The organism is Streptomyces sp. NPDC045021, assembly GCF_056432645.1.
Map to the genome: position 1 here is coordinate 1 of NZ_JBWKIQ010000018.1, position 56971 is coordinate 56971.

The 56971-nt window shown below is 69.7% G+C and carries 54 protein-coding genes and 1 tRNA gene (1 of these 55 cut by a window edge); 34 read left to right on the forward strand and 21 right to left on the reverse strand.

All coding sequences use genetic code 11. The features are described from left to right. The first annotated feature begins 263 nt into the window (after positions 1–263). The 8 genes from AC07DC_RS36630 to AC07DC_RS36665 all read left to right on the forward strand — a co-directional run bounded on the left by AC07DC_RS36630 (position 264) and on the right by AC07DC_RS36665 (position 12846). The gene (locus tag AC07DC_RS36630) at positions 264–1172 is read left to right on the forward strand and encodes a TIGR03619 family F420-dependent LLM class oxidoreductase (protein WP_478919126.1); all 909 of its coding nucleotides are present in this window, start codon (positions 264–266) and stop codon (positions 1170–1172) included. Between the two features lie 43 nt (positions 1173–1215). Further along, positions 1216–1998 carry an SDR family NAD(P)-dependent oxidoreductase gene (locus AC07DC_RS36635; RefSeq protein ID WP_478918950.1) on the forward strand — a complete coding sequence of 261 codons (783 nt, stop codon included), beginning with the start codon at positions 1216–1218 and terminating at the stop codon, positions 1996–1998. A 104-nt stretch (positions 1999–2102) separates the two neighbouring features. Next, a complete protein-coding gene (locus AC07DC_RS36640) occupies positions 2103–3230 on the forward strand; it encodes an LLM class flavin-dependent oxidoreductase (protein WP_478918951.1) in 1128 nt (375 codons plus the stop codon). Positions 3231–3373: 143 nt separating this feature from the next. Continuing rightward, positions 3374–5113: an N-acyl-D-amino-acid deacylase family protein gene (locus AC07DC_RS36645; protein ID WP_478918952.1), complete on the forward strand. Its 1740-nt coding sequence runs from the start codon at positions 3374–3376 to the stop codon at positions 5111–5113. A gap of 131 nt (positions 5114–5244) precedes the next feature. After that, positions 5245–7896: a hypothetical protein gene (locus AC07DC_RS36650; RefSeq protein ID WP_478918953.1), complete on the forward strand. Its 2652-nt coding sequence runs from the start codon at positions 5245–5247 to the stop codon at positions 7894–7896. A gap of 102 nt (positions 7897–7998) precedes the next feature. After that, positions 7999–8823 (forward strand): TIGR03619 family F420-dependent LLM class oxidoreductase, encoded by an 825-nt coding sequence (locus tag AC07DC_RS36655; RefSeq protein WP_478918955.1) that lies wholly within the window; start codon positions 7999–8001, stop codon positions 8821–8823. 130 nt (positions 8824–8953) lie between these two features. Beyond that, entirely contained in the window at positions 8954–11548 is a 2595-nt protein-coding gene (locus tag AC07DC_RS36660) for a bifunctional FO biosynthesis protein CofGH (RefSeq protein ID WP_478918956.1), read from the forward strand. Between the two features lie 194 nt (positions 11549–11742). Then, entirely contained in the window at positions 11743–12846 is a 1104-nt protein-coding gene (locus AC07DC_RS36665; RefSeq protein WP_478918957.1) for an ADP-ribosylglycohydrolase family protein, read from the forward strand. Between the two features lie 105 nt (positions 12847–12951). On the opposite strand, the gene AC07DC_RS36670 is transcribed toward AC07DC_RS36665, so the two are convergent. The 3 genes from AC07DC_RS36670 to AC07DC_RS36680 all read right to left on the reverse strand — a co-directional run bounded on the left by AC07DC_RS36670 (position 12952) and on the right by AC07DC_RS36680 (position 17094). Then, complete coding sequence (locus AC07DC_RS36670) at positions 12952–14532, reverse strand: sodium:solute symporter family protein (RefSeq protein WP_478918958.1); 1581 nt, start codon at positions 14530–14532, stop codon at positions 12952–12954. Between the two features lie 321 nt (positions 14533–14853). Further along, a complete protein-coding gene (locus AC07DC_RS36675) occupies positions 14854–15636 on the reverse strand; it encodes an SDR family oxidoreductase (protein ID WP_478918959.1) in 783 nt (260 codons plus the stop codon). Positions 15637–15867: 231 nt separating this feature from the next. Further along, on the reverse strand, positions 15868–17094 hold the full coding sequence (locus AC07DC_RS36680) for an aminotransferase-like domain-containing protein (RefSeq protein ID WP_478918960.1): 1227 nt from the start codon (positions 17092–17094) through the stop codon (positions 15868–15870). A 150-nt stretch (positions 17095–17244) separates the two neighbouring features. Between AC07DC_RS36680 and AC07DC_RS36685 the strand changes: the two genes are divergently transcribed. Further along, positions 17245–18084: a hypothetical protein gene (locus tag AC07DC_RS36685; protein ID WP_478918962.1), complete on the forward strand. Its 840-nt coding sequence runs from the start codon at positions 17245–17247 to the stop codon at positions 18082–18084. 112 nt (positions 18085–18196) lie between these two features. Here AC07DC_RS36685 and AC07DC_RS36690 read toward each other — a convergent pair whose 3' ends face one another. The 3 genes from AC07DC_RS36690 to AC07DC_RS36700 form a co-directional block, all read right to left on the reverse strand. Continuing rightward, complete coding sequence (locus AC07DC_RS36690) at positions 18197–18406, reverse strand: DUF397 domain-containing protein (protein ID WP_478918964.1); 210 nt, start codon at positions 18404–18406, stop codon at positions 18197–18199. 208 nt (positions 18407–18614) lie between these two features. Further along, complete coding sequence (locus tag AC07DC_RS36695; protein ID WP_138353592.1) at positions 18615–19472, reverse strand: helix-turn-helix domain-containing protein; 858 nt, start codon at positions 19470–19472, stop codon at positions 18615–18617. Positions 19473–19873: 401 nt separating this feature from the next. Next, a complete protein-coding gene (locus AC07DC_RS36700) occupies positions 19874–20587 on the reverse strand; it encodes a GOLPH3/VPS74 family protein (RefSeq protein ID WP_164294345.1) in 714 nt (237 codons plus the stop codon). 260 nt (positions 20588–20847) lie between these two features. Here AC07DC_RS36700 and AC07DC_RS36705 point away from each other — a divergent pair, with 260 nt between their 5' ends. Then, positions 20848–23277, forward strand: a complete 2430-nt coding sequence (locus AC07DC_RS36705; RefSeq protein WP_478918966.1) for a D-alanyl-D-alanine carboxypeptidase family protein — start codon at positions 20848–20850, stop codon at positions 23275–23277. Here AC07DC_RS36705 and AC07DC_RS36710 read toward each other — a convergent pair. Together AC07DC_RS36710 and AC07DC_RS36715 are read right to left on the reverse strand one after the other, a co-directional pair. Continuing rightward, on the reverse strand, positions 23261–23950 hold the full coding sequence (locus tag AC07DC_RS36710) for a rhomboid-like protein (RefSeq protein ID WP_478918967.1): 690 nt from the start codon (positions 23948–23950) through the stop codon (positions 23261–23263). The genes AC07DC_RS36705 and AC07DC_RS36710 overlap by 17 nt on opposite strands. A gap of 128 nt (positions 23951–24078) precedes the next feature. Continuing rightward, the gene (locus AC07DC_RS36715) at positions 24079–25266 is read right to left on the reverse strand and encodes a winged helix DNA-binding domain-containing protein (RefSeq protein WP_478918969.1); all 1188 of its coding nucleotides are present in this window, start codon (positions 25264–25266) and stop codon (positions 24079–24081) included. Between the two features lie 163 nt (positions 25267–25429). Between AC07DC_RS36715 and AC07DC_RS36720 the strand changes: the two genes are divergently transcribed. Further along, on the forward strand, positions 25430–25843 hold the full coding sequence (locus AC07DC_RS36720; protein ID WP_478918971.1) for an SsgA family sporulation/cell division regulator: 414 nt from the start codon (positions 25430–25432) through the stop codon (positions 25841–25843). 24 nt (positions 25844–25867) lie between these two features. Here the strand turns inward: AC07DC_RS36720 and AC07DC_RS36725 are convergent, their stop codons facing one another. The 3 genes from AC07DC_RS36725 to AC07DC_RS36735 are packed head-to-tail and all read right to left on the reverse strand — an operon-like array spanning position 25868 to position 28595. Further along, entirely contained in the window at positions 25868–28117 is a 2250-nt protein-coding gene (locus AC07DC_RS36725; protein ID WP_478919127.1) for a heavy metal translocating P-type ATPase, read from the reverse strand. A gap of 59 nt (positions 28118–28176) precedes the next feature. Beyond that, entirely contained in the window at positions 28177–28323 is a 147-nt protein-coding gene (locus AC07DC_RS36730) for a hypothetical protein (protein WP_478918973.1), read from the reverse strand. Then, positions 28320–28595, reverse strand: coding sequence for a heavy-metal-associated domain-containing protein (locus AC07DC_RS36735; protein ID WP_478919128.1), 276 nt, complete (start codon positions 28593–28595; stop codon positions 28320–28322). Before AC07DC_RS36735 ends, AC07DC_RS36730 begins: the two co-directional genes overlap by 4 nt. Positions 28596–28845: 250 nt before the next feature. Here AC07DC_RS36735 and AC07DC_RS36740 point away from each other — a divergent pair, with 250 nt between their 5' ends. The 4 genes from AC07DC_RS36740 to AC07DC_RS36755 all read left to right on the forward strand — a co-directional run bounded on the left by AC07DC_RS36740 (position 28846) and on the right by AC07DC_RS36755 (position 30527). Then, positions 28846–29271, forward strand: coding sequence for a hypothetical protein (locus tag AC07DC_RS36740; RefSeq protein WP_478918975.1), 426 nt, complete (start codon positions 28846–28848; stop codon positions 29269–29271). An 82-nt stretch (positions 29272–29353) separates the two neighbouring features. Next, a complete protein-coding gene (locus tag AC07DC_RS36745) occupies positions 29354–29509 on the forward strand; it encodes a hypothetical protein (protein WP_478918976.1) in 156 nt (51 codons plus the stop codon). After that, on the forward strand, positions 29506–30093 hold the full coding sequence (locus AC07DC_RS36750; protein WP_478918978.1) for a PRC-barrel domain-containing protein: 588 nt from the start codon (positions 29506–29508) through the stop codon (positions 30091–30093). The genes AC07DC_RS36745 and AC07DC_RS36750 overlap by 4 nt, the downstream gene beginning before the upstream one ends. Continuing rightward, a complete protein-coding gene (locus tag AC07DC_RS36755; protein ID WP_478918979.1) occupies positions 30093–30527 on the forward strand; it encodes a PRC-barrel domain-containing protein in 435 nt (144 codons plus the stop codon). The genes AC07DC_RS36750 and AC07DC_RS36755 overlap by 1 nt, the downstream gene beginning before the upstream one ends. Before the next feature lie 85 nt (positions 30528–30612). Here AC07DC_RS36755 and AC07DC_RS36760 read toward each other — a convergent pair whose 3' ends face one another. The 5 genes from AC07DC_RS36760 to AC07DC_RS36780 form a co-directional block, all read right to left on the reverse strand. Further along, on the reverse strand, positions 30613–32919 hold the full coding sequence (locus AC07DC_RS36760; RefSeq protein ID WP_478918981.1) for a right-handed parallel beta-helix repeat-containing protein: 2307 nt from the start codon (positions 32917–32919) through the stop codon (positions 30613–30615). A 416-nt stretch (positions 32920–33335) separates the two neighbouring features. Further along, positions 33336–33560, reverse strand: coding sequence for a hypothetical protein (locus tag AC07DC_RS36765; protein ID WP_478918982.1), 225 nt, complete (start codon positions 33558–33560; stop codon positions 33336–33338). A 776-nt stretch (positions 33561–34336) separates the two neighbouring features. Beyond that, the gene (locus AC07DC_RS36770; protein WP_478918984.1) at positions 34337–34789 is read right to left on the reverse strand and encodes a hypothetical protein; all 453 of its coding nucleotides are present in this window, start codon (positions 34787–34789) and stop codon (positions 34337–34339) included. Positions 34790–34867: 78 nt separating this feature from the next. Beyond that, positions 34868–35779 carry a hypothetical protein gene (locus AC07DC_RS36775; RefSeq protein WP_478918985.1) on the reverse strand — a complete coding sequence of 304 codons (912 nt, stop codon included), beginning with the start codon at positions 35777–35779 and terminating at the stop codon, positions 34868–34870. 785 nt (positions 35780–36564) lie between these two features. After that, positions 36565–37038 (reverse strand): NUDIX hydrolase, encoded by a 474-nt coding sequence (locus AC07DC_RS36780; protein WP_198358485.1) that lies wholly within the window; start codon positions 37036–37038, stop codon positions 36565–36567. An 18-nt stretch (positions 37039–37056) separates the two neighbouring features. Between AC07DC_RS36780 and AC07DC_RS36785 the strand changes: the two genes are divergently transcribed. The 12 genes from AC07DC_RS36785 to AC07DC_RS36840 all read left to right on the forward strand — a co-directional run bounded on the left by AC07DC_RS36785 (position 37057) and on the right by AC07DC_RS36840 (position 45784). Further along, positions 37057–37836: a GntR family transcriptional regulator gene (locus tag AC07DC_RS36785; RefSeq protein WP_466420150.1), complete on the forward strand. Its 780-nt coding sequence runs from the start codon at positions 37057–37059 to the stop codon at positions 37834–37836. Between the two features lie 137 nt (positions 37837–37973). Then, positions 37974–38327 (forward strand): SCO3933 family regulatory protein, encoded by a 354-nt coding sequence (locus AC07DC_RS36790; protein ID WP_478918986.1) that lies wholly within the window; start codon positions 37974–37976, stop codon positions 38325–38327. Positions 38328–38332: 5 nt separating this feature from the next. Then, positions 38333–39721 carry an FtsK/SpoIIIE domain-containing protein gene (locus AC07DC_RS36795; RefSeq protein ID WP_478918988.1) on the forward strand — a complete coding sequence of 463 codons (1389 nt, stop codon included), beginning with the start codon at positions 38333–38335 and terminating at the stop codon, positions 39719–39721. A gap of 81 nt (positions 39722–39802) precedes the next feature. Beyond that, positions 39803–40441 carry a DUF2637 domain-containing protein gene (locus tag AC07DC_RS36800; RefSeq protein ID WP_478918990.1) on the forward strand — a complete coding sequence of 213 codons (639 nt, stop codon included), beginning with the start codon at positions 39803–39805 and terminating at the stop codon, positions 40439–40441. Positions 40442–40455: 14 nt separating this feature from the next. Beyond that, positions 40456–40647 carry a mobile element transfer protein gene (locus AC07DC_RS36805; protein ID WP_138357770.1) on the forward strand — a complete coding sequence of 64 codons (192 nt, stop codon included), beginning with the start codon at positions 40456–40458 and terminating at the stop codon, positions 40645–40647. 21 nt (positions 40648–40668) lie between these two features. Continuing rightward, the gene (locus AC07DC_RS36810; RefSeq protein ID WP_478918991.1) at positions 40669–40866 is read left to right on the forward strand and encodes a hypothetical protein; all 198 of its coding nucleotides are present in this window, start codon (positions 40669–40671) and stop codon (positions 40864–40866) included. Between the two features lie 19 nt (positions 40867–40885). Further along, positions 40886–41209, forward strand: coding sequence for a SpdD-like protein (locus AC07DC_RS36815; protein ID WP_478918992.1), 324 nt, complete (start codon positions 40886–40888; stop codon positions 41207–41209). A 97-nt stretch (positions 41210–41306) separates the two neighbouring features. Beyond that, entirely contained in the window at positions 41307–41507 is a 201-nt protein-coding gene (locus AC07DC_RS36820) for a hypothetical protein (protein WP_478918994.1), read from the forward strand. Further along, complete coding sequence (locus tag AC07DC_RS36825) at positions 41501–43021, forward strand: DNA cytosine methyltransferase (RefSeq protein ID WP_478918995.1); 1521 nt, start codon at positions 41501–41503, stop codon at positions 43019–43021. Before AC07DC_RS36820 ends, AC07DC_RS36825 begins: the two co-directional genes overlap by 7 nt. Continuing rightward, positions 43018–44409: a replication initiator protein RepSA gene (repSA, locus tag AC07DC_RS36830; protein WP_478918996.1), complete on the forward strand. Its 1392-nt coding sequence runs from the start codon at positions 43018–43020 to the stop codon at positions 44407–44409. Before AC07DC_RS36825 ends, repSA begins: the two co-directional genes overlap by 4 nt. Continuing rightward, on the forward strand, positions 44409–44621 hold the full coding sequence (locus AC07DC_RS36835; protein ID WP_478919130.1) for a helix-turn-helix domain-containing protein: 213 nt from the start codon (positions 44409–44411) through the stop codon (positions 44619–44621). The genes repSA and AC07DC_RS36835 overlap by 1 nt, the downstream gene beginning before the upstream one ends. Continuing rightward, a complete protein-coding gene (locus AC07DC_RS36840) occupies positions 44621–45784 on the forward strand; it encodes a tyrosine-type recombinase/integrase (RefSeq protein ID WP_478918998.1) in 1164 nt (387 codons plus the stop codon). Before AC07DC_RS36835 ends, AC07DC_RS36840 begins: the two co-directional genes overlap by 1 nt. Positions 45785–45879: 95 nt before the next feature. On the opposite strand, the gene AC07DC_RS36845 is transcribed toward AC07DC_RS36840, so the two are convergent. After that, a tRNA-Arg gene (locus AC07DC_RS36845) sits at positions 45880–45952 on the reverse strand. A 75-nt stretch (positions 45953–46027) separates the two neighbouring features. Continuing rightward, complete coding sequence (locus AC07DC_RS36850; RefSeq protein ID WP_478919000.1) at positions 46028–46513, reverse strand: MarR family winged helix-turn-helix transcriptional regulator; 486 nt, start codon at positions 46511–46513, stop codon at positions 46028–46030. Positions 46514–46619: 106 nt separating this feature from the next. Between AC07DC_RS36850 and AC07DC_RS36855 the strand changes: the two genes are divergently transcribed. After that, positions 46620–47036 carry an organic hydroperoxide resistance protein gene (locus AC07DC_RS36855; RefSeq protein ID WP_478919002.1) on the forward strand — a complete coding sequence of 139 codons (417 nt, stop codon included), beginning with the start codon at positions 46620–46622 and terminating at the stop codon, positions 47034–47036. 93 nt (positions 47037–47129) lie between these two features. Here the strand turns inward: AC07DC_RS36855 and AC07DC_RS36860 are convergent, their stop codons facing one another. Beyond that, on the reverse strand, positions 47130–47612 hold the full coding sequence (locus AC07DC_RS36860; RefSeq protein ID WP_478919004.1) for a MarR family winged helix-turn-helix transcriptional regulator: 483 nt from the start codon (positions 47610–47612) through the stop codon (positions 47130–47132). A gap of 265 nt (positions 47613–47877) precedes the next feature. On the opposite strand from AC07DC_RS36860, the gene AC07DC_RS36865 reads away from it, so the two are divergent. Both AC07DC_RS36865 and AC07DC_RS36870 read left to right on the forward strand, forming a co-directional pair. Beyond that, the gene (locus tag AC07DC_RS36865; RefSeq protein ID WP_478919006.1) at positions 47878–48522 is read left to right on the forward strand and encodes a TetR/AcrR family transcriptional regulator; all 645 of its coding nucleotides are present in this window, start codon (positions 47878–47880) and stop codon (positions 48520–48522) included. Between the two features lie 67 nt (positions 48523–48589). Continuing rightward, positions 48590–50107 carry an MFS transporter gene (locus AC07DC_RS36870; RefSeq protein ID WP_478919008.1) on the forward strand — a complete coding sequence of 506 codons (1518 nt, stop codon included), beginning with the start codon at positions 48590–48592 and terminating at the stop codon, positions 50105–50107. 132 nt (positions 50108–50239) lie between these two features. Here the strand turns inward: AC07DC_RS36870 and AC07DC_RS36875 are convergent, their stop codons facing one another. Continuing rightward, positions 50240–50869, reverse strand: a complete 630-nt coding sequence (locus tag AC07DC_RS36875) for a hypothetical protein (RefSeq protein ID WP_478919009.1) — start codon at positions 50867–50869, stop codon at positions 50240–50242. A gap of 111 nt (positions 50870–50980) precedes the next feature. Beyond that, positions 50981–52177 carry a questin oxidase family protein gene (locus AC07DC_RS36880; protein WP_478919010.1) on the reverse strand — a complete coding sequence of 399 codons (1197 nt, stop codon included), beginning with the start codon at positions 52175–52177 and terminating at the stop codon, positions 50981–50983. Positions 52178–52690: 513 nt separating this feature from the next. Here AC07DC_RS36880 and AC07DC_RS36885 point away from each other — a divergent pair. From AC07DC_RS36885 to AC07DC_RS36900, 4 genes are all read left to right on the forward strand, one after another. Beyond that, complete coding sequence (locus AC07DC_RS36885) at positions 52691–53686, forward strand: sigma-70 family RNA polymerase sigma factor (protein WP_478919011.1); 996 nt, start codon at positions 52691–52693, stop codon at positions 53684–53686. A gap of 275 nt (positions 53687–53961) precedes the next feature. Further along, entirely contained in the window at positions 53962–54723 is a 762-nt protein-coding gene (locus tag AC07DC_RS36890; RefSeq protein ID WP_478919131.1) for a DeoR/GlpR family DNA-binding transcription regulator, read from the forward strand. After that, positions 54720–55664: a 1-phosphofructokinase gene (gene pfkB, locus AC07DC_RS36895; protein WP_478919012.1), complete on the forward strand. Its 945-nt coding sequence runs from the start codon at positions 54720–54722 to the stop codon at positions 55662–55664. Before AC07DC_RS36890 ends, pfkB begins: the two co-directional genes overlap by 4 nt. A gap of 165 nt (positions 55665–55829) precedes the next feature. Further along, positions 55830–56971: the 5' portion of a PTS fructose transporter subunit IIABC gene (locus tag AC07DC_RS36900; RefSeq protein ID WP_478919014.1), read on the forward strand. It continues 964 nt past the right edge of the window; the window shows 1142 of its 2106 coding nt (coding positions 1–1142); its start codon is at positions 55830–55832; its stop codon lies off the right edge, out of view.

The window sequence follows — 56971 nt, forward strand, 5'->3', positions numbered from 1 at the left end:
AAATGCTGCCGAGCTATTTGTGGGCCGCCAGGCCCGTAAATAGTCGATTTCGAAGCCCCACCCCGGAGGGCCCGGCCCCCGCCCCCCCCACCGGCCGAAACGGCCAGCCGCCCCCGCTCCCCGCACCCCCCACCCCCCGCACCACCGCGGCGCGGCCATTCCGATCCGCGGCGCCGTGTGCCACGATCTGACGGAACGTCAGATACGAGCAGAGGGAGGACGACGTGGTGCGGATCCTGCCCGAAGGGCGGCTGCTCTATGGGATGCAGTTGCCGATCCAGTCGTTGAGCACCATCTACGCCGAACCGTGGGAGACGGACGCGGCGCCCGCCGACCTCGTGGCGGTGGCGCAGGCGGCCGACCGGTTCGGGTTTGCCTATGTCGGGTCGTGCGACCACGTCGCCATCCCGCACCGGCTCGCCGGCGCGATGAGCACGACCTGGTACGACCCGGTGGCGACCCTCGCCTACCTCGCCGCGGCGACCACGCGGGTCCGGCTGCTCAGCCACGTGGCCGTGGCCGGCCTGCGGCACCCGCTGATCAGCGCGAAGCAGTACGCGACGCTGGACCACCTGTCGGGCGGCCGGCTGATCCTCGGTGTCGGGGCCGGGCATGTGCGGGAGGAGTTCGACGCGGTCGGCGCGGATTTCGACCGGCGTGGGCCCGTACTCGACGAGACGATCGACGCGCTGAAGGCGGCGTTCGCCGAGGAGTTCCCCTCCCACCAGGGGGAGTTCTTCGCGTTCGACGGGCTCGGCCAGCGCCCGCGCCCCGCGCAGCCGGGCGGGCCGCCCGTCTGGGTCGGCGGCTCGGCGCCCGCGGCGGTGCGGCGGGCGGCGACCAAGGGTGACGGCTGGCTGCCGCAGGGCGACCCGCGCGACCGGATGCCGCAGCAGATCGCGAAGCTCAGGGAGTTGCGCGAGCAGGCCGGCATCGAGGAGCCGATCGACATCGGCGCCATCGCCGAGCCGCTGCACGTCGGCGAGCCGACCTGGCACGTCGGGCGGCGCACGCTGCACGGCAAGCCGGACGCGCTGGCCGAGAGCCTGCGCGAGTACCGCGCGATGGGCGTGGGCCAGATCCAGGTGCGGTTCCGGAGCCGGAGCCGGGACGAGCTGATCGAGCAGATGGAGGCGTTCGGTACGGACGTCGCCCCGCTCCTCAACGACTGAACCGCACAACCGGCCGAACTACGTGAGCGACCGAGGGAGAGACATGGGCAAGCTGGACGGGCGCGTGGTGCTGATCACCGGCGCGTCGCGTGGGCAGGGCGAGCAGGAGGCGCGGCTGTTCGCCGCCGAGGGGGCGAACGTCGTCCTCGCGGACGTGCTCGACGAGCAGGGCGAGGCGCTGGCCAAGGAGATAGGGGACAGCGCGCGCTACATCCATCTGGACGTGAGCCGCGAGGAGGACTGGGCGGCGGCCGTCGCCGCGACCACGGAGGCGTTCGGCCGGCTCGACGGCCTGGTCAACAACGCCGGCATCCTGCGCTTCAACGAGCTGGCGAGCACCCCGCTGGAGGAGTACCAGCTGGTGGTGCAGGTCAACCAGGTGGGCGCGTTTCTGGGGATGCGGGCGGCGATCCCCGCCATCGAGGCGGCGGGCGGCGGCACGATCGTCAACACCGCCTCGTACACCGCGCTGACCGGTATGTCCCTGCTGACGTCGTACGCCGCGACGAAGGCCGCGATCGTCGGGATGACGCGGGTGGCGGCGATGGAGGTAGCGGCCAAGGGGATCCGGGTGAACGCGATGTGCCCCGGCGCCATCGACACCCCCATGTCCAACCCCTCCCAGCTCGATCCGTCGGCGGACCCGGCGGAGACCTCGGCGGCGCTCGACGAGTTCTACAAGAAGCTCGTACCGATGGGCCGGATCGGTCAGGCCGCCGAAGTGGCGAAGCTCGCACTGTTCCTGACCAGCGAGGACTCCTCGTACATCACCGGGCAGCCGTTCGTCATCGACGGTGGCTGGCTCGCCGGGGTCTCGGTCTTCTAGCCGCCGAATCTGACACATCATCAGCTATTGACGCTCCGCCGAGGCGGTGCCAGAGTCGTTCGTATCTGACGGAGTGTCAGAAAACTTTAGGACGGTGAACCTCCTTGGAATTCGGGCTCTTTGTACAGGGATATGTGCCTGTCGCGCGCTCCGCGGTCGACCCCCAGGCGGAGCACAAGGTGCTGCTGGAGGAGACCGAGTACGTCATCCAGGCGGACAAGTCCGGCTTCAAGTACGCCTGGGCCTCCGAGCACCACTTCCTGGAGGAGTACTCGCACCTGTCGGCGAACGAGGTCTTCCTCGGATACCTCGCCCACGCCACCGACCGCATCCACCTCGGATCCGGCATCTTCAACCCTCTCGCCCCCGTCAACCACCCGGTGAAGGTCGCCGAGAAGGTCGCGATGCTCGACCACCTCTCCGAGGGCCGGTTCGAGTTCGGCTCGGGGCGCGGGGCGGGCAGCCACGAGATCCTGGGGTTCATGCCGGGCATCACCGACATGAACCACACCAAGGAGATCTGGGAAGAGACCATCGCCGAGTTCCCCAAGATGTGGCTCCAGGACGAGTACGTCGGGTTCCAGGGAAAGCACTGGTCACTGCCGCCGCGCAAGATCTTCCCCAAGCCGTACGGGAAGTCCCACCCGGCCATGTGGTACGCCGCCGGATCGCCGTCCTCGTACGCGATGGCCGCCAAGAAGGGCTTGGGGGTACTCGGCTTCAGCGTCCAGAAGGTCTCGGACATGGAGTGGGTGCTGGAGCAGTACAAGAACGGCATCCAAGAGGCCGAACCGATCGGCGACTTCGTCAACGACAACGTCATGGTGACGTCCACCGCCATCTGCGCGGAGACACACGCCAAGGCCGTCGAGATCGCCGCCAAGGGCGGCCTCAACCGCCTGCAGTCGCTGGTCTTCCGCTACCACGACACCTTCCCCCGGCCCGAGGGCATCCCCGAGTGGCCGGAACTGCTCCCCGAGTACAGCGAGGAGATCATCGAACTCCTCATCGCCGAGGAGCTGATGATCTGCGGCGACCCGGACGAGGTCACCGCGCAGTGCAAGCGCTGGGAGCAGGCCGGCGCCGACCAGCTCTCCTTCGGGCTGCCGATCGGGATCTCGTACGAGGACACGATGAACACGATCAAGCTCATCGGTGAGCACGTCATCCCGAAGATAGACACGGACCCGGTGCACCGCACCACCCGGTTCCGCCAGGCGGCGGGCCAGTAGTAGCGGGGGCGGCGTCTTCCCGGACCGCCGCCCCGCGCCTCCGGCCGGGACAGGGCGTCATACGGCAGCGGTCTGCCGACCTGTCCGGACCGGAGGCGCATCCACGTTCGCTCGACTCACAACCCGGAGAGGTGAGATCGACCATGCTTGACCACCTGATCAAGGGCGCCACCGTGGTGGACGGCACGGGAGCCCCCGCGTACACCGCCGATGTCGGCCTGCGCGGCGGCAAGATCGCCACCATCGCCGAACCGGGCACCGTGACGGAGCCCGCGCGGACCCAGGAGGACGCCACCGGCCTCGTCCTGACCCCCGGCTTCGTCGACCCGCACACGCACTACGACGCCCAGCTGTTCTGGGACCCCTTCGCCACCCCGTCCATGAACCACGGCGTCACCACCATCGCGGGCGGCAACTGCGGCTTCACCCTCGCCCCGCTCAACCCCGCCCGCCCCGAGGACGCCGACTACACGCGCCGCATGATGTCCAAGGTCGAGGGGATGTCCCTCAAAGCCCTGGAGGACGGCGTCGACTGGACCTGGTCCTCCTTCGGCGACTACCTCGACGCCCTCGAAGGGCGCATCGCCGTCAACGCGGGCTTCATGGTCGGCCACTGCGCGCTCCGCCGCCACGTCATGGGCCCGGACGCCGTCGGCGGACAGCCGACCGCCCAGCAGCTGGAGCAGATGCTCCAGCTCTTCCACGAATCCATGGCCGCCGGCGGCTGGGGACTGTCCACCACCCAGTCCTCCACCCACTCCGACGGCGACGGCCGACCCGTCGCCTCCCGGCACGCGGGCCGCGACGAACTCATCGCCCTGTCCCGCGCCGTCGGCGAACACGAGGGCACTCAGATCGAGGCGATCGTCGCCGGCTGCCTCGACCAGTTCGCGGACGAGGAGATCGACCTCTTCGTTGACATGAGCGCCGCCGCCGGACGCCCGCTCAACTGGAACGTCCTCACCATCGACGCGGCCGTCCCGGCCCGCGTCCCCCGCCAGCTCGCCGCCTCCGAACGCGCCCGCAAGGCCGGCGGCCGCATCGTCGCCCTCACCATGCCGATCCTCACGCCGATGAACATGTCCCTCGGCACGTTCTGCGCCCTCAACCTCATCCCCGGCTGGGGCGAGATCCTCAACCTCCCCGTCCCAGAACGCATCGCCAAGCTCCGCGACCCCGCCGTCCGCGCCGAAATGCTGCGCAGCGCCAACAGCCCCGAAGCCGGCGTCTTCCGCCGCCTCGCCAACTTCGGCCGCTACGTCATCGGCGACACGTACTCCGAGGCGAACGCCGGGGTCAGCGGCCGCGTCGTCAAGGACATCGCCGCCGAACGCGGGCAGGAGGCGTTCGAGACCATCGTCGAGATCTGCGCCAACGACGACATGCGGACCGTCCTGTGGCCGATGCCCACCGACAACGACCCCGACAGCTGGGCGCTCCGCGCCCGCACCTGGGAGCACGAGGACGTGATGCTCGGCGGCTCCGACGCCGGCGCCCACCTCGACCGCATGTGCGGCGCCCCCTACACGACCCGCTTCCTCGGCGACTGCCTCCGCGGCCGCCGGCTGGTCCCGCTGGAACAAGCCGTCCGCATGCTGACCGACGACCCCGCCCAGCTCTTCGGCCTCCGCGGCCGCGGCCGGGTGACCGAGGGCTACTACGCCGACCTCGTCCTCTTCGACCCCGCCCGCATCGACGCCGGCACCGCCACCCTCGTCCACGACCTCCCGGGCAACAGCCCCCGGCTCGACTCGCGGGCGATCGGCATCGTCTCCGTACGGGTCAACGGGGTCGAGACCATCAGAGACGACGAAATCACGGGCGCCGTCCCAGGAACAGTCTTGCGATCAGGCCGCGACACGGTCTCCGTCAACACGGTGTGATCCGGCACCCGGCCGGTTTCCATGCTCAACTTCGTTGTCTGAAAGGCCTGGTGGTCCCTGTTTGCGTCTTCCGGTGGTCGATAGGCTGCCGGGTGAATTCTGCATGATTCACACCGGGGGGCCTGAATCCGATGGAGCTCGACCGAATTTTCGATCGACGACGATCGTCGCCGATCACTGTCGACGAGGTCTTCGTCGACCGCGTCCACTACGTGGCGGCGTTCGAGGAGGCTTTGCGGGCGCTGCGTGAGCATCCGGAGCCGGCGGGTTCCGCCGCGCCGCCGCGCCGCAACGCACTGGTCTTCTATGGGCTGGGCGGTATCGGCAAATCGACGCTGTCCCGGCGGATGGAGCGGCGGTTACGGGAGGGAGAGCTGTCGGACGGCGCCGACCGGCGGTTGGCCTGCCGGATCGACCTCGACGACGGATCGCTCGGTGATCTGGAGACCTTGGTGATCGCCGTCCGGGGCACCCTCGGAGAGGCGATGCGCTCCTGCCCCGCCTTCGATCTCGCCTTCGCGGTGTACTGGCAACGCTGCCACCCGGGAGTGCCCCTTCAGTCCGCGATCGCCCAGAATTCCTCCCTCGGACGCGTCGGGGAGTCCCTGTCGCTGTCCCAGCAGGTCGACGGAACGTTGGACGCCCTCCTGGGCCCCATACCGTTGGCAGGGCTGGCCCGCCGGGCAGCGGGACTGCTCGTCGGCACCATCCGGGAGCGACTGCGCAGGGACCGGCTGCTGGCAGACTGCCCCGGCTTCGCCGAGCTGCTCGATGTCGAGTCTCCGGCGGACATGCTGCCGTTCCTGCCCGCACTCCTGTCGTGGGACCTGGCGGAGCACCGTCGGCGCAAGGCCCTGGACGTGGTCGTGTTTCTCGACACCTTCGAGGTGGTGGACGGCCGGCGCAGGGCGGCCGGCGGTCTTGAGGACCAATTGGCCCGGTTGGTCTATCTGATGCCCAACGTCCTGTTTGTCATCACCGGGCGGAACCGGTTGCTCTGGGGTGAGAGCCACCACCCGGCGATCCACTACTCGGGACCGAATTACTGGCCTGGTTTGGCCGCTGCGCCGTCCGGTCTGGTACCCGCCATGCAGCACCGGCTGGCCGGTCTGGAGGACCCCGACGCCGATTCCTACCTGCGGCTCCGGCTGACCCAGGAAGGGGAGCCGGCCATTCCGGAACAGCTGCGGCGCAGGATTGTCGATGCTTCGGGCGGGGTACCGCTGTACCTGGAACTGTCCGCCGAATATTTCGACCAACTGTGCGCGGACGACCGCGTCCCGGCCGCGGAGCAGTTCGGAGGGACGTTCGCCGAGATGGTCATCCGAGTGGTCCGTGATCTGTCAGCCGACGAGCGTGCGCTGTTGCGTGCCGCCTGCCTGCTCGACCGGTTCGACGCTGCCCTGCTGCACGCGGCGGTCCCCCGGGCCACCGACGCCGTCGTGCGACGCTTCCTCGAACGGCCGCTGGTGCAGGCGGACGCCACCCGCTGGCTGCCCTATGCGGTGGACGAATACATTCGCAACGCGGTGCGGCTGCACGATGTGGACACCGATGACGCCTGGTCCGACGACGAATGGCGGATCGCCGCCCACCGGGTGCTGGATCTGCTGCGCGACCGGATGCGGGGGTGCGTGAAGAACCCCACCGCCTCCGACCGGACGCAACTCGGGGAGGGCTTCACCACTGCCGGACTGCTGACCCTGGGCGTGGAGCAGGTTCCGGACTGGCTCTACGACTTGGCGTACGGGCTGGACCTGTGCGGTCTGGGCGCTGTGCTGACGGCCACGGAGCACTGGCCGCTTCCCGCGGGCAATCCCCCGGCGGAGGCGTTCACCCTGATGTGCCAGGGCATGGCGGCACGCAGCGCGGGCGACCGGTCCGTCGCCCTTTCCCTGACGCAGACGGCTCGGGCGCATCCCGGTGTCGGTGCGTACCAGCGGCTCTTCATCTCTCATCGGCTGGCCAAGGCCATGGAGGAGTGCGGCCGGTACGCCGAGGCGGAGCGGCTGGTCGCCGAGGTCGCGCTGGAGCCCGGTCCGCTGCGGGAGAACGCCGAGAAGGACTTGGCCTGGATTCAATGGCTGCGCGGCGACGGACGGCGGCTACAGACCTGGGCCCTGCCGCTGTGTGACAGCTCGCTGGGCTTTCGCCGTGCGCAGTCCCAGGACCTGCTGGGACAGTTCAGCTTCCTGCAGGGCGATTTCGCGGCGGCCGAGCAGTACCTCCGGAACGTGGCCGACGACGCCGAGCTGGAGGCGGCGGGGATGTCCCGGGACACCAGCTATCGCCATCTCGGCATGGTGCTGTCGCTGGCCCGCCCGTTGGACGCCGAGGGCGTACTCGACCGGGCTTACGAGATCAACCGGGAGGTCGGAACGGCGGTCGGGGTGGCGCAGACCCTCGTATGGCGGGCCGCGGCGCACACCGGACGCGAGCCGGCCGCCGAGGTCCTGCGGCTGCTCGCGGAGGGCGAGGACCTGCTGGCCCGCAGCGGTGGCGGCGCCGACCGCTGGATGGTGCTGACCGTCCGGCTGTTCCTCGCGGCGGTCGGTGGCACCGACGCGGAGGCTGTCACGGCGGCCGAGGCGCTCGTCGGCCATGTCGAGGAGCAGGGCTGCCATCCCGGTCTTGCCGAGATCGCCCAGTGCTGGCTGAACGTCCGTGGTCTGGAGCTGTCGGTCCCGCAGCTGGAGTACTGGATCGATCGCGAGAAGTCGTTCGACGCCTGGGCGGCCATCCTCGTCGACCGGCGACGGGCCAGGGTCGCCTCGGACGGCTGACCCGGCGGACAACGAGGTGGTGCTGCTCCTCCTCGGGAGGAGGAGCAGCACCGGAGCGCGACCTGCAGGGACGGTGACACAGACGACGGAGAGTGCGAGGACATGCGGATCAACACCACGATCTTCCTGACCGACGAGACCATCGGCCCGGTGCGTCTTGCCGAGGAGTTGGAGCAGCGCGGGTTCGCCGGGTTGTTTCTGCCGGAGCACACGCACATTCCGGTCTCCAGGACCACGCCGGCGCCGATGGGGGAGCCGCTGCCGCGGGAGTACGGGCGGACGCTCGATCCGTTCACCGCGCTCGCGGCGGCCGCGGCCGTCACCAGGCGGCTCGCCCTCGGCACCGCCATCACCCTCGTCGCGCAGCACGATCCGATCGTGCTGGCGAAGCAGATCGCGACGCTCGACCACCTGTCGGGCGGGCGGTTCACGCTCGGGGTGGGTTTCGGGTGGAATGTGGAGGAGGCGGCGGACCACGGGGTGGAGTGGGCGCGGCGGCGGGATCTGGTACGGGACCGGATGCGCGTGATGCGCGCGCTGTGGGCGTCCGAGCCGACGGCGTACAAGGGCGAGTTCGCGTCGGTGGCGGCGAGCCAGGCCCATCCGAAGCCGGTGGGTCCGTTGCGGACGCTGGTCGGCGGTGCCGCGGGGCCGAAGCTCTTCGGGCACATCGCCGACTACGCGGACGGCTGGATGCCGATCGGGGGCGGCGGCCTCGCCGACGCGCTGCCGCGGCTGCGGGAGGTGTGGGACGGGGCGGGCCGCGGGCCGGGCGGGCCGCAGATCGTTCCGTCGGCGGTGCGCCCGACCGAGGGCAAGCTCGCGCACTTCGGTGAGCTCGGCATCGAGGAGTGCGTGGTCCAGCTGCCGCCGGCCGGCGAGGCCGAGGTGCTGCGCGTGCTGGACGACTACGCCCGGTTCCTGTGACCCGCGGGCTGGAGTCCTGGTGGAGCGGCGGGCCCCGGTCGGCGATGACCGGCCTGGTCGGCGCCCGGGTGGCCAACGCCATAGCAAATGCCATGGCCCCGCGCGCCGGGCAGCGACCTATGCTCGGGAGATGACCATGAGCCTGTCCCGCCCCGAGGAGCCGACCCCCACCGCCAACGGCATGCGGCGCGCGCTGAAGCGTGCCCGCGACGGAGTCGCGCTCGACACCGCCGAGGCGGCGGTGCTGCTGCAGGCACGTGGTGACGACCTGGTGGATCTGTCCGCGACCGCGGCCCGGGTGCGTGACGCCGGCCTGGAGACGGCCGGCCGGCCCGGGGTGATCACGTACTCGCGGAAGGTCTTCATCCCGCTGACCCGGCTGTGCCGCGACAAGTGCCACTACTGCACCTTCGTCACCGTGCCGGGCAAGCTGCGCCGCGAGGGCCACGGGATGTATCTGTCTCCCGACGAGGTTCTCGACATCGCGCGCAAGGGCGCCGAAATGGGCTGCAAGGAGGCCCTGTTCACGCTCGGGGACCGTCCGGAGGAGCGCTGGCCCGAGGCGCGGGAGTGGCTCGACGCGCACGGGTACGACGACACGCTCGCGTATGTGCGGGCGATGTCGATCCGGGTGCTGGAGGAGACCGGGCTGCTGCCGCATCTGAATCCCGGCGTGCTGTCGTGGCAGGACCTGCAGCGTCTCAAGCCGGTCGCACCCTCCATGGGCATGATGCTGGAGACGACGGCGACGCGGCTGTGGTCCGAGCCCGGCGGCCCGCACTACGGCTCGCCCGACAAGGACCCGGCCGTACGGCTGCGGGTGCTGGAGGACGCCGGTCGCTCCAACGTCCCCTTCACCACCGGCATCCTGATCGGGATCGGGGAGACGTACGCGGAGCGCGCGGAGTCGCTGTTCGCGATACGTAAGATCGCCCGGCAGTACCACGGCATCCAGGAAGTGATCATCCAGAACTTCCGTGCCAAGCCGGACACGGCCATGCGCGGTATGCCGGACGCGGAGCTGGAGGAGCTGGCGGCGGCGATCGCGGTCGCCCGGCTGATCCTCGGCCCGGCGGCCCGGATCCAGGCGCCGCCGAACCTGGTGGACGGGGAGTACGCGCGGTTCATCGACGCGGGGATCGACGACTGGGGCGGGGTGTCCCCGCTCACCCCCGACCACGTCAACCCCGAGCGCCCGTGGCCGCACATCGACGAGCTGGCGGAGCGGACCGCCGCCGCCGGGTTCACGCTGCGCGAGCGGCTCACGATCTACCCCGAGTTCATCCAGCGCGGCGAGCCGTGGCTCGACCCGCGCCTGCTGCCGCACGTACGGGCCCTGGCGGACGGCGCGACGGCGCTGGCGGACGAGAGCGCGAAGCCCGAGGGGCTGCTCTGGCAGGAGCCGGAGGAGGCGTTCACGGCCACCGGCCGGACCGATCTGCACGCGACGATCGACACCACCGGGCGCACCGGTGACCGCAGGGACGACTTCGACGACGTGTACGGCGACTGGGAGTCGCTGCGCGAGCAGGCGGCGCCCGGCATGGTGCCGGACCGGGTCGACGGGGACGTACGGTCCGCGCTCGCGACGGCCGCGGACGATCCGACGAAGCTCACCGACGAGCAGGCGCTCGCGCTGCTGCACGCGGACGGCCCGGCGCTGGACGCGTTGTGCCGGATCGCGGACGACGTGCGGCGCGACACGGTCGGCGACGAGGTCACGTACATCGTCACCAGGAACATCAACTTCACCAACGTCTGCTACACCGGCTGCCGTTTCTGCGCCTTCGCGCAGCGCCGCACCGACGCCGACGCGTACACGCTGTCGCTGTCGCAGGTCGCCGACCGCGCCGAGCAGGCGTGGGAGGTCGGCGCGACCGAGGTGTGCATGCAGGGCGGTATCCACCCGGACCTGCCGGGCACCGCGTACTTCGACATCGCGCGGGCGGTGAAGGAGCGCGTGCCGGGCATGCACGTGCACGCCTTCTCGCCGATGGAGGTCGCCAACGGGGCGACGCGTACGGGCATGTCGATCCGCGACTGGCTGGCGGCGGCCAAGGAGGCCGGGCTCGACTCGATTCCTGGTACGGCCGCCGAGATCCTGGACGACGAGGTGCGCTGGGTCCTCACCAAGGGCAAGCTGCCGACGGCGACGTGGGTGGAGGTCGTGAAGGCCGCGCATGCGCTGGGCCTGCGGTCGTCCTCCACGATGATGTACGGGCATGTGGACCAGCCGCACCACTGGCTGGGCCATCTGCGGCTGCTCGCCGAGATCCAGCAGGAGACCGGCGGCTTCACCGAGTTCGTGACGCTGCCCTTCATCCACACCAACGCGCCCGTCTACCTGGCCGGTATCGCCCGCCCCGGCCCGACGCTGCGGGACAACCGGGCGGTCACGGCGATGGCCAGGCTGCTTCTGCACACCCATATCCCCAACATCCAGACCAGCTGGGTCAAACTGGGCGCGGAGGGCGCGGCGGAGATGCTGCGCTCCGGGGCGAACGACCTGGGCGGCACGTTGATGGAGGAGACCATCTCCCGGATGGCCGGTTCCAGTTACGGCTCCTACCGGTCGATCCAGGATCTGATCGCCATCGCGGACTCCGCCGGCCGGCCGTCCCGCCAGCGCACGACCCTGTACGGCGAGGTCTCCGAGGAGCGCCGGGCGGCCGGCCTCGCCTCCGACGGCCACCTGCCCGAGCTGCTGCCGGTGCTCGACGCGTAGCGGTGACCGTAGTGGTGATCGCAGTGGTGACCGCGTAGTGGTGATCGCAGCGGTGAGGGGCGGACGGCGTATGTACAGGGGGCGTGCGACGGGCCATGGCCGATGCACCCCCTGTGCCGCTGGGGACACGGGACGTGAGCGGTGATGTCGACTATCGTGCTGCGATTGACAGCTGCTGACCGAAGGGGCTCGCTTTGACGGCGGTTTGGGGACGTGCGCAGCAGCAGGATTTCCGCAGCCGCGTACGGGGCTGCCTGCTCGGCGGGGCCATCGGTGACGCGCTCGGCGCGGGCATCGAGTTCGACTCGCTGAAGGCGATCCGGGCGGAGCACGGCCCGGACGGCGTCACGGACTTCGTGCCGGCGTTCGGCCGCCGTGGCACGGTCACCGACGACACGCAGATGACCCTTTTCACGACGGAAGGGCTCATACGGGCCCAGGTGCGCCGTGACAGCGGCGCCTGGCATCCGCCCACCGATGTGCACCGTGCCTACCTGCGCTGGGCGGCCACCCAGAGCGACTGGGGGCCCGACGAGCGCCGCAAGGACACCGGCTGGCTGGCCCGCGAGGAGTGGCTGTACGCGCGCCGCGCGCCGGGCCGGGCCTGTCTGAACGGGCTCGGGGACGACCGGATGGGCACCGTCGAGAACCCGAAGAACCCCGGCTCCAAGGGGTGCGGCACGGTGATGCGCTCCGCGCCGTTCGGGCTGCTGGTCGGCTGGGAGGCGGGGTTGGTCTTCCAGCTCGCGGTCGAGTGCGCGGCGCAGACCCACGGCCACCCCACCGGCCAGTTGGCCGCGGGCGCGTTCGCCGTCATCGTGCACGGCCTGGCGCGCGGCGACGCGCTCGACGGCGCCGTGCAGCACGCGCTGGCGCTGCTCGGCTCGCGCCCGGACCACCAGGAGACCACCGACGCCCTGCAGCGGGCACTGGGCGCCGTACGGCAGGGGATGCCGTCACCGGAGCGCGTGGAGTCGCTGGGGGAGGGCTGGACGGCGGAGGAGGCGCTGGCGATCGGCGTGTACTGCGCGCTCGTCGCCGAGGACGTCCGGCACGGTCTGCTGCTGGCGGTGAACCACGGCGGGGACAGCGATTCGACCGGTTCCGTCTGCGGCAATCTGTTGGGCGCGCAGCACGGCGAGACGGCTCTGCCACCGTCGTGGATAGCGGAGCTGGAGGGGCGCGGCACGATCCTGCAGCTCGCGGACGACTTCGCGATGGAGATGACGCAGGCCCCGGCGCTGCACGGCCCGGCCGGCTCGTCACCGTCCTGGCTGGAGCGCTACCCGAACGCGTAGGGCCGGAACACCCATGAACCGGCGCGTAGGCGCCGAACGCGTAGGAGGTGGGGCAGGTCCTCCGCCGAGGACCCGCCCCACCTCCCGTACGCTCCAAGCTGCGCCTCAGTCGTTGGCGGGAACCGCCGCCGTGTCCTGGGGCTTGGCCGGCTCCGGGACGGCCGCGGCCGCGGCGGATCCGCTGTCGCCACCACCGTCGCTGTTGATCTTCTCCAGCAGCGCGTCCCGCTCCGGGGTGTCCTCCGGCTTGATGAAGCCGATGCCGATGTACAGGACGAGCGAGACCGCGAGCGGTACCGAGATCTGGTACTCCAGGTTCACCCCGCCGTCGATCGCGTCGTTGATCGGGTAGTTGAGCAGGTAGAACGCGAGGAGGCCCATCGCCCAGCTGGTGAGCGCGGCGGTCGGCCCGGACTTACGGAACGGTCGCAGCAGGCCGAGCATGAAGGGGATCGCGATCGGTCCCATCAGTCCCGCCACCCACTTGATGACGATCGTGATGATGTCCTTGAAGGTGGGCGAGTTGACCTGGGTGGCGATCGCCATGGACAGGCCGAGGAAGGCGAGCGTGGTGAGCCGCGCGGCGATCAGGCCGGCGCGCTGCGTCCACGCCCGTGCCGTCTTGGAGAACGCCGGGGCGATGTCACGGGTGACGACGGCCGCGATGGCGTTGGCGTCGGAGGAGCACATGGCCATCGTGTGCGAGAAGAAGCCGACGACGACCAGGCCCAGCAGTCCGTGCGGCAGCAGCTGCTCGACCATCAGGCCGTACGAGTCGGATCCGTCGGGCTTCTTGGCGGTGACCAGCAGCGGGGAGACCCACATCGGGAAGAAGAGGACCGCCGGCCAGACGAGCCACAGGGCGGCGGAGAGCCGGGCCGAGCGGGTGGCCTCCTTGGCGTTGCTGGTGGCCATGTAGCGCTGGGCCTGGTTCCACATGCCGCCGTTGTACTCGAAGGTCTTGATGAACAGATACGCCAGCAGGAAGATCAACGTGTACGGTCCCGCGGTGCCGCTGGTGTGGCCCTGCAGCTTCGGGTCGTCCCAGACGTTCCAGATCCCGCTGATGCCGCCGATCTTGCTGAGCGCGGCCACCAGCATGGCGAGGCCGGCCAGCAGCTGGATGACGAACTGCCCCAGCTCGGTGAGCGCGTCGGCCCACAGGCCGCCGACCGTGCAGTAGATCGCGGTGATCGCGCCGGTGATGACGATGCCCTGGGTGATCGTGACGCCGGTGAACACCGACAGCAGGGTCGCGATCGCCGCCCACTTGGCGCCCACGTCGACGATCTTCAGCAACACGCCGGACCAGGCGAGCGCCTGCTGCGTGGTGAGGTTGTACCGGTTCTTGAGGTATTCGAGCGGCGAGGCGACATGCAGCCGGGAGCGCAGCCGGCTGATCCGGGGCGCGAAGAGGTTGGCGCCGATGGCGATGCCGATCGCGATCGGGAAGGACCAGGTGACGTAGGACGTCACCCCGTACTTGTAGGCGATGCCCGCGTATCCGGTGAACATCACCGCGCTGTAGCCGGACATGTGGTGCGAGATGCCGGCCAGCCACCACGGCATCTTGCCGCCCGCGGTGAAGTAGTCGCCGACGTCGTCGATGCGCTTGTGCGACCAGACTCCGATCGCGATCATCACGCCGAAGTAGGCGATGAGTACAGCCCAGTCGAGATTGTTCATGTCCCCTCCAGGGGGTCCGCCTTGTGAACGTGAAACGCACTTCGCTGTGACGTTCGCTGCGGCGGTGCCCCCGTGCGGGAGTGGGGACTTCCGGGATTGAACCCCCTGTCAGGGCGGTCGGTCAAGGGTCTCCGCGTTCAAGAGTCTGAACAGGAATCAGAAAGCCGAACGATTTTACTTGTTCTTGACCTGCCTTGGCATTGTCGTGACCGTGACGGCGAACACACGATGAGCGGGCACTTCGCTGGACGTCCTGCAGGGCATGACGAAGTACCGCGCGGGAACGGGATCCCGCGCGGTAGGAAAAGGGGGAGTTACGGTCTACCGCATCAGCTCGCCGGCGTTCACCAGGAGCGACTGCCCGGTGATCGCGCGAGCCCGGTCGGAGGCGAGGAAGATCGCGGCCTCCGCCACGTCCCCGTCCGTCGCCAGCTCCGGGAGCGCCATCCGCTCGGTGAGCCGGCCCAGCACCTCGTCCTCGGGCACGCCTTCCGTGTGCGCCGAGAACTGCACGAACGCCTGCACCGGCGGGCCCCACATCCAGCCGGGCAGCACCGTGTTCACCCGGATCCGGTACGGGCCCAGCTCGCGCGCCACCGAGTACATGGCCGACGTCAGCGCGCCCTTGGACGCCGCGTACGCCGCCTGCCGCACCTGCGAGGGCGCCGCCACCGCGGACTGCGTCCCGATGAACACCACCGAGCCGCCGTGCGCCTTCAGCGCGGGCAGGCACGCCTTCGTGAGCCGCAACGTTCCCAGCAGATTGACGTCCAGGACGCGCTGCCACGAGGCGAAGTCCGCGTCCTCCAGGCCGCCGAAGTAGCCGTCCATGGCGGCGACGTGCACGACCGCGTCGATACCGCCGAACCGCTCGACGGCGAGCGCCGCGAGCGCCTCGCACTGGTCGCCGTCGGCGATGTCGGTGGAGAGCCACGCGACCTTCGACCCTTCCGGGTCGATCTCCTCCGCCACCTTCGCGAGCTGCGCCTCGGTCCGCGCGCCGAGCACCACGTTCGCGCCGTCGCGAGCGGCGGCGGAGGCGACGCGCTGCCCGAGCCCGGCGCCGACTCCGGATACGACCACGGTCTTTCCTGACAGCAGCATGCTCGCCTCCGGCGGGGTTCCCCTGTCCTGACGGACCGTCAGGTTAGATCCCGCGCCGACAGAACGCCACCCCCGCGTCTGCGGCGGCTGAGCCCCACCCACCCGCCCTTGCCCTCAAACGCCGGGCGGGCTGATGGGGTGTCTGCTGCGCAACCCCTCCAGCCCGTCCGGCGTTTGAGGACGCCTTTCAGCGCGCGCGGCGTCGGAGCGCACAGGGCGGGAGGGTGGGAGTCAGCCCGCCGCGGGCGCCGTCGCCGTGGACAGCGCAGCGGCCAGGCGGCGTAGGCCCTCGGCGATTTCCGTGGGGGTGTGGGTCGTGAAGGACATGCGTAGGGCGGCCGGGTCGGCGGGGCCGGCGAAGAAGGGGGCGCCCGGGACGTACGCGACGTCGTGCGCGATGGCGACTGGCAGCAGGGCGGTGGCGTCGAGGCCGTCCGGGAGCCTCACCCACAGGAACATGCCGCCGTCGGGGCGGTTCCAGGTGCTGCCCGGCGGGAGGGCGGCGGGCAGGCCGTTCAAGAGGGCGTCGCGCCGAAGGCGGTACGCGTCGCGCACGCGGCCCAGGTGCGCGTCGAGGTCGCGGTCGGCGAGGTACCGCGCCGCCGCGGCCTGGTCGACGGTGGAGGAGTGGAGGTCCGCGGCCTGCTTGGCGATGACGCAGGCGCGCCGCAGCGCTTCCGGCGCGCGCATCCAGCCCAGGCGCATCCCGGGCGCCATGATCTTGGAGAACGAGCCCAGCAGGACGGTGCGGTCGGCTGCCGCTTCGAGGGAGGCGATCCACGGCACGGGCTCCCCGTCGAACCGCAGCTCGCCGTAGGGGTCGTCCTCGACGATCCACAGCCCGTGCCGCCCGGCGACCTCGGCCACCGCCTGCCGGCGGGCGAGCGGGAGGGTGCGTCCGGTGGGGTTCTGGAAGTTCGGGATCAGATAGAGCAGCTTCGGCCGCTCGCGGACGACGAGTTCCTCCAGCGCGGCGGGGTCGATCCCGTCCTCGTCGGACGGCACCGGCAGCACCCGCGCCCCCGTGAAGCCGAAGCACTGCAGGGCGGCCAGGTAGGTGGGGTCCTCGACGAGGACGGTGTCGCCCGGCTCCAGCAGTGCGGTCGCCAGGAGCGCCAGGCCCTGCTGGGACCCGGCGGTGACGAGCAGGTCGTCCGCGCCGGTCAGGAGCCCGCGCGCACCGAGCCGGGCGGCGACGGCGCCGCGGAGCGCCGGGTCGCCTTCGGTGGTGGAGTACTGGAGCACGCGCTGGGGCGCCTCGGCGAGCACGTGGTCGTAGGCGGCGCGGATCCCCTCGGCGTCGAAGAGCTCGGGAGCCGGCAGCCCGCCCGCGAAGGAGATCACTTCGGGGCGTGCGGTGAGCGCGAGGATCTCGCGTACCGGTGACGCGCCGACCGAGGCGGCGCGGGCGGCTAGGGCGGGGACGTCGGCTCGGCCGGCTCGATTCATACGCGTCATGCGCGCAGCCTACGAATAATCGGTGGCCTGTCCACCTAATTGACCAACATGCGAACGGGGACGCGGTCCCGCACCCCGTACGGCCCGATCCGTCGCCCGGTCGCGACCGACCCCTCCCCATCTGACGTATCGTCAGCTACACCTGTAGGCATGACAGAAGAGACGCGCAGCGAGGTGTACGCGGAGCTGGCCTCCGTCGGGCCGTACGGGGTGCGGGTCGGGCACGCCCTGATCACCATGGTGGAACCCCTGCCGGGCCACGAGTACGCCTACAACAGGTGGTACGAGGACGATCACTTCATCGCCGGCGCGATGGCCATGCCCTGGATGTACGCCGGCCGCCGCTGGGTCGCCACCCGCGATCTGCAGCTGCTCCGCTACCCGGAGAAGTCCGCCGTCGCCCAGCCCGTCACCGCGGGCTGCTACATCTCCACCTACTGGGTCACCGACGGCCGCTACGACGACCACATGAAGTGGACCGTCGGCATCAACAAGCGCCTCAACCGGGACGGCCGGGTCTACCAGGACCGGACCCATGTCTTCACGGCGTTCCAGGACCACTCCGCCACCGTCTACCGCGACGGTGCGGCCGGCCCCCGGGACTTCCACGCGCTCGACCATCCCTACACGGGTCTTGTCGTGGAGGTCATCGACGCCGAATCGGCCGAGCAGCGGGAGGAGTTGCTGGAGTGGCTGCGCTCCCGGCATCTGCCCAAGCGCCTCGCCGGCTCGCCGGCCGCGATGGTGACGATCTTCAAGCCGACGCCGCTGCCGGGCGACAGGATGACGTACGTGAAGCAGGTCGAGGGGGTCGACACCCGTCTGACGCTGCTCTGGTTCCTCCAGCAGGACCCGCGCGAGGTGTGGGACGCCCACTTCACCGGTCTGGACGACGAGATCGCCGCCTCCGGCCTCGGCCGCGTCGAGCTGGTCGCGCCGTTCGTCCCCACCATCCCTGGCACGGACACCTACGTGGACCGGCTCCGCTAGCGGAACCGGTGCGGGCTGCTCCCGGCTCGCAGTGAGCCCTCTCGGCCAGGACGGCGGGCCGGACGAGAGGGCTCTTCGGTACTGCTGATCGGTTCGGCTGCTCCCACTGGGGTCAGTCGAGGTCGTACGAACCCTGGCCGACGTCGGTCACGAACGCGGCCCAAGACTCCGGGGAGAAGTCGAGGGTCGGGCCGTAGGGATCCTTGGAGTCACGGACGGCGACAGCGCTGAGGGTGGGTGAGGCCACCTCCACGCATGCGCCGTTTCCCTGCGAACGCGAGGACTTGGTCCACGCCTTGGTGTTGCCCAGCTGAATAGCCATGATCGCTCCGAGCTTTTCTGGTTGTGCAGCTCTGACGCGACTGAAGCTACTCGCCAACATCACTGACCGCAGGGTCTATTCACTCGACCGGATGGCATATTCCATGTGACTCTTCCGCATTGAGCCGACGGGGGTGTACTCTCCCGCCTTTCCCAGTCCAGGGCGGGTCGGAGAGCCCTGTTCCGGGCTCAACGCTCCCCAACTCGGCTCAACGCGCGTATTCCTTGGCGGCGTCCGCGATGAACTGGCGGCTCGCTTCGGCGCTCAGTGCCTGTGCACGGAGATGCTCGTACATCACGCTGTATCCGTGTACATCGACCGGCTTCTCCAGATACAGGTCGGAGGTCACGCCTTCGATGTACACCACACTGGAATCCGTCGCGTCCGGGAATTCCAGAATCGCGAAGTTTCCCGACATGCCGGGGTGTGCGCCGGCCTCGTACGGGAGCACCTGGACCGTGACGTGCGCCTGCGATCCCATCTGCACGAGGTACTCGAGCTGTTCCCGCATGACGTCCTTGCTGCCGACCACGCGGCGCAACGCGGACTCGTCCATGACGACCCAGAACCGCAGCGGCGAGGCCGGGTCGGTGATCCGCTCCTGGCGCCGCAGTCGGATGTCGATGCGCTTGTCGACCTGCTCGGGAGTGGCCTCGGGCAGCGTGCCCTCGATGACCGCCTCGGCGTAGTTGCGGGTCTGCAGCAGACCCGGCACTACGAGCGAGTCGTACACCCGGAGTGATTCCGCTTCGGTCTCCAGGCCGATGTAGACGCTGTACGGCACATCGCCGAATGCGTGCCACCAACCCTGCTGGCGGGATTCCTTCGCCATGTGCATGAGGGAATCGACGATGCGCTGGTCCTCGACGCCGTACACGCCGCACAGGTCGCGGACATCTCGCTGGCTGATGCTGCGGCGGCCGTTCTCCAACCTGCTGATCTTGGACTGGGAGACCAGCAGCCGGGCTGCCACCTCCTCCGCGGTCATCCCCTTGGTTTCGCGGAGTTTTCGCAACTCCGATCCAAGTCGACGTCGCCTGACGGTGGGATTCACGTTGGCCGCCACGGGTGGTGCACCTCCGGCTCCGGACTGCTTCTCGTACTTCTTCTTCGCCGCACTTGTGCGGCTTTTCCTACCGAGCGCGTACTGCTGGTCAGCAGCCTGCCACTATCGGTCATCGGTGCGCTGGCAAATGGTCTTACGAACTGCACAAACGCAACGCGCGGGGTGGGGGACCGGTGTTGACCGGTCCCCCACCCCGCGCGTCGAAGCGGCCCTGGGGTCCCCGGGCCCGAAGGCCGGGGGGAGGGTTGCCGAGGACGGTGGGCCTGCGGTGTCCGGTCCCTGCCGACGGACACCGTGCCCTTGCCTACCGTCCTGCTGCCTGCTGCCTGCGTACTGCTCATCTGCCGGGTACTGCGAATTTCGCCCCGCGCACTGCTTCGGGTTACCGCCCCGGGGCGCTGCTAGCGCGCTCCGGCACGGGCCATGCTGTTGTGCCCGGCCGGCCCCACCGCTGCGGGCCGTCCCTGCACGGGAGCCCGCTTCGGCTGAGCCGCGGCGCCGTTCTGCACGTCCATGACGGCGTGCGCGACGAGACCGCCCATCGGGTCGTATCTGATCAGGTCCCGCAGGCGCGATCGCGATGACCGGCCCTCGTTCCCCGGATACAGGTGCTTGCCGAGGCCCACCGCGTGGGCGAGGGCAGCGAGAGCCGCGGTCCGCGGGTCCGGCGGGACGCCGGTGCGGATCGCGTTGTCGAGCCGGGCTCTGATGTCCCGGCTGACCTCGCTGTCGCTCGCCTGGTAGCGAGTCGTCGGCAGCACCCCGCACATCTGTCCCGCTACGGCATGCACCATGCCGCACCGCTCCAGATGCGCGAGATACGTCTGGCGCAGCCCCAGGCGGGGCCCGCCGATCCAGTGGACAGCGCGAACCGGACTGCCACGACGGCGCAGCAGTTCGAGCGCGGAGTCCAGTGTCGGATCTCCTGTCGGCCGTGGGTGTACCACGGCGATACGATCCCCATCAGGGGCTATCCGTCCAGCCAGGGCCAGCTCGACGAGCTGTGCCCCGGCGAGGCCGAGGTCGAGCGACTGCGGCTGCGCTGTGGTCCCGGTCGTCGGGTCCAGAGCGAGCAGCAACAGCTCTTCCGGAATCGTTCTGCGGCTCTTGCCCATCCATGCCTCCCCGCGTGGATGAATGACAGGGTGACGCCTCTCACATTCATCTGTCGAGAGCGCCTGGAGTGTTCGGGATGGAACCGACTGGTATGTCGTTCTCGTCTAGGGGGTGAGCGGTGGTGTCGCAGACGGGCCGCGATCGGTTCCGGCGGGTCTGATAGGGGCTTCCAGGCCGGGGACTGGAAACTGGTGCAGTGAGATGGGGCGTCGTGCGTCGCGCACGAGGACGCCCCTCGTGATGTGTGGAGGAGGTCTGCGTGGCGGGCGAGTCCCCCGGCAGGGAGCAGCAGCAGGAGTCGTCGGGGGTGGCGGCCGAGCAGAAGGCGCTCGATCCGAGGCTGACGGTGTTCCGTGCGCCGGATGTGGTGCCTGAAGCCGTACGCGAGGAGCACGGCGGTCTGCCCGACCGCCCGGCCCCCGACGCGGACCCCCGTCCGGAAGATCACCCGGTGGCCTCCGAGACCCCTGGCGGTACCGGCGGCGAGGACGCGGACAGCGGCCGCGGGAGCCTGCCGCGCCAGTCCGGCGCGTCTGCATCCGGCGGCGGTACGGATACGCCGGACGACGTACCCGGCCCGGACACCCCCGTCGCGGAACCTACGGTCCCCGAGGACGCGCACGACGGGCCGGATGACGCAGCACCTGACGAAGAACCCGTCTCTGCGGCCGCGGACACTCCGGAGGATTCCGTCCTGGAACCGGAAGACGCCGCGGGCGAGCCCGTTGACAGGCCGGTGGACGAGCCCGACGACGAGCCCGCGGACGAGCCTGCGGACGCGAGGCCGGAGCGCGCGCAGGACGATCCCGCCGCGCCCGATGTCTCCGACGCGCCCGAGGACGGGACCGAGGACGGGACCGAGGACGGGACCGAGGACGGGACCGCGCAGGAGCCGGCGGACGATGCCGCGCCCGCGGACGACCCGGCGGACAGCCCGGCGGACGCGACCACGGACAGCCCCGCGGGCGCTCCCACGGACCCGGCGGACGCTCCGGCGGACGAACCCGAGGACGCGGTCGCGGAGGCGCCGGCGGAGGCGCCGGCGGAGGCGCAGGCGCCGGCGCAGGCGCCGGTCGACGCGCCCGCCGACCGCAAGCCGGAGTGGAGAGCCGCCAGGAGCGGCCCGGCGGACGTGCCGGACGATCCGCGCAGGGAATCCCCGGCGCAGCCCCCGCGGGCCTCACAGGAGCAGTCAGCGTCTCCGTACGCCCTGGCCTGGCCCGAGGTGGAGCGTCCGGTACGACCGGCCGCACCCGAACCCGCCGCCCCTCCGGCCCCGGCAGCCCCATCCGCCCCGGCCGCCCCTTCGGCCCCGGCTCCGGCCCCGGCGTCGGCCGCTCCCGCCGCGCAGCCGGAGGCCGCCGGCCCGCAGGGCACGCGGCAGATGCCGTTGCCGCCGGCGCCCGGACAGCCGCTGAAGCTGCTGGCGGAGCTGACGAACACCCCGCCGCCGCCCCAGACGAAGCTGCGGACGGTGGTCAGGCGGTTCAAGATCTGGACGCCGCTGGTGGTGCTGCTGCTGATCGCCATCGCGGTGGCGCAGTCGCTGCGCCCGCTGCCGGCCCCGGCGCTGACGCTGACCTCGGAGTCCTCGTACGCCTTCCAGGGCGGTCAGCTGTCGCTGCCGTGGCCCGTGATGGGCCAGTCGGTCGTCGAGGTCGAAGGCGTCGGGAGCATGGGGGTGCGCGGCGCGCAGACCCCGGTGCCGATCGCGAGCGTCACGAAGGTGATGACCGCGTACGTGATCCTCCGCGACCACCCGCTCAAGGGGAACGAGACCGGCCCGGAGATCAAGATCGACCAGACCGCCGCGGACGAGGCGGCGTCGGTCGACGAGTCCAGGGTGCAGGTCCAGCTCGGCCAGGAGTTCACCGAGCGGCAGCTGCTGCAGCTGCTGCTGATCCCGTCCGGCAACAACATCGCCCGCGCGCTGGCCCGCTGGGACTCCGGCACGCAGGACTCTTTCGTCGTCAAGATGCAGAAGGCCGCCGCCGACCTGGGCATGAAGAACACCACGTACACCGGGGCGAGCGGGTTCGAGGAGACGACGAAGAGCACGGCGGTCGACCAGCTGCTGCTCGCGCGGGAGGTCATGAAGAACGAGGTCTTCCGCTCCGTGGTGGCCATGGAGAACGCCGAGGTCCCCGGCGTGCCGAAGATCTACAACAACAACGGGCTGCTGACGAAGACTCCGGGCGTCATCGGCATCAAGACCGGCTCCAGCACCCCGGCGGCCGGCGCCCTGATGTGGGCGGCGCAGAGGACCATCGACGGCAAGCCGCGGATGGTCCTCGGCGTGGTGCTGCAGCAGCGCAAGGGCTCGACGCCCGACCAGATGCTGAAGTACGCCCTGTCCACCAGCGACACGCTGATCAGGGGCGCGCGCGCCGCGCTCACCTCGGCGGTGGTGGTGAAGAAGGGCGAGGTCGTCGGCTATGTGGACGACGGTCTCGGCGGGAAGACACCGGTGGTCGCCACCAAGGATCTGACGGCGATCGGCTGGTCGGGCCTGAAGTCCGACCTGAAGCTGGTGGCCGGCACGGCCGGCGTTCCGCACTCGGCGAAGGCGGGGACCGAGGTCGGCACGCTGAGCCTCGGCAGTGGTACGGGCGAGACGAAGGTGTCGGTGGCACTGCAGTCGGACCTGGCGGAGCCGTCCTTCTGGGACAAGCTCATTCGTCTCGGCTGATCCGCCGGACGGCACGGGAGATGACGGCGGCCGGGTCCAGGTGACCCGGCCGCCCTCGTGTCAGCGGGTAGCAGGCGAGGCCGAGGAGCGCGGCGGTGAAGTGGCCGACGTCGGTGAACGTGCGGCCGTGGACGAGGGCGAGACCGTAGAAGCCCAGGACGCAGAAGCCGTAGAAGAACCGCCAGCGGAAGACGAGGAAGTAGGTCAGGACGGCCTCGACGGCCGCCAGTCCGTAACTGACGCCCACGTCCAGGGTGTCGACCGAGTTCTCGGGCGCCCGGCCGTGGTGGATCGCCCAGAGCAGGACCCCCTGGCTGATGTACGTGGCGACGACATGGCCGATGAGGACGACGGCCAGCCACCGCCAGGTGCCGAGCCAGCGCTCGGCGGTGGCGTGGAAGACCGTGTACAGGAACACGTACGGCAGCCAGCCGCCGCCGTCGATCCACAGCGCGCTCCGGATGAGCACGCTGACCGCGTCGTCCGACAGGTTGTGCAGGTTCGTCGACCGGTCGCCGAGGATCTCGTCCAGCCGTGAGGGCGAGACATGGTGCATGACGACGGTCGTCACGAACAGGATCGCCAGCCAGATGTAGGTGCCGGGGGCGCTCCGGATGTAGGACCGTACGGCGCGCAGGAGCGACCTGAGGCGCGACGGCCAGGAAGTGTCCACGCTCGGATTGTGTCCGATACATGGCTTTTGATGACTCCCGCCGCGCCCCGGCCGGCAGCGGGTGGACCGGTCAGGCGGGCAGCGGGTGGACAGGGGACCGACCGGCACGCGGACGGTGGACCGACCGGTCAGGCCGACAGCTCCCGCTCCAGTGGCGTACGGAAGCGTGGGGTGACCCGGACGTCCCCGAGCCGGTCGCCGAGCAGTGCCGCCTCGGCCGTGATCCCCGCCACCGCCTCCTTGCCGGGACGCTTTCCCGGACCGGCCAGCAGTCGCCACACGATCTCGCCGTCCGGGCGCTGCGCCCATCCGCCGACGACCCGGCCGTCCCACCACACCGTCGGTCCGACGTTGCCGGTCTTGTCGAAGAGCGCGGTTCGGTGTTCGTCCGGCAGGAACCAGTCGCGCTGCTGCCAGCCCATCGGCGTCGGGTCGAGGCCCGGCAGCAGGGCGGCCCACGGGCCGGCGGACGGCCCGGGTTCCACATCGTCGGGGAGCACGTATCCGGTGCCCTCGTCCAACGCGACCTGCTGGGCGCCCACCGCGGTGAGCGCCTTGCGCACGTCCGTCAGCGTCCAGCCCGTCCACCACTTGAGGTCGGCCTCGGTGCCGGGGCCGTACGCCGCCAGCCAGTCACGGGCCAGCGCGGCCTTCGCCTCGGCGGCGGGCGGCTCGGAGAGCGGCTCGGCCACCGCCCACCGGAACTGGCTGCTCGTCCAGGAACCCACCGGTCTGCGCCGGGTGATCCTGCCCTCCGCCGCGAGCACCCGGATGATGCGGCTCGCCACGTTCTGCCGTGCCTCGTACGGCTTCCCGGCCGCGACGACCACCTGTTCGCGCAGCCGCGGCTCGTACCCGCCCAGCTGCGCGGCCGTCGACTCGCCGTGCACCGCCAGCGCGGCGACCACCGCCTCCTCGACCTCCGACAGCCAGGTCTCGTCCCAACCACCGCCGTCCGCGAGGTACTTGAGCAGCCCGGCCCGCTCCCGCACCGCGATCGCGCGGGCCGCCGCCGCGTAGACCACCGGTGCGGAGTCCTGGGTGACGACGAACATCGTCCGCCGCATCGCCAGCAGCCGCACCAGCGAACCGTCCTCGTACAGCGCCCGGTCCACGTCCGCGAAGCCGGGCCCGGCCAGTCGCGCAGCCGTCGAGAGATAGACCGTCGCCGCGTCCGTGGCGTGCAGGGCCACCAGCGACCGGGTGACCTCCTCGGCGGACTTCGCGCGCAGCCCCGGTGCCAGCAGGTGCCGCACCCCCAGCCGCGCCCGCCGCTCGTCCCCGCCGATCCGCCGCACCGCCCCGTCCACCGTCATGGCCCCATGCTCACACGCACCTCTGACAACGCCCGGTTCTGACGACGCCCGGCCCCGCACGTGGCGCACATCACACTCGCCGGGACCGAAGTCGCGTAATCCCCGGCCCCAATTCCCGGTCTTGAAGACGACTGGATTCAACGCAGCGGGAGAGGGACACCTCATGCCGACCGTCATCGACCAGACCCTGCGGGCCCGGCTCTGCTCGCCCCCGGCCGGGGATCGGGTGATCACCGCGACCCTGATCTACCAGTGCGACGACCCGCTGGCCACCCGTATGACGTTCCCGGCATCGGCGACGCTCGACGGTCACGACGTCACGTGGACGTTCGCCCGCGACCTGCTGGCGGCGGGACTTCGGATGCCGTCGGGCGAGGGTGACGTGCACGTCTGGCCGTACGGGCGGCGCCGCACCATGATCGAACTCTCCTCGCCGGAGGGCATCGCCCTGCTCCAGCTCGACAGCGAGGACGTCCAGGACTTCCTCACCCGCTCGTACACGGCCGTCCCGTCCGGCGACGAGCACCGCCATGTCGACCTCGAGGCCGACCTGGCGGCGCTCCTCGCGGAAGAGTGACGCGGGAGGCGGGGGCCCGGGGGCTCAGGCCTTGAAGCCGCGCAGGCGCAGGCTGTTGCCGACGACGAAGACGGACGAGAACGCCATGGCGGCGCCCGCGATCATCGGGTTGAGGAGTCCGGCCGCGGCGAGCGGCAGCGCCGCCACGTTGTAGCCGAAGGCCCAGAAGAGATTCACCTTGATGGTGCCGAGGGTCCTGCGCGACAGGCGGATGGCGTCGGCCGCGACCCGCAGGTCACCCCGTACGAGGGTCAGGTCGCCCGCCTCGATGGCGGCGTCGGTCCCGGTGCCCATCGCCAGGCCGAGATCGGCCTGGGCGAGCGCGGCGGCGTCGTTGACCCCGTCGCCGACCATGGCGACGGAACGGCCTTCGGCCTGCAGCCGCTTGATGACGGCCAGCTTGTCCTCGGGCATGACCTCGGCGATGACATCGTCGCCGGAGACCCCGACCTCCTCGGCCACCGCCCGCGCCGCGGCTTCGTTGTCACCCGTCAGCAGGATCGGGGTGAGACCGAGGGCGCGCAGCCGCGTCACGGCCTCCGCGCTGGTCGGCTTGACGGCGTCGGAGACGACGAGGACGCCGCGGGCCGCCCCGTCCCAACCGACGGCCACCGCCGTACGGCCCTTGGCCTCGGCCGCGGCCTTGGCGGCCGCCAGCTCCGCGGGCAGGAACTGCGTCCACTCGTTGAGGAGTTTCTCGCGGCCCACGAGCACCGCGTGTCCTTCGACGACGCCCTGCACGCCCAGGCCCGGGACGTTGGCGAAGTCCTCGGGCACCGGCAGCGGGCCGCCCGTGCGCTCCGCGGCGGCGGTGGCGACGGCCTTGGCGATCGGGTGCTCGGAGGCGTGCTCCAGGGCGCCGGCCAGCCGCAGCACCGTCTTCTCGTCCTCGCCTTCGGCGACATGCACTTCGGTGAGCGTCATGACGCCGGTGGTGACCGTGCCGGTCTTGTCGAGAACGATCGTGTCCACCGCGCGGGTGGACTCCAGGACTTCGGGGCCCTTGATGAGGATGCCGAGCTGGGCGCCGCGCCCGGTGCCGACCATCAGGGCGGTGGGCGTGGCGAGTCCCAGCGCGCACGGGCAGGCGATGATCAGTACGGCGACGGCGGCGGTGAAGGCCGCGGAGGCGCCTTCGCCGCTGCCGAGCCAGTAGCCGAGCGTCGCGACGGCGAGCGCGATGACGACGGGCACGAAGACCGCCGAGATCCGGTCGGCCAGCCGCTGCACGGCGGCCTTGCCGTTCTGCGCCTCCTCGACGAGCCGTGCCATCCGGGCGAGTTGGGTGTCGGCGCCGACCCGGGTGGCCTGGACGACGACCCGGCCGCCCGCGTTCACCGTGGCGCCCGTGACGCCGTCGCCGGGGGCGACCTCCACCGGAACGGATTCGCCCGTCAGCATGGAGGCGTCGACGGCGGAGTTGCCCTCGCGGACGGTTCCGTCGGTGGCGATCTTCTCGCCGGGGCGGACGACGAACAGGTCGCCGACCGCCAGCTCCCCGGTGGGGACGCGCACTTCGCGCCCGTCGCGCAGGACGGCGACGTCCTTGGCCCCCAACTGCAGCAGCGCCCTGAGCGCGGCTCCGGCCTTCCGCTTCGAACGGGCCTCGAAATACCGTCCGGCCAGGATGAACGCGGTCACTCCTGCGGCGGCCTCCAGGTAGATGTTGCCGCTGCCGTCACCGCGCGAGATCGTGAATTCGAAGGGGTGCTTCATGCCGGGCATTCCGGCGGTGCCGAAGAACAGCGCCCACAGCGACCAGCCGAACGCGGCGAGCGTGCCCACCGAGATCAGCGTGTCCATGGTCGCGGCGCCGTGCCGCAGATTGGTCCAGGCGGCCTTGTGGAACGGCCAGGCCGCGTACACGACGACGGGCGCGGTGAGGGTGAGCGAGAGCCACTGCCAGTTCTCGAACTGCAGGGCCGGCACCATGGCCATCGCGATCACCGGCACGGCCAGCACGACGGCGGTGAGCAGCCGTTGGCGCAGCGGGGTGAGCTCGTCGGGCGCGGCTCCCTCCGGGTCGGATCCGGCGGGCCCGGCCGGCGGGGCGGGCAGCACGGCGCTGTAGCCCGTCGCCTCGACGGTGGCGATGAGGTCGTCCACGGCGACGCCGCCGTCAAAGCTGACCTTGGCCTTCTCCGTGGCGTAGTTGACGGTCGCGGTGACGCCGTCCATCCGGTTGAGCTTCTTCTCGATGCGTGCCGCGCAGGAGGCGCAGGTCATGCCACCGATGTCCAGCTCCACCTGGCGGCCGGTAGGCGCCGTGATCATCGCCACTTCACTCCACTCCTTCGATCAGGGCCAGTCCTTCGGCCAGAGCCGGACAGGCCCTACATGCCTTGGTGGGAGGCCGGGCGCGGCTCCGGGCTGTCCGCCCCGCCACCGTCCCCCCGCACCGCGCGGCCGAGGCCGAACGCGGTGCCGAGGACGATCAGCAGGATCAGCAGATAGCCGCCCAGTTTGACCGGTGCGGTCACGCCCGGCCGACCAGTTCGTACCCGGCCTCGTCGACGGCGGCGCGGATCGTCTCGTCGTCCAGCGGCTGCTCGGAGGCGAGGGTGACCAGCCCGGTGGCGGCGTCGACGTTGACGACGGTCACGCCGGAGACGCCGCCCAGCTCCTTGGTCACCGCGGACTCGCAGTGGCCGCAGGTCATGCCCGAGACGGAGTACACGACGGTGCCCGCGGCCTGCGACTCGTCGGTCGCGCCGTCGGTGTGGCAGGTTCCCTCGGGGGAGCAGCAGGACATGGCGTTCTCCTCGTGCGTCTCGTGCGGTGACGGCTGTCGCCGTCCACTGTTGACCACCATATACCCCCCCAGGGTATTAAGCGAAGCCGGACCCGCCGCCGAGGTTGCCGTCGGGTTGCCGTCGGGGTTGCCGTCGACACCCCCGCAGTACCGCCGCAGCACCGCCCCGGGCCCACCGGGCGCCGTTAGGCCCGCTGCTCCGCGGGTAGGCGCCGCAGCGACGGAATTCGGACAACCGGAGGTGACTCGGATGCTGTTCCTGGGATTGGTGCTGCTCGCCGCGACCGGAACGCTCACGGGACTATTGATCGCAGGCAACCTGTCCGGCGGGCCCGACTACACGGTGGCGCTGCTGGGACACGACGTTGTCACCATGAACTCGCTCTCCATCTTCTGCGCCGGCCTCGTCCTGGCGCTGGTCTGCTGCCTGAGCCTGCTGATGGTGGGCGAAGGCGCGGCGCTGCGCCGCCGCAAGGCCGTACGGCTGCGCGAGGCGCGCAACGACGCCGAATCGGCGGCCGCGGAGCGGGACGCCCTCGCCGCGCGGGTCCAACAGCAGCGCACCGACGTCCAACGGCAGCGCACCGACGACGACCAGCCCACGCGGACCTCGGCCCCGGAGATGCCGCTGCAGCAGCCGCGCAAGCACCGCGCGCCGCACGCGTTCGGCAGTTGAGTCGCCATCGGTCCGAGGTTGATCCAAGGCTGATCCGAAGGCTGATCCGTGGTTGATGAGATGTTGAGGGGAGTGGTGCGCGATGGACTGGTGGATCTGGATCGTCGCCGTGGTGGCGGTCCTGCTGGTGCTGGCCGGCTCGGTGGCGGGAGTGCAGGCGCGGCGCCGTAGCGGTGGGGTGATCGCGGTGCGCCGCGGCGCCCTGGGCCGGCGGGCCGGGAAGGGACGGGTGAAATGACCACACCCACCCCCACGATGATGCTCGCGTCGGAGATCACCAAGCGGCCGGTCGTGACACTGGCTGGTGAGGCCGTCGCACAGGTCAAGGACCTCGTCTTCGACGGCACGGCCGGACGTATCGCGGGCTTCACCCTGAGCGGCCGCGGCCTGCTCTCCGGTCCGCTGCGGCACAGCCTTCCGTGGTCTGGCGTGCACGGCCTCGGCCACGACGCCGTGATGATCAAGGGCGAGGACGTCTTCGAGAGCAAGGCCGACGTCCTGGAGCGCGGCACCGCCGGCCGCGGTGACGTCCTCGGCTCGCGGGTGCTGACCGACGGCGGCACCGACCTGGGCAGGATCTCCGACGTCGTCGTCGAGGTCGTCGAGGGCACCACGGCGCACGTCGTGGGCTACGAGATCGCCTCCTCGGACGCGCTCGACCGGCAGGGGCGCAAGGTGTTCATCCCGCTGTCGGAGACCACCGCGGTCTCCGGTGAGGCACTGGTCATCCCGGCCGCCGCGGCCGAGTTCATCGCCGACGACCTTCCAGGGTTCGCGGCAGCGGTCCAGGCGTATCGCGCCCGCCGCGGGACGGAGGTCTGATGCTCTTCTCGGAAACGGTCGGCCGCCAGGTGGTCAGCGCCGCCGAGGCCCGCACGGTCGGCGTCGTCGACGGCTTCGTCGTCGATCCGGCGACGGCCGCCGTCGTGGCCCTCAAGCTGAAGAAGACCGACGGCTCCGGCGACACCCTCGTCTGGGACCACATCCACGCCATCGGACCCGACGCCGTCATCGTCCGGTCGGGCGCCACCCTCGGCAACGCCGCGGGCGAGTTGGCCCCCCTCGCCGACAAGCACCGTTCGCTGCCGGGCAAGCGCGTCCTCGACGAACGCGGCGAGTCTCTCGGCACCGTGTCCGACGTCGAGTTCGACGCCGACTCCGGCGTGCTGCTCACCGTCCACACCACGACGGGCGACTGCTCGGGAGAGCGCGTCCTGGGTCTCGGCTCCTACGCGCTGGTCGTCCGCGAAGCCTGATCGCCGCACCGCCCCTGTCCGTGACGCACCGCGGCCCGGCCCCCGCCGAAGCGGGGACCGGGCCACAGCGTTGTGTGCCGGCGGATCAGGGGGCGTAGTAGCCGTTGAGGTCGGCGATGAGCTGCACGCTGCCGGAACTCGCGTTGTAGAAGCTGTTCATGCCGGCGTCGTCGTTCGCGACCACCACCTGGTTCGGGATCGTCTGCCCGGCCGTCCAGTTGAGGTTGGAGACGGTCGGACGGGTGGTCCCCCGCGGGTAGACCGTCATGAAGCCGACGTCGGCGCCCTGGGTCACCGTCACATTCAGGGACACCGCCCGGGCGTTGGTGTAGCCGACATCACGGACGTTCTCGGTCTGACGGCCGCCGACCGGCGCGGCCGGCACCCATTCGCCGACACCGTCCGCGAACCACGGCGCCCTGGTGTCGATCACCCGGTGCGGTGTGACGGCGTGGTACTTGTCGCCGCCGGTACCGGTGAAGTAGCCGGTCACGTCCGCGAGCACCTGCACGCCGTCGCTGTGGTTGTAGAACGACACCTTGCCGTCCTTGACCGGGACGGTCACCAGGTTCGGGATCGTCTGCCCCTTCGACCAGTTGAGGTTCGAAGCGGTCGGGCGGGCGGTGCCGTGCGGGTACACGGTCAGGAAGCCGTCGCTCGTGGAAGCGGTCGAGGTGACGTTCAGCGTCACTGCGGTCAGTCCGGTGGCCGGGATGCCCTTGACGCCCGCGACCTGCAGGTCCAGCGTGCCGCCGGATCCCAGCGGGCCCTTGGGAGCGCCCACCGCGGACCGGGTGTCGAGGAGCCGGGAGGGCGTGGTCGCGGTGAAGCCGCTACCCGTGGTGCTGAAGTAGCCGAGCAGGTCGGCGAGTACGTGCACGGTCCCTGCGCTGCCGTTGTAGAACGACACCTTGCCGTCCTTCACCTGCACGGTCACCAGGTTCGGGATCGTCTGGCCCGGGGACCAGTTCAGGTTCGACGCGGTCGGCCGGTCGTCGCCGTGCGGGTACACGGTCAGGAAGCCGCCCGAGGTCGGCGCGGTGACCGTCACGTTCATCGTCACAGCCGTGGTGCCCTCCGCCGGCACTCCGTGCGCGCCGGCGACGGGCAGTTCGACGGTGCCGCCCGAAGGGACCGTGCCCGCCGCGCCGGTGCCCGTGCCGTCCCGGGTGTCGAGCACCCGCAGAGGACCGACCGGGGTGTATCGCGTCCCGAAGTTGTCCTGCTCGGTCGCACCACGGTCCCGACGCCCGGAACCGGTGCCGCTGTCGGTGACATACGGGTCGTCGGTGGCGCGGGTCCCGTCGAAGTCACCGGCGAGCATGCCCGGCGCGTTCTCGTCCGCCGAATCGATGAGCGCGGAGGGCGTACCTGTGCCGGAATCACCCGTCCAGGTCTCGAGCTGGACGTTACTGATCACATCACGTTCGCCCTGGCCGGAAGCGGTGGCGAACGCGGACACGGTGTCGTACGCCGTGCCGGACCAGTTGTACGCGGGGCTGGCGTCCTTCGAGTCGAAGGCGTTGTAGGCGACCTTGGTACCGCTCGTCGCCTCGGCGGCCACCCGCAGACCGGTGAAGTCCGCAGCGTTCTCGCAGACCGGGGTCCCGTCGTCATTCGCAGCGGAGGCCGAGATCACGTTGTTCTCGACGACCGCGCCGGTGGACCCGCCCGTCAGCTCGATCGCGTCCTGGCAGCGGGTGTCGAAGGTGTTGCTGACGATCACGGTGCCGGGCGCGCCATCGGCCACGACGGGGGTGATGAAGGAACTGGAGATGCGATTGGTGGAGATGACCGTGCCCTGGACCCCGGGGTCCACCTTGGCGAGTCCACCGCTACTCAGGCTGTTGTTCTGGATGATCCGCACCGATGTTGCGGCCCCGGCGACCCGGACAGCGGGCCACCCGGCCGTTTGACCCTCGGCTCGGCCGCCTTCGACCTGGTTGCGGGAGATCGTGATGTCGGACCCGCCGTTGACCAGCACCGCCTCCTGCTGGGCGCTCATCACCATGTCGCGGATCCGGATGTGCTGCACACCGGAGAGCAGGAAGGCATGGGCCTTGGTGCTGTCCCAGCCGCCCACTGTGGTGGGTCGGGCGAAATACTTCGTCCCTTTACCGGCGAAGGTGATCGGAGCCTCGGCCGTGCCCGAGCGGGTGACGGTGACCTGCTCCGGATAGTCGCCCTCGGCGACGTTCACCGTCTGGCCGGGCAGCACCTTCGCGGCGGCGGCCGAGACGGTGCAGTACGGCTGCGCCAGGGTGCCCTGACCGGCGTTGGAGCAGTGTGCCCCCGCCGCGTTGTTGACGTACAGATTCACGACCGCGGCCGACGCGTCCACCGCGGCCAGGCCCGGCAGCGCCATGGCGCCGAGCAGCATGGCGCCGGTCACGGCGCCGATTCGAGTCTTGATAGTGCCCCCCCAGGGCGAAAACGGGAGATCCCGTCGGTCGGCTCGGCGGGAGTCCCCACACTCGTCAGCCGACCGCGCGGATCATTTCACACGCTTCACACAGGTACCACTGGTATCCCCATGCCCCCGCGGTACGCGAAAGGCCCTCCCGTCAGTACTGACAGGAGGGCCTCGCGGAAGGTGTGCCCCAGGCAGGATTCGAACCTGCGACACCAGCTTTAGGAGGACGGGTGTCGACCACACCCGCTGACCTGGGCTAGGGGAGTGCTGGGCATCGCTCGGTTCGAACGCCGTCCGCTACCGCGATTCCCCGTGAGTCCCCGCCCGATCTGGCACGGCTGTGGCACGGCTGGCACATGGCCTTACGCTCGCTCCCCGTGAGAGGACGGTGGCCGTCACTCAAGCGGCGCGGGAGCGACCGGGAGCTGTTCCCTGTAGAGCCACGTAAAGGTCCGGTCCAGTTCGAGTCGGGCCTCCCCCCAGTGGATGACATGGATGCCGCTCTCCACGTCGGCAGTGAAGAAGAGACAGACGAGCTTCGTTGAGGCTCCCAGCTCCTCGAACGCTTCGTGCAGCCCCAAGTACTCCTCGGTCGCCACGTCGTCGCCGAGGTCAAACAACCCATCCGGAGGTTGCGGTCCGTGCGCCCGAAACAGTCGATGACGCATTGGTGACGTATTGGAAGGCAGTCGGGCGCGATCAAGGGGCCTTGGCCTGTCTGCGTACCGGAAGGGAAAGAGGGCATGACCGTTGATCACTGCGTACTCGTACCCACGCACGTCACGAACCGACTCCCCCAGTTCCCGAGCCATATCTGCGAGGTTCTCCCGTACAGCCCCGGCGAGTGTGACACCGTATGGGCCTCGCTTCTTCAGCCCCGCTGCGAGGTGCGTGGCGTGAGCCTTCGAGTGCGCCTTGGCTAGTTGCATCGGGACCGCGGCCACAAGGTTGCTGGCCCGTTGCCTGAACCTCGCGAGCGCCCAGGCTGACGGTGCTACGGAATCACTACCAAACACGGACATCCAGCGTCCCCCTCCCCAGATCACCCCTTCTCATCTGTGTGACACGCAAGTGCAGTGCGCACAAGGGAGCAATCAGGCCATGGCGCAGTGCCGATGCCCTGCGCAGTACAGCCACAACTGGCCGACGGCGCCTGTGACCAGGGGCCGGCCGCCTAATCGGCCAACGCTCTTGCCTGCTCCTGAGCTGCGGCAGTTGTCGACATTGGTCACTATCGAGCCATCTTCTACGGCCCGAGGACGGCCCGGGAGGGTGCTCGTGTAGACCGCTCCTTACACGACTCCATGGATCGCACCCGCGTGCCGGCCGGTGTCTCAACGGTGCTGTAATGCACTGGCTCCGGAGGCCGATGGCGGCCCAACGGTTCCCGCAGCCGTCACGTCTCGCGACTTCTTTCCATAAGCGAGAGAGTAAGACCCGCGCCGCTTACAAGCAGCCCCACCAAGCTGGAAGTGGCAGTGGAAATGATAATACTCGTCAGGGGAAAGCTTCCTACGCTGGCATTATCCATACCAATGGCGACTGTAGCAAAAACCAGAAGGATCATAAGGAATAAGCTCGTTGCTAGGAGGACTTTACTGATCCCTACTCTGGCATCGGCGAGTCTATTCTCGCGATCACGCGCATCTTGGGCAGAAGTAACTCTTCTACCAAACGCCGCCATGATGGCAACTGCAGCCAGCGCAAAACCCAAAAGCCCACTCGATGACCCCGTGAGTGAAGAATAGATCTCCTTGCGACTCTCGGCATTAACTGCGGCTAGAAGGAAATCCTTGGACTTAAAGTAGCAAACTGCGCCAAGAGCTCCCTCAACGACCACGAAAACCAAGAATGGAAGGATCCACAAATGCCGATCAAGCCACGTGAACACTCGTCGCAACACAGGGATCCCCCACTCGATCGTTATTTACTCTTTGCCTCTCATCTTCTGCCCATGAACCGCAGAAGCGATCTTGCCATCGCGTTGAAAATCCTTGTAGGCGCTGTCTAGAGCAAGGAAGACCTCACTGGGGTCGGGCATGGAGGGGACCGATCGACTTTGCCGAAAGTTCGCTTCAACTTGCAGTCGCTCATGTAGAAGGTTGATGGTATCGACCCTCTCTGTTACAGGATTCCTCCCTCGAATGATCATATTCGTCACGAAGTCGTCAGCTTGTTCGGCCAAGGCAAATACTTGCTCTTCGGTTTCCCCATCGAGATACCTATCCCTCGGTCCGTATCGCCCCATGCCGAGGGTGAAACGAACGGAAGGGGCCCGGCGACCGAAATTCTCCGGAGCCAAGGTACCAAATACCCCACTGGGACTGTCAGGAGCCCTCTGCGTCATGGCTACTTCCACTGAGCGCATATGACCGGCCATAGCTTTCAGCTTTTCAAACATATCCTCCCGGTACAGAGCGTCGAACTTGACATGGGCACTCATTTTGCGCCGCAGGAAAAGCGACAGTCGCGAAACTCGTGGGACGTTTTTAGCGTAGTCGTGAGCGCATACGCCGTCGGGCCACAAGGAAACATGGCTGACATCAGCGGGATATTCGTGATCGCGCAACGAGATCGGGCTTACACTGCCTGCGCTGTCCCATTTAAATGGGCGGTCGTTTGCCCCCCGCAGAGCGAAAAGCCTCAGGTTTGTTGGCGTGCCTACCGAGCCGACACTCACAACCTCCACGGCTGTCACGGCGTCTCCGTCATCGAAGATCGCAAAATCGCCATCGGATGCGATCGCATCCCTAAGGCTTTGGGCAATTTCCTGCGGATCGAATTCCGGCTTTCCCGCCACTGAGCCCCAGCGGTGGAATATCAGCCTGCGCTTCAACATGGAGTCATGTTAGCCCCTCGTAACCGCCTAGTCTCGCAAAGTCAACATCCCAAATTCGATTATACGTTCGATATCATCGGACCACAAGATATTGGACCTGTAAGTATCGAGCTGCTCACCCTTCGTACAAGTATGCCCGCCGGGTCTGACAGTGACACTTAGTAACTGAAGAGTCGCATGACGTAGCACTCGGAGGCTCGAAGGATCAGATGGGCGTTTTGCCTGACACCAACCCACCACTTCACGTCTGCCATCCCGTCTGCCGTCGTCCCACACTCTGTGGAGCGGGCGTGGTTCAGGGCGTCAAGGTGGAGCGCGCCACTGTACGAACGACCTTGACGCCCTGAGCCGCGACTGCTCGGCTCTGCCTGGGACGTCGGTGGACGGGATGGCAGCTCCCACCTTCACCACGAACTGCCTGCGGTCGCCGTCCGGGTTGCCACCATCCCAGAGTCGGAGCGCCCCCGCCGGAGGCTGTCTGCGCCTTGTCGGCTGGCAATCCGCGCAACCGCCCCTGACCCCTGCCCCGGACCTGTGATTCCCCCACCTTGTGGGCGCGGACGGCGCCCGGCGCGGCCAGCCGGTGGCGCAGACATGGAGGCGGGCCGCGCCGGGCGACGGCCGGCGCCGCCGCGCTGTGCGCGGCCCTTTCTCTCTCGGAGAAGACTGCCTTGCAGACCCTGAGAGGCCCGGAGCTACGGGCCAGCGGCGAGCGCAGCGAGTCGCCTTGATCTAGTAGAGAAACTCCTACCGCGCAGGATGCGGCCGTCTGGCTCTCGGCGTCGTTAGAGGTCCATGGAGCTGGTCAGCTTGCGCCCATCGTGTGCGCGGACATGAGGAGCGTCATCGCGGAGTGCGTCGGTGATGCGCACGGCGTACACCTCGCCCATGCTGGCGATCACCTCGTCCGGGGTCAGCCACTCGACCGCGATGGACTCGTCGGAGAGCTGCTCCTGTCCGCCCTCAGGACGGCAGCGGAACACGATGGCGACGATCCCGCGCGCCGTGTTCTTGTACACCCCGGTCAGCCGCTCGACCTGGATCTTGATGCCAGTCTCCTCGTAGACCTCCCGACGAACGCCGTCCTCAAGGGTCTCGGTGAGTTCGAGTACACCGCCGGGCGGCTCCCACGTTCCGTTGTCAGCGCGCTTGATCGCCAGGACGCGCCCGTCTTGCCGTACGACGACTCCGGCCACAGACACGGAGTGGAGAGGCGTTGACGTGGCTTCGTGGCGGCTGTTACTCATGTACAGGAGAATAGGAGACAGGGAAGGACTATGGCGAGTGCTGAGGTGGCTTCTACGGCCCAGGCGAAGTACCTGCTGATCGCAGGTGACCTCGCCGCACAGATCCGGGCAGGCACGTTGGCGCCCGGCGATGCCGTGCCGAGTGAAGCGGACCTGATGGCTCGCTACACCGCCGCTTCCGGCACCGTACGCAAGGCAGTCGCGGAACTGCGTACGGCTCAACTGATCGAGACCCACCATGGGCGGGGATCGTTCGTCCGCTCCCGTCCGCCTGTCCAGCGGAAGTCCTCCGACCGCTTCCGCCGTGCCCACCGCAAGGCAGGGAAGGCGGCCTACCTGGCAGAAGCTGAGCAGTCCGGTGGCAAGCCTGGCGTGAACGTCCTCTTCATCGGACCGGTAGACGCTCCGCCTGAGATCGCAGTGAGGTTGGACGTGCCGGCCGGGACGAAGGTGCTGGCACGCAAGCGCCGGTACTTCCGCGATGGCACTCCGACAGAGGAGGCGACCTCCTACCTGCCGTGGGACGTGGTGAAGGACATTCCGGAGATGTTCGCCGAGAACCCTGGCGGCGGCGGGATCTACGCGCGCCTTGAAGAACACGGCCACACCCTTGCGGAGTTCACGGAGACCGTGCGGGCACGGCTGGCGACCAAGCCTGAGACGTCTGCCTTGGCTCTCAGCCCAGGCTCCCCGGTGATCCATCTCGTACGGGATGCGATGACGCACGAAGGTCGCGTGGTCGAGGTCTGCGACACGGTCATGGCCGCTGACCAGTTTGTTCTGGACTACCGCTTCCCTGCGGGGGATTGATCGTCCATCAGGTCTGACAGCCCGCCACAAGATTCTTTCTAGTGGCGGGTTGACTCATGTACAGGAGTCAGGCACTCTTCTAATCACTACTCCTGTACATGAGTGCAAGAGAATGTCACTTCTAGAGGAGTTCGATCGTGCGTCAGATCCCCGTAGACGTGAACGCTGCGACCGTGATGGTGGCGCAGCCTCCGCAGACGAAGATGAAGGACAAGAAGAACGGCGTGATGGCCATCGACGCCGAGACCGGCGAGTCGCTGAAGACCGTGGACGTGATGTTCGTGGCCAACGGTGAGGCCGAGGTCATGACCGTGACGGTGGTCGAGTCGGGCATCACTGGTGAGCTGGTCATGGGCACGCTGGTGGCGCTGACGGGTCTGGTGGCTCGGCCGTGGGAGAACGAGTTCAACGGCACCAAGCGGCACGGGATCAGCTTCCGCGCCGCTGCGGTCACCGCCATCTCGCCGGCTACGTCGAACGCCAAGGGCTGATCGCCATGCGGGGGACATTAGTCCTGGCCCTGCTGGCGCTCGTGGTCGCCGTGGTGGTGCTGCTGCGGTCGAAGCGTCCGGCTTGGTACTGGATGACCTTCGGCGCGCTGGTGGCACTGGTGCGGATCGCGTTCACCTACAACTCCGTGATGGAAGCGTGCGGGCTGACCGTCCCGCCGTCCCGCATCCGCCTGATGCTGGCTCGGATGGCCCGCCGGGAAGTCCCGCCCGACCGCCCGCCCCGACTCCTGCGCACTCGTGTCACCCGCACCGGTCTCGTGCTGCGATTGGGACTGCGCCCGGGTCAGGACGCCTTCGACGTCGCCGCCTCGACCGATCGCCTGCGGCACTCGTTCCGCGCCTACGGCGTCACCTCCCGGGAGATCCGGGCCGGTGTGGTCGAGCTGCGGATGACCGGCTACGACGTTCTCAAGCGGGTACAGATGCCTGCCAAGACCGACCGCGGCACCATGCGGGTTCCCGTCGCCCTGCGCGATGACGGATCGGTTCAGTACCGCGACTACCGCCAGATCCCGCACGCTCTGAACCTGGGCGCCACCCAGTCCGGCAAGTCCGTCTACCAACGCAACCTCGTCAAGGAACTCGCAGCTCAGCATGTCGCGCTCGTCGGGATCGACTGCAAACAGGCTGTCGAACTCGCCCCGCTGGCACGGCGCTTCTCCGCCTTGGCCGACAACCCGGACGATGCTGTCCTCCTGCTGGAAGCCCTCGTAGATCGGATGGCCGGCACGTACCGGATCATCCGACGAGAACAGCGCATCAGCGCGGACATCCCGGATGCGGAGATCACCGCCGACATCTGGGGACTCCCCGAGAAACTGCGTCCGGTGCCGATCGTCGTCGTGATCGACGAGGTGGCTGAGCTGGCGTTGTGGGCGAACACCGCAGAGAAGAAGCGCCGGGATCGGATCATCACCGCCCTGGTCCGGCTCGCTCAGCTCGGCCGTGCCGCCGGGATTTACCTGGAGGTGTGCGGGCAGCGCTTCGGCTCGGAACTCGGGGATGGGATCACCATGCTTCGGGCTCAGTTGACCGGCCGTACCTCGCACCGTGTGAACGATGAAGCCTCGGCGAAGATGGCCTTCGGCGACATCTCTCCGGACGCTGTCCTGTCAGTGCAGGCGATCTCTGCCGAACGGCCGGGGACTCGCGCCAGGTCCCTACCCGTCCCATGCCCTGAGCGGAGAGATCGCCATGACCGCACGGAAGGCCACCACCCGCCGCCGCCCCACCGCCAAAGCCCCGCCAAGTGCCACGTCTGCAAGGGAACCGGTGAGGTCTCCGTCCCAGTCGCGGTTGGGCGCGCTCGTCGGCTGACCGCTGACCAGCAGGTCGGGATGTGCCTGACCTGCTTCGGCTCCGGCGAAGCCTGACCCCTCAATCCCTGGTGCCGGGCGGCCGGACTCGCTTCCCGCCCGGCACCGGACCCCACCCCATGAAGGAGGTGAACGACCATGCGTCTTCCGATCCGTCCCGATGCGGTTCTCGTGCAAGCGGTTATCGCGGGCGCCCTGTCCTTCGCCCACCTGCACGACATCGCCAACGCCGCCGGACAACACGGCTGGAAAGCCTGGGCCTACCCGATCAGCGTCGATCTGCTCCTGGTCGCGGCCTGGCACCGCCTGCGGACCCTGCGAGCTGCTGGAAGCCCGGCACGCTCGGCGTGGATCTGGTTCGTCGTCGCCTTGGTCGCCTCGCTCGGCGCCAACGTCGCCACCGCGGGACTGCTCGACCTGGACCAGGTGCCCGCGTGGCTGCGGATCCTCGTTGCCGGATGGCCCGCGCTGGCCTTCCTCGGGGGAACCTTCCTCGCCCACAACCCCGTACCCCGGGCCGAAGCACTCGCGCCGGCCGACTGCGACCCCGAACCGTCGATCGACCCCGAACCGGTTCGGGAAGCGGTCACCGCCTCTGAGCCTGCCCCGGCGCTGCCTCCGGCCCCCGTACCGGCTCCGGGCCTGGTCGCTCATGCCCGCAAAGTTGCCGCCGACCACCTGACGGCAACCGGCACCCCGATCGACCTCGACACCCTTCGCGCCCGCCTTGGTGTCCCTGCTCATCTCGCTGAGTCCATCGCCGCCCAACTCGCCTGAAAGGACAACCGCTCATGGCCCGTAACGAGAACTTTCACTCCGTCTCCCACGTCGGCCCGGTCCAGATCGGGACCTACCGCGATCACCTCGGCCGCACCCGGCACGCCGCCGCCTGCACCAACGACGGGTGCGGCTGGTCCTCGGACTACTCCAACCGTGCCGCCGCATCCCTCGCCGCCCGTACTCACCGCTGCCGCGTCCGCTGACCCCGAAAAGGACCGCTCCTCATGCCTGTGTCCGTGCCGTTCTGGCTCGCTATCGCCGTCGTCGGCTACCTCGGCTACAAGCTCGCCCGCCCGCCCATGTGGCTCGTGATCGTCCTACTCATCGCCGGGTTCCTGCTCGCGAACAGCTTCCTGGCTCCGGTCATCGAGTCCGGTACTACGACCGGCGTCTCCGTCGTCACCCCGCCCACCAAGCCCTGATCCGGAAGGAAGTCCCGTCATGTTCCGACCGCAGATCCCGACCATGCCCACCGCCACCTTCACCACCGCGCAGCACACCGCCCCGGCCCCGGTTGTCGCTCAGCACTCGGCCTGCGCCTGCCAGCACACGGCCACCGCACCCGCCCCGGTCCCGTCCCGCCCGGCGGTGCGGCTCACCCCGGCCGGCCTGGTCGCCGTCGTCGGTGGCGGTGTCGCTGCCGTCCTGGTCGTCGGCGCGGTCCTGGTCTCGCTGCTCCTGGCCGTCGCCGTCACCGCCGCCTCGATCGCGGTGTGCGCCGTCGTCCTGCGCTCCCTGCTCAAGACCGAGCACCACCGCCGTTGACCGGCTCCCGGGGTGGCACACAGCCGCCAAGCAACGGCCACCCCGAGAGCCCGCACCTCCCGCCCGTCCCGAAAGACCGACAAGGAGAAAACCCATTATGTCCAGCCTGACTGTGTCCTCCCCGCGCGTGTGCCAGGACTGCGACGGCTTCCCCGTCGTCGCCATCACCACCGGCACCCGACTGCGCAACGGCTCCCGCGCGACCCTGCGCGTCACCTGCAACCGATGCCACGGCACCGGCACCACCCCCGCCCGCCGCCCGGTCTGCCTGTCGTTGTCGGCAGGTGTCTCGTGCTGACCTACGTCGACTTCTTCGCCGGGCTCGGCGGATCGTCCTTCGGAGCCTCCCTCGTCCCCGGCATCCAACCGGTGCTGGCCGCGAACCACTGGGACCGGGCGATTGCCTCGCACTCGGTCAACTTCCCGTCCGTTGACCACTTCCAGGGCGACCTGCACGCCGCCGATGTGGCCGGCTTCCCCGCCGCCGACCTGTTCTGGGCCTCACCCGAGTGCCCGAAGTGGTCCAACGCACGCGGCAAGCAACGGGACTTCGACAAGCAACCGGACCTGTTCGGCGAGACCTTGCCCGACCCGGCCGCCGACCGCTCCCGGGCCCTGATGTGGGACGTGCCGCGGTACCTCGAATCCTGCGCCGCACGCGGCCGCCCGGTCCTGGCCGGTGTGGTCGAGAACGTCATCGACGTCCGCGCCTGGGACCTGTGGCAGGCCTGGCGCGACCGCATCCGGCTCCTGGGCTACGACACGAAGCTGATCGCGCTGAACTCCATGCACGCCACCCCGGTCCGCACCGCGCACGCCCCGCAGTCCCGCGACCGCCTCTACCTCGCCTACTGGCGGGGCTCCCTGGGCCGGACCCCGGACTGGGACAAGTGGTTGCGCCCCTCGGCCTGGTGCCCGACCTGCCAGACCACGGTTCGAGCCGTGCAGGCGTTCAAGAACCTGCGCCGTGACATGGGGCGCTACCGCTCGCAGTACGTCTACCGCTGCCCGAACACCGCCTGCCGCAACGCCATCGTGGAACCCGCCGTCCACCCGGCCGCCTCCGCGATCGACTGGGCGCTCGCCGGAACCCCGATCGGAGACCGCCCCAAGGGCCTGTCACCCAAGACCCTCGCCCGCGTCCAAGCCGGACTGGACCGCTACGCGCTGCCCGTGACCGTCCCGGCTGGCGGAACCTGGCGTGACGCTGCCGTACCGGTCACCGACCCCATGCCCACCCGCACGACCACCGAGAACGACGCCCTCGCAGTACCTCCGCTCCTCGTGCCGGTGGAAGGGCGAGACGGCAAGTACGCCTCGCCGGCCGCCGACCCGCTCCGCACGCAGACCGCACGCAACGAGACCGGACTGGCCTGGATGCCGTTCATCGCCGAACTGCGCGGCGGCTCCTCCGACGCCCGTCCCGTCAGCGACGCCCTGGCGACCGTCACAGCCTCCGGCAACCATCACGGACTCGTCACCCCCGCCGACCCGGCCGATCACCTGCTCGTCCCCTACTACCGCACCGGCACCGCCAAGACCGTTGCGGAGCCGATCGGCACCCTGTCCACCCGCGACCGCTTTGCCCTGGTGCGGACTGCGGTGGACCTGGAGAGCGTCCTGTTCCGGATGCTCGAACCCGCCGAGATCGGCCGCGCGATGGCCTTCCGCGACTCGTACACGGTGCTGGGCACCAAGCGGGAGAAGGTCCGCCAGTACGGCAACGCCGTCACCCCACCCGTCGCGGAAGTTCTTCTCTCCGCGCTCGTCGAGACCGTCACCGGCAGTGATCTGGACCGGGGGTGCGTGTGACCGACACCGCGCTCGCGGGCCTGGACCCGGCCACCTGGGGCGATCTGCTCTCTGTGGCCGGGGATCCGGGTTTCCACCGCTGGCACCACCAAGTCACCCGTACCGGGGGCTGCTCCAACCCCATCCACCTTCGCGGCTTCACGCGCACCAGCGACAAAGCCACTGGCCGGACCCTCCACACCTACTCCACCGCTGACGAACCCGGCGGACGGCTCCGGCTCGCCTGCGGTAATCGCCGTGCCTCGCGCTGTGAGCCGTGCGCCGCCGTGTACGCCGCCGACACCTACCACCTGATCCGCGCCGGGCTTGCGGGCGACGACAGCAAGGATGTGCCCGGCACGGTCCGCGATCACCCTCGGGTCTTCGTCACCTTCACCGCCCCCTCGTTCGGCCCGGTCCACAACCAGCCCAACTCCGGCCACTGCCAGTGCGGTACCGCCCACCCGGACGGAGACGATCTGCTCGGTACGCCGCTGCATCCGGACGGTTACGACTACGCGGGCGCCGTGCTTTTCAACAACCACGCGGGCGACCTGTGGATGAGATTCACCAACCGTCTCCGCCGGGAGATCACTGCCCGCGCCGGCCTGACCCAACGGGAGCTGTCGGAGGTCGCCCGGGTCTCGTACGGGAAGGTCGCCGAGTTCCAAAAGCGGGGCGCCGTTCACTTCCACGCCGTGATCCGCCTCGATGGGCCCGAAGGCCAGGACGCACCCCCGGCCTGGGCCACCATCAATCTCCTGACCGACTGCATCCAGGCTGCAGCCGTCCACCGGTACACCACCATCACCGTGCCGGCCGCACCGGACGCCGGATACCCGAACTCTTGGATCTTGCGCTGGGGCACCCAGCTCGACATCCGGCCCATTCAGGCCTTCGGCGCCGGACAGGATGTGAGCGAACAGGCGGTCGCCTCGTACGTGGCGAAGTACGCCACCAAAGCCGCCGAGTCCACCGGCACTGTTGATCGACGCGTCGGGAACCTCGAAGCGCTCGACCTCCTCGGCGTCCCGCCGCACCCGCGCCGACTGATCGAAGCCTGCTTCGACCTGGACCGCATCTTCCCCGACCGGAAGCTTCTGGCCTGGGCGCACATGCTCGGCTTCCGGGGCCACTTCTCCTCCAAGTCCCGCCGCTACTCCACCACCCTCGGCGCCCTCCGCCAGATCCGGGCCGACTACCGCGCCGCCGAACAACGCGAAGCCCTCGGCCTGCCCGACTACACCCACGATCCGACCGTGCTCGTCATGGCCGACTGGCAGTACGCCGGGCAAGGTCACACCCCCGGTGAATCGCTGCTCGCCGCCAGCGTTGCTCGGGACCTCCGCATCAATCGTGAGACTGCTCGCGAAGCCCTGCGCGAGATCAAGACGGAAGGGGAGTGGTGATTGTGGACCGTCTCCTGAGCGTTGAGCAGGTGGCCGAACGGCTCGGCACCACCGTGCGTTTCCCCCGGCGGCTGATCGAGGAACGGCGGATCACGTTCGTCAAGGTGGGGCGTCACGTCCGCATCCCCGAGAGCGCCGTTGACGCGTTCGTCCTGGCGAACACCGTGCAGCCGGTCCGGGTGCGGCGGTTCACCTACGGGAGGGCCGCCTGATGGCCAACGGGAAAGGCAAACGGCGGCGGTTCGGCTCGGTTCGACAGCTCCCGTCCGGCCGCTGGCAGGTGCGCTATCCAGATCCCGAGACCGGGGAGACTCGGACGGGGGAGGAGACGTTTCCGACCAAGACTGACGCTGACCTGGCTCTGGTCCAGATTGAGGCGGACATCAGCCGCAATCAGTGGACTGATCCTGACGCGGGCAAGGTGAGCTTCGAGGACTTCGCCACTGGCTGGCTCAAGGATCGGAAGCTGGAGGAGAGCACCCGGGAGCGCTACGAGACCGTGCTTCGGCTGCACATCCTGCCGGCCCTGGGCACGGCGACCGTGGAGGAGATCACGCCTCCTCGGGTGCGCGCCTGGCGTACGGGCCTGCTGGCGGTGACGGGCGAACCAACCGTGGTCAAGGCGTACCAAATGCTGCGGGCCATTCTGAATACGGCCGTGGATGACGAACTGATCCGCCGCAATCCGTGCCGGATCAAGGGAGCGGACGCCTACGAGGTGCCGGAGCGTCCGGTGCTCACCGTGCCGGAGGTCTACGCGGTCGCTGCGGCGATCAGCCTGCGCTGGCGAGCCTTGGTGCTGCTCACCGCGTTCACGACGCTGCGCTTCGGGGAGTTGGCCGCGCTCCGGCGCCGGGATATCGACCTGGAAGCGCGAGTGGTTCGGGTCAAGCGGCAGCAGGCCGAGTTGAACAGTGGCCGGCTGTTCGACAAGGCGCCCAAGAGTCGGGCGGGCTTCCGACCCGTCGCGTTCCCGGTGGAGATCCTGCCGGACCTGGTGGAACACCTGGAGTGCTTCGTCGGCAAGAAGGCGGACGCGCATGTCTTCATCGGGCCCCGCGGCGGCAAGCTCCGGCGTAGTAACTTCCGGGATGACTGGCTGGACGCCCGCGCCCGTGCCGGGATCACCGAAGACGTGCACTTCCACGATCTGCGGCACACGGGGAACACCCTTGCCTCGCAGAGCGGGGCCAGCACCCGGGAGCTGATGACCCGCATGGGACACAGCACGACCCGGGCGGCGTTGATCTACCAGCACATGGCCAGCGAGCGGGACCGGGTGATCGCTGACCACATGGGCGCTGCGGTCCGGAAGGCGCTGGACAAGGAAGATCCACCGGCCACATCTGGCACGGACGTGGCACAGGCGGATTGATCGCCCGCTGTAATCGAACAACGACTGAGGGCCAGGCTCCCGGGATCAACCCGGTGACCTGGCCCTCAGTGCGTCATGTGCCGCTGACGCGGGTGTGCCCCAGGCAGGATTCGAACCTGCGACACCAGCTTTAGGAGAGCTGTGCTCTATCCCCTGAGCTACTGGGGCGGGGTGAGGACAGGTTAGCGGATTCGGGGCGCTCGGCGCTGGCGGGTACCGGTGGTCGCGGTGTCGGGTGGTGGGTTATTCGGGGGCGGGGTCGGCGGATGTGTCGGGGCCGGCCGCGTCGAGGGTGGCGGTGAGGTGGTGGAGGCGGGTGCGCAGGTCGGTCAGGTCGGTGAGGGTGAGGCCGGTGGCCGACGCGATCTGCTCCGGGACCCGTTGGGCGCGCTCGCGCAGGGTGTCGCCCGCGGTGGTGAGGCGGACGGTGACGGAGCGCTCGTCCTGGGCGCTGCGCTCGCGCTGGACGAGGCCGGCGGTCTCCAGGCGCTTCAGGAGCGGGGAGAGGGTGCCGGAGTCGAGGCGCAGGTGCTCGCCGATCTTTTTGACGGGCAGGTCGCCGTGTTCCCACAGGACGAGCATCACCAGGTACTGGGGGTACGTCAGGCCGAGATCGCGCAGCGCCGTCCGGTAGAGGGTGCCGAACGCCCTGGACGCGGCGTGCAGGGCGAAGCAGATCTGGTTGTCCAGTCGCAGGTATTCCGCGGGTGCCGGCTCGATCGTCCTCATGTATCAAGCGTACCCTTTAGTTGTGCACAATTCAGTTGTGTGCTCTAGTAGTGCCGAGGGCGGCCCGGGGCAACCGGGCCGTGAAGTGTGGAGAGGGATGGTTCCGATGAGTGCGCTGTACACCGCTGTGGCCACGGCCAATGGACGCGACGGCCGGGCCGTGAGCTCGGACGGTCAGCTGGACCTGCAGCTGGCCATGCCGCCGGCGCTCGGCGGGAACGGCAAGGGCACCAACCCCGAGCAGCTCTTCGCGGCCGGTTACGCGGCGTGCTTCTCCAGCGCGCTCGGGCTGGTGGGGCGTGAGGCGAAGGTCGACACCAAGGACGTCTCGGTGACCGCCGAGGTCGGCATAGGCGCAGACGTGGCGAACGGCGGCTTCTCGCTCGCCGTCACGCTGCGGGTGGAGCTCCCGACGGAGCTGGAGGGCGAGATCGGCCGCAAGCTCGTCGAGCAGGCGCACGGCGTGTGCCCGTACTCGAAGGCGACCAACGGGAACATCGCCGTCGAGATCGTTGTGGAGTAGTCGAGCGGTCGAGGTGGTCGAGTTCTTGTAGTGGTTTCCGGCGGGAGTGATTCCCGCCCAGAACGGTTTTCCGTGGCGCCGATCGGCCCTGGCTCAGCGCAGCCAGGGCAGGTCGGCGCCTTCTGGTTGCAGGCCTTCGGCGATGATGCGGGAGATCTCGCCGAGCTGCTGCACCTGCTCGGGGGAGAGCCGGTCGAAGATCGCCGAGCGGACGGCCGTGACGTGCCCGGGGGCGGTCCGCACCAGCACCGCGTACCCCTCGTCGGTGAGCACGGCCATCTGGCCGCGGCGGTCGGAAGGGCAGTCCTCGCGGGCGATCCAGCCGTTCTTCTCCAGCCGGGTGACGGCGTGCGAGAGCCGGGAACGGGTGATCTTCGTCTGCTGCGCCAGTTCGGTCATCCGCATCCGGCGAGTCGGGGCGTCGGAGAGGGTGGTCAGCAGCGCGTAGTACATGTGCGGCATGCCGGCGTCGCGCTGGAGCTGCCGGTCGAGATGGTCCTCCAGGAGCGTCGTGGCGTGCACATACGCGCGCCAGGCGGCCTGCTCTTCTTCGGTCAGCCATTTCATGCTGTCCATCCTACGTCCACTTCTTGAAGATTCAATGAAAGCGTTCCCTGCCTGGTCGAATGCCTCATCGTGGACGTCGATTCGCAATGTGCCGCAGGTCACACCGGGGACCCGAAATATCCGGGGACCATCTCCCCGTTTAGTCTGGTGTCAGAGCGAAGCGGGGAGTGAATCCCCGCTTCACACCAGCTTTCGCCAGAAGGCCGGAAGGCCCGAAGACCAGAAGGTCGGAAGGCCCGAAGGTCAGAGGGCCAGAAGTCAGAAGGAGTGTCCGGTGGTCGGCAGTGCCGTGAAGTCGCGTTCCCCCCGGTTGCGGGCCGATGCCTCGCGCAACCGGGAGCGGATCGTCGCCGCCGCGCGCGAAGCCTTCGTCGAACACGGGGCCGAGGTCCCGCTCGACGAGGTCGCCCGCCGCGCCGGGGTCGGCAATGCCACGCTCTACCGACACTTCGCGGACCGGGCCGAACTCGTCCGGGAGGTGGTCCTGTCGGTCATGGCGCGGATCACCGAACGGACCGAGGCGGCGGTCGTACAGGAGCCCGATGCCTTCGAGGCGCTGCGGCGCTTCGTCTTCGAATCGGCGGAGGACCGGGTCGGCGCCCTGTGTCCGATGCTGTCCGAGGCCTTCGACGGGAACGATCCGGCGATCTTCGCGGCTCGCGACCGGTTGAATCGCTCGATCGAGGACATAATGGACAGAGCGCGATGCTCTGGCCAACTCCGCACCGACATTGCCGTCGGTGACCTCATGGTCGCGATCACACAGCTCACGCGACCGCTGCCCGGTAAGGCGTGCATGGACATGGACAGGTTCGTGCATCGTCACCTGCAGATCTTCCTTGATGGGCTGCGCGCCCCGGCGCGATCCGCGCTGCCGGGCGCCGCCGTGACGTTGGAGGACCTGCAGCAGCAGCGCTGACGAATTCCCACAAACGTCCCCATTTCATGCCCCTCCGCACCCCTTAGTGAGAACAGCTATGCCTTCTATGTCCAAAGCGGTCCAGCAGCCGGATCCCCGGCGCTGGAAAGCTCTCATATTCATCGCGATCGCTCAGCTGATGGTCGTGCTCGACGCGACCATCGTGAACATCGCCCTTCCCTCCGCCCAGACCGACCTCGGCATCTCGGATGCCAACAAGCAGTGGGTCATCACGGCCTACAGCCTCGCCTTCGGTGGACTGCTCCTCTTCGGTGGCCGTATCTCCGACCTGTTCGGCCGTAAGAACGCCTTCATCGTCGGACTGCTCGGCTTCGCCGCCGCGTCCGCGATCGGTGGCGCGGCCGTCAACACCGGCATGCTGCTCGGCGCCCGCGCCCTGCAGGGTGCGTTCGGCGCACTGCTCGCGCCGGCCGCCCTGTCGCTGCTCGCGGTGCTCTTCACCGACGCCAAGGAACGTGCCAAGGCGTTCGGTGTCTACGGTGCCATCGCAGGTGCCGGCGCCGCCGTCGGTCTGATCCTCGGCGGTGTGCTCACCGAGTTCCTCAACTGGCGCTGGACGCTCTTCGTCAACATCGCCTTCGCGGTCATCGCCGCCATCGGCGCCTACCTCGTGGTGCACGAGCCGGCCGGTTCGCGCAACCCCAACCGCCTCGACATCCCCGGCGTGATCCTCTCCACCCTGGGTCTGGTCTCGCTGGTCTACGGCTTCACCGTCGCGGCCGAGGACGGCTGGACCTCCGGCAAGACGATCGCCCTGCTGATCGCGTCCGTGGTGCTGCTCGCCGCGTTCGTGTTCTACGAGGCCCGGGCGAAGGCGCCGCTGCTCCCGCTGCGCGTCATCGCCGACCGCAACCGTGGCGGCGTCTACCTGTCGCTCGGTATCGCGATCATCGGCATGTTCGGTCTGTTCCTGTTCCTGACGTTCTACCTGCAGAACATCCTGGGCTACTCGGCGATGAAGTCCGGCTTCGCGTTCCTGCCCATGGTCGCGGGCATGATCGTCGGCTCCACGCAGATCGGCGCCCGGCTCATGCTCCGCGTGCCGCCGCGCCTGCTGATGGCACCGGGCTTCCTGGTCGCCTCCGTGGGCATGCTGATCCTCACCCAGATCAAGCCCGAAGCGAACTACGTGGGCATCGTCCTGCCCGGCCTGGTCCTGATGGGTCTCGGCATGGGTTCGGCCTTCATGCCGGCGATGAGCCTGGCGACGCACGGCGTCCAGCCGCGCGACTCGGGTATCGCCTCCGCGATGGTCAACACCTCGCAGCAGGTCGGCGGTTCCATCGGCACCGCTCTGCTGAACACCATCGCGGCCAGCGCCACCACCACCTGGGCCGCTGCCAACCTGGCGACCGCCGGGAAGGTCGGCAAGGTGGAGTTCGGTCACCAGGCGGCTGTGCACGGCTTCTCCGTCGCGATCTGGTGGGCCTTCGGCGCACTGGTGCTCGCGGCTCTGATCGCGGCGACGTTCATCAACACCGGCGTCCCCGGCAGCGAGGTCTCCGGCCAGAGCCTGGAGGACGAGATGGCCGAGGGGCTGCCGATCCCGGTCGTCGTTCACTGATCAGGCTCCCTGCGTACTGAGTACGCGGAGAACCAGCAAGGTAGAACCAGCAAGGTAGAACCAGCAAAGCAAGGGCCCCGCCTCCGGAATTCGGAGGCGGGGCCCTTGCTTTGCTGTCAGACCCTCACCGGCTCAGACGCCCGCGGGCCAGGTGTAGGTCGACGGGACCTTCGGTCCGGGCTTGCCGTAGACGATGGCGATCTCCGCGTGGGCGCTGAGGTTGATGGCGGCCGGATCGCCGCTCTGCTCCTTGCCGTTGACGTAGACGTGCAGTTCCTTGCCGCCGCCCGTCTTCAGGTCGCCGAGGCTGTCCTTGGTGAGCGGCACGTTCCACTCGGTCATGAACTGGCCGAGGGTGAAGTCGGCCTGGACCGGCGACTCGATGTGGACGATGCCGGTCGTGTCATGGGTGTGCAGCGGGCTGATCTTCTGCTGGACCAGGTCGATGCCGATATCGGCGGGCACCGCCACGGGCTTGCCGTCGACCAGTACGTCCAGGTGGCTGTGGATGTGCAGCACCTGGCCCTCGGCGCCGAGCATCGGCAGTCCCGCCGCCTTGGCGCGGGCGGAGGCGTCGGCGGGCGCCGGCCAGGTAGCGGCAGCGGCGGGTGCGGTGGCCGGTGCGGTGGCGGGTGCGCTGGCGGAGGCCGGGGCGGAGGTGGTGGCGGCGGGCTTCGCGCCGTCGTCCCCGGAACCGCAGGCGGCGAGGGTGACGGCGCCGGCCAGGGCGGCCGATCCGATCAGCAGGCGGCGTACGAGCATGGTGTGTGGGCTTCCGTTCAGCTGATCGGGCGCGAGCGCTTGGCGCCGTCGAGCGTAAACGAAAGGAGGGGGTGCCCGGAGCGGACTCCGGACACCCCCGCCAGCCCGGTTCTACAGGGCCGGCTCGATCAGCTCGGTCGCTCGGACGGCCGCCACCAGGGCCTGCGTGCTGCCGGTGGCCGCGGCCACGTCCAGCGCGGTGTCGGCGAACTTCACGGCGTGCTCGTCGCCGTGCCGGGCGGCCCGCGCGAAGAGCTCCTCGGAGGCGTCGGCCACGGATCCGGCCGGGGGCTCGGGCAGTTCGGAGGCGGGCGTGGGCGCGGTGGGCGAGTACAGCGCCGTCACCGCCGCGCTCGCCGCCCAGGCCGCGCCCAGGCTCGGCACCCACAGCTCGGGCGGCAGCGCGGGGAGGGTGCGCAGTACGGCGTTGGGCGCGGTCGCGGCGTGCACCAGCATGACCGGGCTCTGGTGGCCGTAGGCCGCGTAGCGGTACGTGGCCGCTCTGACCAGCTCGCGGAGGAGTTCGTGGGCCTCGTCCGGGGTGGCGGGCGGGCGGAGCGACGCGCTGGCCGCCGTCCAGCCCGGGGTCCCGGCCAGCAGGGCGATGCCGTCCCGGTACCCCGCCCCCTGGCCTGCTATGGGCGGGACGCCGTCCAGGGCCGCGGCTGGGCCGGCCGTGCCGGACAGCGCCGCGAGGCCGGGTGTCGGGAGGCTGCGGGCTGCCCAGTAGCCGAGCCCGTGGGCGAGTTCGGCGATACGGGGGCCGCCTGCCGCGGGCTTGGTCGGGCGCCCGTTCCCGTCGGCCCGGTCGGCCCCGTCCACCGCGCCGGCCTCGTCGGCGCCGGCCCCGGCCTCGCTCGCCTCGTTCGCCTCGTCGGCCAGCAGGGTGCGTACGGCGTGGCCGACGCGGATCACCGGGTGGGTGGCGCCGGCGGCGATCCCGGGGAGCAGCCGCGGCCACCATTCCGTCAGCACGTCGCGCCACGGGCGCTCGTTCGTCTCGCGGACGAAGTACTCCGTCCAGTCGGCCGCCCGGCGCGGATCGCCGAGCGCCTCCTGCCAGCCGGTGCCGGTGATCGGCTCGGTGGGGCGCGGCGGATCCTCCAGTTTGGTGCGGTAGTGGTCGAGCCAGCGGTGGACGTCGGCGGCGTGGCCGCCCCGGACCAGGGCCTCGACGGCCATCGGTCCGTGGTTCGTCAGCCAGCCGTGGAATTCCGGGCCGGTGGAGTGCAGCCGTTGGAGGGCCTCGTCGAGGATGCCGGTGGTGTCCGGTGTGCCGGTCGTGTCTGTCGCGCGCCTGGGATCCATGGGGCCGACGGTAGGCCTGGGTGCGGCGGGACGTAACGGGCTGGGGACCTAGGACCTGGGACCTGGGGCCGGAACCGATTCGAGGGCTTCTTTGCCCGTTTGGGCAACCAAAAAGCGGTACGGGCCGTCTTCCGGGTAGGAGAGCAGCCAGGGCGACGGTGCCCGGGAGGCGGGACCCCGACACCGGATGCCGGCCGCTGATGTCAGCGGTGATGTGGGCAGCCAGGCGGGCAGCCATGTGAGCGGCGTCTCACGGGTGCAGGGGCCGCGGAGATCCGGCCAGGGCCGCGAAGTGCCTGGTGACCGGTCCTGACCTGGCCTTCCCGGAGACCCGAACCGCCCCGCCTCCCTGTGTGGCGGCACAGGGTACTGCAAGATCGCGAAAATCAGTGATCGACATGGGAATTGTGTCCGGATTCCAGTCGTTATCCAGATCAGAGCGGGCAGCCGAGAGGCAGCATCAAGAGTCCCGCTCCAACCGACACCCGACCGAACCTTCGCAAGGGAGCACGCATGGCAACCCGTGCCGTCGCCCGTCGTTCCGCAGGCGGGAGCAGCAGCGTCCGCGCCGTTGGCGGGGAAGTGGCAGACCGTGACCTCGTCGGGATGTACCTCGACGAGATCGCGCGTACTCCGCTGCTCGACGCCGCGCAGGAAGTCGAACTGTCACGGGAGATCGAGGCCGGCGTCTACGCCGAGCGCATCCTCTCCGGCGACAACCAGCTCGTCGAAGGTGCCGGGGCCGGTGCCGACCGCGAGGAGCTGGAGGCGCTCGTCGCCATCGGCGACCGCGCCAAGGACGTCTTCATCCGTTCCAATCTGCGCCTCGTCGTAGCGGTCGCCCGCCGTTACCCGCGCAGCGGTCTCCCGCTGCTCGACCTGATCCAGGAGGGGAACGCGGGCCTGGTGCGTGCTGTCGAGAAGTTCGACTACGCCAAGGGCTTCAAGTTCTCCACGTACGCGACCTGGTGGATCCGCCAGGCCATCACCCGTTCCATCGCCGACCAGTCCCGCACCATCCGGCTCCCCGTCCATCTGGTGGAGGAGCTGGGCCGGATCCGGCGTGTGCAGCGGGAGTTCAACCGTGAGCACGGGCGCGACCCGGAGCACGAGGAGATCGCCGCCGAGCTGGACTCGACGCCGTCCCGCGTGCATGACGTGCTCGACTGGGCCCGTGACCCGGTCAGTCTGAACATGTCCGTGGACGCGGACGGCGAGACCGAGTTCGGGGATCTCGTGGAGGACGGCGCCGCCGCCTCTCCCGAGCAGTCCGTGCTCGTCATGCTGCGCCGCGAGGAGTTGGAAGAGCTCATCGGCAGGCTCGACGAGCGCACCGCATCGATCATCAGGTCCCGGTACGGTATCGAGGACGGCCGCGAGCGGACGCTGACCGAGGTCGGCAAGCAGCACGGTCTGACCCGTGAGCGCATCCGGCAGATCGAGAAGCACGCCCTGGCCGACCTCAAGCGCATGGCCCGCGACACGGGCCTGGAGTACGAGGCCGCCTGACCGCGGCGGGGTCCGTCCCCGCCGCCCCTGGACCCGAACCTCGGCGCAACCCCCCCCGCGCCGGGGTTCGGCCATGTCCGGACGCGGGCCGGCGATCCCGCCCACCGCGGCGCGAGCATTCACGTGACGCGGCGCGAGCATGCACCTGACGTCCGAACATGCACGTGACGTCCGAATGAATCCGCCCCATGCCCGTTTGTGTTTACTTTCCGCCGACCCATCGGTACGGTGACGGCATAGCAACACACTCGGGCATGAGGCGGAGGCAGAACCACATGTACGCCCCGGAGCGGCAGCAAGAGATCCTGCGGCGGGCCCGCGATCTCGGAAGCGTCGATGTCCCCTCGCTCGCCGAGGAGTTCGACGTCACGCCGGAGACGATCCGCCGCGACCTCAAGGCGCTCGACCGGGCCGGACTGATCCAGCGCGTGCACGGTGGCGCCATACCGGCCGGACGGCTCGACTTCGAGCCGGACCTCGCCGAGCGCGAGGCGACGGCGGCCGACGAGAAGGACCGGATCGCGCGCGCCGCACTGGCCGAACTGCCCGCCGAGGGCAGCGTCGTCATCGACGCGGGCAGCACCGCGGCCCGGCTCGCCGCCGTCCTCCCGCTCGACTCGCGGCTCACCGTGGTGACGCACGCCCTGCCGATCGCCGCGCGCCTGTCGGAGTACCCGGACCTCACCCTCCACCTCGTCGGCGGCCGGCTCCGGCATCGCACCCGCGCCGCCGTGGACGCGTGGGCGCTGCGCGCCTACAGCGAGATCCACGCCGACGTGCTCTTCCTCGCCGCGAACGGCTTCTCCGCCGACGGCGGACTCACCACCCCCGACCTCGCGGAAGCCGCCGTGAAGCGGGCGATGATCGCCGCCGCGCGGCGCGTCGTGCTGCTCGCCGACTCCTCGAAGTACGGACAACGGAACTTCGCACGCTTCGGGGACCTCTCCCATGTCGACCTGCTCATCACCGACCAGGGACTCAGCCCCGAGGCAGCCCGCGCGATCGAGAGCGCGGGCACGGAAGTAGTACGCGCATGATCGTGACCGTCACTCCGAATCCGAGCCTGGACCGTACGTACGAGATCCCCGCGCTCGAACGCGGAGCCGTGCTGCGGGCCACCGCCGACCGGGTCGACCCCGGCGGCAAGGGCGTCAACGTCTCGCGCGCGGTGGCCGCCGCCGGGCGGCGGACGGTCGCCGTGCTGCCGATAGGCGGTCCCGAGGGTGCGCTGCTCGGCCGGTTGCTGGAGGAGCAGGGCATCGAGGTCGCGGGAGTCGGCATCGCCGGCTCGACCCGCGTCAATGTCTCGATCGCCGAGCCGGACGGGACCCTGACCAAGCTCAACGCGACCGGGCCCACGCTCACCGGCGCCGAGTCCGAGGCGCTGCTGGACGCGGTCGGCGCCCGGTCCGCCCAAGCCCGCTGGATCGCCTGCTGCGGCAGCCTCCCGCGCGGGCTGCCGCCCGAGTGGTACGCCGAACTCGTCGCCCGCGCGCACCGGGCGGGCGCCCGCGTCGCCCTCGACACCTCGGGCCCCTGGCTGCCGGCCGCGCTCGCGATGCGCCCCGACGTCGTCAAGCCCAACGCCGAGGAGCTGGCCGCGGCCGTCGGCCGGCCGCTCACGACGGTCGGTGACGTGGCGAAGGCGGCGGAAGAACTGCGCGCGCTGGGCGCGCGGGCGGTGCTCGCCAGCCTCGGCGCGGACGGCCAGCTGCTCGTCGACGACTCCGGCACGTACTTCGGTCATGCGCGGGTCGCGGTGGTACGCAGCAACGTCGGGGCCGGGGACGCCTCGTTGGCGGGGTTCCTCGCCGCGGGCGGCGACGGGGAGGCGGCTCTCGCCTCGGCCGTCGCCCACGGGGCGGCCGCCGTGCAGCTGCCGGGCAGCGTCATGCCGGCGCCGGCGGATCTCGACCTGTCGGCGGTCACCGTCACCGCGGACGTCCCCCTCTCCCGCCTGCTGCGGGAGCCGGCATGACCGGCCGCCCGCCGCGGGAGCCGGCATGACCGGCACCGGGCCGGCGATCGGCCCGCCGGCCGCAGCAGCTGCAGCAGCCGCAGCAGCTGCAGCAGCCGCACCACCCCGTTCCACCCACAGTCCGTTCCGCCCGCCGGGCGGGGACGCGAGCAATGGAGCCGCGCGATGAGTGCCATGATCACCGCGGAGCTGGTCGATCTCGACCTGGCCGCCAACAGCAAGGAAGCGGCGGCACGTTCGCTCGCCGAGCGGATGGTGGCCGCGGGACGCGTCATCGACCTGGAGGGCTTCCTCGCGGACGTGGCCGCGCGCGAAGCCCAGATGCCGACCGGTCTCGACGGCGGCATCGGGATCCCGCACTGCCGCAGCGCGCATGTCGCCGAGCCGACCCTCGCGTTCGGCCGCAGCGCCACCGGTATCGACTTCGGTGCCCCGGACGGCCCCGCCGACCTGGTCTTCCTCATCGCGGCCCCGGCCGGAGCCGACACCGACCACCTGACGATCCTGTCGGCCCTCGCCCGCCGCCTCATGGACCCGGACTTCACGGCGGCCCTGCGCACGGCCGAGGACCCGGCGGCAGCCGCCGCCCTGATCGCGGGCGAGCCGGCGACCACGGATCCCGCGACCGCGGAACCTGCGACCACGGAACCTGCGACCACGGAACCCGCCCCTGCAGAGGCGGAAGCGGAGGCGGAGGCGGAGGCAGAGGCGCAAGCCATAGCGCCGGCCATCCCGGAGCCGGAAACCGTCCTCGCGGAGCCGGAGAGCGTTCCGCGGGAGCGGCCGTTCCGCGTTGTGGCGGTGACGTCGTGCCCGACGGGCATCGCGCACACGTACATGGCGGCCGAGTCCCTGGAGAACGCCGCCCGGGACGCGGGTGTGGAGATCACGGTGGAGACCCAGGGGTCGGCCGGTTTCGAGAAGCTGCCGAAGGCGGTGATCCAGGCCGCCGACGCGGTGATCCTCGCCCATGACGTCGAGGTCCGCGACAAGGAGCGCTTCGCGGGGAAGCCGACGGTGGACGTCGGGGTGAAGGCGGGCGTCAGCCGCGCGCCGGAGCTGATCGCCGAGGCGCGCGGCAAGGCGGAACGCGGCGAGGTGACGGCCGCGGCACACCACGGCGAGTCCGGCAGGGCCGCCGAGTCCGTCGAGTCCGCCGACTCCGGAGAGGCGTTCGGTACGCGGCTGCGCAAGTGGCTGATGACCGGTGTCAGTTACATGGTGCCGTTCGTCGCCGCTGGCGGACTGCTGATCGCGCTCGCCTTCGCGATCGGCGGGTACGAGATCAACGCCGCGCCCTCCGTCGC

Coding starts and splice junctions, on each gene's coding strand:
- AC07DC_RS36630 (WP_478919126.1), top strand. CDS start 264: ATGCAGTTGCCGATCCAGTCGTTGAGCACCATCTACGCCGAACCGTGG.
- AC07DC_RS36635 (WP_478918950.1), top strand. CDS start 1,216: ATGGGCAAGCTGGACGGGCGCGTGGTGCTGATCACCGGCGCGTCGCGT.
- AC07DC_RS36645 (WP_478918952.1), top strand. CDS start 3,374: ATGCTTGACCACCTGATCAAGGGCGCCACCGTGGTGGACGGCACGGGA.
- AC07DC_RS36650 (WP_478918953.1), top strand. CDS start 5,245: ATGGAGCTCGACCGAATTTTCGATCGACGACGATCGTCGCCGATCACT.
- AC07DC_RS36655 (WP_478918955.1), top strand. CDS start 7,999: ATGCGGATCAACACCACGATCTTCCTGACCGACGAGACCATCGGCCCG.
- AC07DC_RS36660 (WP_478918956.1), top strand. CDS start 8,954: ATGACCATGAGCCTGTCCCGCCCCGAGGAGCCGACCCCCACCGCCAAC.
- AC07DC_RS36670 (WP_478918958.1), bottom strand. CDS start 14,532: ATGAACAATCTCGACTGGGCTGTACTCATCGCCTACTTCGGCGTGATG.
- AC07DC_RS36675 (WP_478918959.1), bottom strand. CDS start 15,636: ATGCTGCTGTCAGGAAAGACCGTGGTCGTATCCGGAGTCGGCGCCGGG.
- AC07DC_RS36680 (WP_478918960.1), bottom strand. CDS start 17,094: ATGACGCGTATGAATCGAGCCGGCCGAGCCGACGTCCCCGCCCTAGCC.
- AC07DC_RS36685 (WP_478918962.1), top strand. CDS start 17,245: ATGACAGAAGAGACGCGCAGCGAGGTGTACGCGGAGCTGGCCTCCGTC.
- AC07DC_RS36690 (WP_478918964.1), bottom strand. CDS start 18,406: ATGGCTATTCAGCTGGGCAACACCAAGGCGTGGACCAAGTCCTCGCGT.
- AC07DC_RS36700 (WP_164294345.1), bottom strand. CDS start 20,587: ATGGGCAAGAGCCGCAGAACGATTCCGGAAGAGCTGTTGCTGCTCGCT.
- AC07DC_RS36715 (WP_478918969.1), bottom strand. CDS start 25,266: ATGACGGTGGACGGGGCGGTGCGGCGGATCGGCGGGGACGAGCGGCGG.
- AC07DC_RS36720 (WP_478918971.1), top strand. CDS start 25,430: ATGCCGACCGTCATCGACCAGACCCTGCGGGCCCGGCTCTGCTCGCCC.
- AC07DC_RS36725 (WP_478919127.1), bottom strand. CDS start 28,117: ATGATCACGGCGCCTACCGGCCGCCAGGTGGAGCTGGACATCGGTGGC.
- AC07DC_RS36735 (WP_478919128.1), bottom strand. CDS start 28,595: ATGTCCTGCTGCTCCCCCGAGGGAACCTGCCACACCGACGGCGCGACC.
- AC07DC_RS36740 (WP_478918975.1), top strand. CDS start 28,846: ATGCTGTTCCTGGGATTGGTGCTGCTCGCCGCGACCGGAACGCTCACG.
- AC07DC_RS36745 (WP_478918976.1), top strand. CDS start 29,354: ATGGACTGGTGGATCTGGATCGTCGCCGTGGTGGCGGTCCTGCTGGTG.
- AC07DC_RS36750 (WP_478918978.1), top strand. CDS start 29,506: ATGACCACACCCACCCCCACGATGATGCTCGCGTCGGAGATCACCAAG.
- AC07DC_RS36755 (WP_478918979.1), top strand. CDS start 30,093: ATGCTCTTCTCGGAAACGGTCGGCCGCCAGGTGGTCAGCGCCGCCGAG.
- AC07DC_RS36775 (WP_478918985.1), bottom strand. CDS start 35,779: ATGTTGAAGCGCAGGCTGATATTCCACCGCTGGGGCTCAGTGGCGGGA.
- AC07DC_RS36785 (WP_466420150.1), top strand. CDS start 37,057: ATGGCGAGTGCTGAGGTGGCTTCTACGGCCCAGGCGAAGTACCTGCTG.
- AC07DC_RS36795 (WP_478918988.1), top strand. CDS start 38,333: ATGCGGGGGACATTAGTCCTGGCCCTGCTGGCGCTCGTGGTCGCCGTG.
- AC07DC_RS36800 (WP_478918990.1), top strand. CDS start 39,803: ATGCGTCTTCCGATCCGTCCCGATGCGGTTCTCGTGCAAGCGGTTATC.
- AC07DC_RS36805 (WP_138357770.1), top strand. CDS start 40,456: ATGGCCCGTAACGAGAACTTTCACTCCGTCTCCCACGTCGGCCCGGTC.
- AC07DC_RS36810 (WP_478918991.1), top strand. CDS start 40,669: ATGCCTGTGTCCGTGCCGTTCTGGCTCGCTATCGCCGTCGTCGGCTAC.
- AC07DC_RS36815 (WP_478918992.1), top strand. CDS start 40,886: ATGTTCCGACCGCAGATCCCGACCATGCCCACCGCCACCTTCACCACC.
- AC07DC_RS36820 (WP_478918994.1), top strand. CDS start 41,307: ATGTCCAGCCTGACTGTGTCCTCCCCGCGCGTGTGCCAGGACTGCGAC.
- AC07DC_RS36840 (WP_478918998.1), top strand. CDS start 44,621: ATGGCCAACGGGAAAGGCAAACGGCGGCGGTTCGGCTCGGTTCGACAG.
- AC07DC_RS36850 (WP_478919000.1), bottom strand. CDS start 46,513: ATGAGGACGATCGAGCCGGCACCCGCGGAATACCTGCGACTGGACAAC.
- AC07DC_RS36855 (WP_478919002.1), top strand. CDS start 46,620: ATGAGTGCGCTGTACACCGCTGTGGCCACGGCCAATGGACGCGACGGC.
- AC07DC_RS36860 (WP_478919004.1), bottom strand. CDS start 47,612: ATGGACAGCATGAAATGGCTGACCGAAGAAGAGCAGGCCGCCTGGCGC.
- AC07DC_RS36870 (WP_478919008.1), top strand. CDS start 48,590: ATGTCCAAAGCGGTCCAGCAGCCGGATCCCCGGCGCTGGAAAGCTCTC.
- AC07DC_RS36875 (WP_478919009.1), bottom strand. CDS start 50,869: ATGCTCGTACGCCGCCTGCTGATCGGATCGGCCGCCCTGGCCGGCGCC.
- AC07DC_RS36880 (WP_478919010.1), bottom strand. CDS start 52,177: ATGGATCCCAGGCGCGCGACAGACACGACCGGCACACCGGACACCACC.
- AC07DC_RS36885 (WP_478919011.1), top strand. CDS start 52,691: ATGGCAACCCGTGCCGTCGCCCGTCGTTCCGCAGGCGGGAGCAGCAGC.
- AC07DC_RS36890 (WP_478919131.1), top strand. CDS start 53,962: ATGTACGCCCCGGAGCGGCAGCAAGAGATCCTGCGGCGGGCCCGCGAT.
- pfkB (WP_478919012.1), top strand. CDS start 54,720: ATGATCGTGACCGTCACTCCGAATCCGAGCCTGGACCGTACGTACGAG.